At 43.6% G+C, this 40,935-nt stretch carries 45 protein-coding genes and 1 tRNA gene; 35 read left to right on the top strand and 11 right to left on the bottom strand.

Going from position 1 to position 40,935, the window contains the following annotated elements; all coding sequences use genetic code 11:
* Positions 1-373: 373 nt before the first annotated feature.
* On the top strand, positions 374-514 hold the full coding sequence (locus IEX98_RS08165) for a hypothetical protein (protein ID WP_155985915.1): 141 nt from the start codon (positions 374-376) through the stop codon (positions 512-514).
* Here IEX98_RS08165 and IEX98_RS08170 read toward each other — a convergent pair.
* The gene (locus IEX98_RS08170) at positions 511-879 is read right to left on the bottom strand and encodes a helix-turn-helix domain-containing protein (RefSeq protein WP_188888414.1); all 369 of its coding nucleotides are present in this window, start codon (positions 877-879) and stop codon (positions 511-513) included. The genes IEX98_RS08165 and IEX98_RS08170 overlap by 4 nt on opposite strands.
* A 246-nt stretch (positions 880-1,125) precedes the next feature.
* On the opposite strand from IEX98_RS08170, the gene IEX98_RS08175 reads away from it, so the two are divergent.
* From IEX98_RS08175 to IEX98_RS08195, 5 genes are all read left to right on the top strand, one after another.
* Entirely contained in the window at positions 1,126-1,548 is a 423-nt protein-coding gene (locus tag IEX98_RS08175) for a PilZ domain-containing protein (RefSeq protein ID WP_188888415.1), read from the top strand.
* Complete coding sequence (locus IEX98_RS08180) at positions 1,545-2,516, top strand: LCP family glycopolymer transferase (RefSeq protein WP_188888416.1); 972 nt, start codon at positions 1,545-1,547, stop codon at positions 2,514-2,516. The genes IEX98_RS08175 and IEX98_RS08180 overlap by 4 nt, the downstream gene beginning before the upstream one ends.
* A 27-nt stretch (positions 2,517-2,543) precedes the next feature.
* Positions 2,544-2,717, top strand: a complete 174-nt coding sequence (locus IEX98_RS08185) for a hypothetical protein (RefSeq protein WP_188888417.1) — start codon at positions 2,544-2,546, stop codon at positions 2,715-2,717.
* Between the two features lie 200 nt (positions 2,718-2,917).
* The gene (locus IEX98_RS08190; protein ID WP_188888560.1) at positions 2,918-3,844 is read left to right on the top strand and encodes an ABC transporter ATP-binding protein; all 927 of its coding nucleotides are present in this window, start codon (positions 2,918-2,920) and stop codon (positions 3,842-3,844) included.
* On the top strand, positions 3,837-4,628 hold the full coding sequence (locus tag IEX98_RS08195) for an ABC transporter permease (RefSeq protein WP_188888418.1): 792 nt from the start codon (positions 3,837-3,839) through the stop codon (positions 4,626-4,628). The genes IEX98_RS08190 and IEX98_RS08195 overlap by 8 nt, the downstream gene beginning before the upstream one ends.
* A gap of 115 nt (positions 4,629-4,743) precedes the next feature.
* Here the strand turns inward: IEX98_RS08195 and IEX98_RS08200 are convergent, their stop codons facing one another.
* From IEX98_RS08200 to IEX98_RS08210, 3 genes are all read right to left on the bottom strand, one after another.
* On the bottom strand, positions 4,744-5,202 hold the full coding sequence (locus IEX98_RS08200) for a bactofilin family protein (RefSeq protein ID WP_229692048.1): 459 nt from the start codon (positions 5,200-5,202) through the stop codon (positions 4,744-4,746).
* Positions 5,203-6,243 (bottom strand): peptidoglycan DD-metalloendopeptidase family protein, encoded by a 1,041-nt coding sequence (locus IEX98_RS08205; protein ID WP_188888419.1) that lies wholly within the window; start codon positions 6,241-6,243, stop codon positions 5,203-5,205.
* Positions 6,244-6,396: 153 nt separating this feature from the next.
* On the bottom strand, positions 6,397-8,628 hold the full coding sequence (locus IEX98_RS08210) for an O-antigen ligase family protein (RefSeq protein WP_188888420.1): 2,232 nt from the start codon (positions 8,626-8,628) through the stop codon (positions 6,397-6,399).
* 295 nt (positions 8,629-8,923) lie between these two features.
* On the opposite strand from IEX98_RS08210, the gene IEX98_RS08215 reads away from it, so the two are divergent.
* The 19 genes from IEX98_RS08215 to cls all read left to right on the top strand — a co-directional run bounded on the left by IEX98_RS08215 (position 8,924) and on the right by cls (position 29,373).
* Positions 8,924-10,228 carry a glycosyltransferase gene (locus IEX98_RS08215; RefSeq protein WP_229692049.1) on the top strand — a complete coding sequence of 435 codons (1,305 nt, stop codon included), beginning with the start codon at positions 8,924-8,926 and terminating at the stop codon, positions 10,226-10,228.
* Position 10,229: 1 nt separating this feature from the next.
* Positions 10,230-11,306, top strand: coding sequence for a mannose-1-phosphate guanylyltransferase (locus IEX98_RS08220; RefSeq protein WP_188888421.1), 1,077 nt, complete (start codon positions 10,230-10,232; stop codon positions 11,304-11,306).
* Positions 11,307-11,355: 49 nt separating this feature from the next.
* Positions 11,356-12,354 carry a GDP-mannose 4,6-dehydratase gene (gene gmd, locus IEX98_RS08225; RefSeq protein ID WP_188888563.1) on the top strand — a complete coding sequence of 333 codons (999 nt, stop codon included), beginning with the start codon at positions 11,356-11,358 and terminating at the stop codon, positions 12,352-12,354.
* 16 nt (positions 12,355-12,370) lie between these two features.
* Positions 12,371-13,303: a GDP-mannose 4,6-dehydratase gene (locus IEX98_RS08230; protein WP_188888422.1), complete on the top strand. Its 933-nt coding sequence runs from the start codon at positions 12,371-12,373 to the stop codon at positions 13,301-13,303.
* A 14-nt stretch (positions 13,304-13,317) separates the two neighbouring features.
* Entirely contained in the window at positions 13,318-13,947 is a 630-nt protein-coding gene (locus IEX98_RS08235) for an acetyltransferase (RefSeq protein ID WP_188888423.1), read from the top strand.
* 16 nt (positions 13,948-13,963) lie between these two features.
* Complete coding sequence (locus IEX98_RS08240; RefSeq protein WP_188888424.1) at positions 13,964-15,082, top strand: DegT/DnrJ/EryC1/StrS family aminotransferase; 1,119 nt, start codon at positions 13,964-13,966, stop codon at positions 15,080-15,082.
* A 35-nt stretch (positions 15,083-15,117) separates the two neighbouring features.
* Positions 15,118-15,903 (top strand): ABC transporter permease, encoded by a 786-nt coding sequence (locus IEX98_RS08245; RefSeq protein WP_188888425.1) that lies wholly within the window; start codon positions 15,118-15,120, stop codon positions 15,901-15,903.
* Positions 15,904-15,923: 20 nt separating this feature from the next.
* Positions 15,924-16,667, top strand: coding sequence for an ABC transporter ATP-binding protein (locus IEX98_RS08250; protein ID WP_188888426.1), 744 nt, complete (start codon positions 15,924-15,926; stop codon positions 16,665-16,667).
* Positions 16,668-16,693: 26 nt separating this feature from the next.
* A complete protein-coding gene (locus IEX98_RS08255) occupies positions 16,694-18,928 on the top strand; it encodes a hypothetical protein (RefSeq protein ID WP_188888427.1) in 2,235 nt (744 codons plus the stop codon).
* Positions 18,925-20,523, top strand: a complete 1,599-nt coding sequence (locus IEX98_RS08260) for a glycosyltransferase (RefSeq protein WP_188888428.1) — start codon at positions 18,925-18,927, stop codon at positions 20,521-20,523. The genes IEX98_RS08255 and IEX98_RS08260 overlap by 4 nt, the downstream gene beginning before the upstream one ends.
* Positions 20,524-20,536: 13 nt before the next feature.
* Positions 20,537-21,115, top strand: coding sequence for a hypothetical protein (locus IEX98_RS08265; RefSeq protein WP_188888429.1), 579 nt, complete (start codon positions 20,537-20,539; stop codon positions 21,113-21,115).
* An 18-nt stretch (positions 21,116-21,133) separates the two neighbouring features.
* Positions 21,134-21,877, top strand: a complete 744-nt coding sequence (locus tag IEX98_RS08270; protein WP_188888430.1) for a sugar phosphate nucleotidyltransferase — start codon at positions 21,134-21,136, stop codon at positions 21,875-21,877.
* Positions 21,878-21,893: 16 nt separating this feature from the next.
* Positions 21,894-22,451: a dTDP-4-dehydrorhamnose 3,5-epimerase gene (gene rfbC / locus IEX98_RS08275; protein WP_188888431.1), complete on the top strand. Its 558-nt coding sequence runs from the start codon at positions 21,894-21,896 to the stop codon at positions 22,449-22,451.
* A 9-nt stretch (positions 22,452-22,460) separates the two neighbouring features.
* Entirely contained in the window at positions 22,461-23,483 is a 1,023-nt protein-coding gene (gene rfbB / locus IEX98_RS08280) for a dTDP-glucose 4,6-dehydratase (RefSeq protein ID WP_188888432.1), read from the top strand.
* A gap of 14 nt (positions 23,484-23,497) precedes the next feature.
* Positions 23,498-24,343 carry a dTDP-4-dehydrorhamnose reductase gene (gene rfbD / locus IEX98_RS08285; RefSeq protein WP_188888564.1) on the top strand — a complete coding sequence of 282 codons (846 nt, stop codon included), beginning with the start codon at positions 23,498-23,500 and terminating at the stop codon, positions 24,341-24,343.
* The gene (locus tag IEX98_RS08290) at positions 24,343-25,311 is read left to right on the top strand and encodes a glycosyltransferase family 2 protein (protein WP_188888433.1); all 969 of its coding nucleotides are present in this window, start codon (positions 24,343-24,345) and stop codon (positions 25,309-25,311) included. The genes rfbD and IEX98_RS08290 overlap by 1 nt, the downstream gene beginning before the upstream one ends.
* Before the next feature lie 101 nt (positions 25,312-25,412).
* Positions 25,413-26,819, top strand: coding sequence for an undecaprenyl-phosphate glucose phosphotransferase (locus IEX98_RS08295; RefSeq protein WP_188888434.1), 1,407 nt, complete (start codon positions 25,413-25,415; stop codon positions 26,817-26,819).
* Positions 26,809-27,789, top strand: a complete 981-nt coding sequence (locus tag IEX98_RS08300; RefSeq protein ID WP_188888435.1) for a glycosyltransferase family 2 protein — start codon at positions 26,809-26,811, stop codon at positions 27,787-27,789. Before IEX98_RS08295 ends, IEX98_RS08300 begins: the two co-directional genes overlap by 11 nt.
* Positions 27,790-27,936: 147 nt before the next feature.
* Positions 27,937-29,373, top strand: coding sequence for a cardiolipin synthase (cls, locus tag IEX98_RS08305; RefSeq protein WP_188888436.1), 1,437 nt, complete (start codon positions 27,937-27,939; stop codon positions 29,371-29,373).
* Between the two features lie 32 nt (positions 29,374-29,405).
* On the opposite strand, the gene ligD is transcribed toward cls, so the two are convergent.
* From ligD to ku, 3 genes are read right to left on the bottom strand one after another with little or no spacing between them, the layout of a single operon-like run.
* Positions 29,406-30,335, bottom strand: coding sequence for a non-homologous end-joining DNA ligase (ligD, locus tag IEX98_RS08310; protein ID WP_188888437.1), 930 nt, complete (start codon positions 30,333-30,335; stop codon positions 29,406-29,408).
* Positions 30,332-31,291 carry an ATP-dependent DNA ligase gene (locus tag IEX98_RS08315; RefSeq protein ID WP_188888438.1) on the bottom strand — a complete coding sequence of 320 codons (960 nt, stop codon included), beginning with the start codon at positions 31,289-31,291 and terminating at the stop codon, positions 30,332-30,334. The genes ligD and IEX98_RS08315 overlap by 4 nt, the downstream gene beginning before the upstream one ends.
* Positions 31,291-32,238 (bottom strand): non-homologous end joining protein Ku, encoded by a 948-nt coding sequence (gene ku / locus IEX98_RS08320; protein ID WP_188888439.1) that lies wholly within the window; start codon positions 32,236-32,238, stop codon positions 31,291-31,293. The genes IEX98_RS08315 and ku overlap by 1 nt, the downstream gene beginning before the upstream one ends.
* A 110-nt stretch (positions 32,239-32,348) precedes the next feature.
* Between ku and IEX98_RS08325 the strand changes: the two genes are divergently transcribed.
* Both IEX98_RS08325 and IEX98_RS08330 read left to right on the top strand, forming a co-directional pair.
* Positions 32,349-32,558, top strand: a complete 210-nt coding sequence (locus tag IEX98_RS08325) for a hypothetical protein (protein WP_188888440.1) — start codon at positions 32,349-32,351, stop codon at positions 32,556-32,558.
* Between the two features lie 56 nt (positions 32,559-32,614).
* Complete coding sequence (locus IEX98_RS08330; RefSeq protein ID WP_188888441.1) at positions 32,615-32,800, top strand: H-type small acid-soluble spore protein; 186 nt, start codon at positions 32,615-32,617, stop codon at positions 32,798-32,800.
* 138 nt (positions 32,801-32,938) lie between these two features.
* Here the strand turns inward: IEX98_RS08330 and IEX98_RS08335 are convergent, their stop codons facing one another.
* Together IEX98_RS08335 and IEX98_RS08340 are read right to left on the bottom strand one after the other, a co-directional pair.
* The gene (locus IEX98_RS08335; protein WP_188888565.1) at positions 32,939-33,253 is read right to left on the bottom strand and encodes a dehydrogenase; all 315 of its coding nucleotides are present in this window, start codon (positions 33,251-33,253) and stop codon (positions 32,939-32,941) included.
* Positions 33,254-33,314: 61 nt separating this feature from the next.
* Positions 33,315-33,761 carry a cupredoxin domain-containing protein gene (locus tag IEX98_RS08340; protein ID WP_188888442.1) on the bottom strand — a complete coding sequence of 149 codons (447 nt, stop codon included), beginning with the start codon at positions 33,759-33,761 and terminating at the stop codon, positions 33,315-33,317.
* A gap of 147 nt (positions 33,762-33,908) precedes the next feature.
* On the opposite strand from IEX98_RS08340, the gene IEX98_RS08345 reads away from it, so the two are divergent.
* The 6 genes from IEX98_RS08345 (at position 33,909) to IEX98_RS08370 (ending at position 39,521) form a co-directional block, all read left to right on the top strand.
* Positions 33,909-34,517: a DedA family protein gene (locus IEX98_RS08345; protein WP_188888566.1), complete on the top strand. Its 609-nt coding sequence runs from the start codon at positions 33,909-33,911 to the stop codon at positions 34,515-34,517.
* A 45-nt stretch (positions 34,518-34,562) separates the two neighbouring features.
* Positions 34,563-35,129, top strand: coding sequence for a thioredoxin family protein (locus IEX98_RS08350; RefSeq protein WP_188888443.1), 567 nt, complete (start codon positions 34,563-34,565; stop codon positions 35,127-35,129).
* A gap of 23 nt (positions 35,130-35,152) precedes the next feature.
* Positions 35,153-35,791: an MBL fold metallo-hydrolase gene (locus tag IEX98_RS08355; protein WP_188888567.1), complete on the top strand. Its 639-nt coding sequence runs from the start codon at positions 35,153-35,155 to the stop codon at positions 35,789-35,791.
* 26 nt (positions 35,792-35,817) lie between these two features.
* Positions 35,818-38,103 carry a Tex family protein gene (locus IEX98_RS08360; RefSeq protein ID WP_188888444.1) on the top strand — a complete coding sequence of 762 codons (2,286 nt, stop codon included), beginning with the start codon at positions 35,818-35,820 and terminating at the stop codon, positions 38,101-38,103.
* A gap of 96 nt (positions 38,104-38,199) precedes the next feature.
* Positions 38,200-38,706, top strand: a complete 507-nt coding sequence (locus IEX98_RS08365) for an RrF2 family transcriptional regulator (RefSeq protein ID WP_188888445.1) — start codon at positions 38,200-38,202, stop codon at positions 38,704-38,706.
* Between the two features lie 167 nt (positions 38,707-38,873).
* On the top strand, positions 38,874-39,521 hold the full coding sequence (locus IEX98_RS08370) for a nitroreductase family protein (RefSeq protein ID WP_188888446.1): 648 nt from the start codon (positions 38,874-38,876) through the stop codon (positions 39,519-39,521).
* Between the two features lie 80 nt (positions 39,522-39,601).
* Here IEX98_RS08370 and cmpA read toward each other — a convergent pair whose 3' ends face one another.
* Positions 39,602-39,754, bottom strand: coding sequence for a cortex morphogenetic protein CmpA (gene cmpA / locus IEX98_RS08375; protein ID WP_188888447.1), 153 nt, complete (start codon positions 39,752-39,754; stop codon positions 39,602-39,604).
* A 73-nt stretch (positions 39,755-39,827) separates the two neighbouring features.
* Positions 39,828-40,181 (bottom strand): hydrolase/acyltransferase, encoded by a 354-nt coding sequence (locus IEX98_RS08380; protein ID WP_188888448.1) that lies wholly within the window; start codon positions 40,179-40,181, stop codon positions 39,828-39,830.
* Positions 40,182-40,320: 139 nt separating this feature from the next.
* Here IEX98_RS08380 and IEX98_RS08385 point away from each other — a divergent pair, with 139 nt between their 5' ends.
* On the top strand, positions 40,321-40,800 hold the full coding sequence (locus IEX98_RS08385; RefSeq protein WP_188888568.1) for a SprT family protein: 480 nt from the start codon (positions 40,321-40,323) through the stop codon (positions 40,798-40,800).
* A gap of 63 nt (positions 40,801-40,863) precedes the next feature.
* Positions 40,864-40,935 (top strand) — tRNA-Asn (locus IEX98_RS08390).

Raw genomic sequence — 40,935 nt, forward strand, 5'->3', positions numbered from 1 at the left:
GCAGACGAACAAAGATGGAATCAAGAACGACAGAATGAACCGTAACGCGAAGCGCTCGCATGCTTTTAGCAACAAGCAAATGCCCCCACAGTTCCAACAAAAAAGAGCTGCAGCCTCATCAGCCACAGCCCCGCTATTTAACTTTCAATCGCCGGCACAATAGGTCTGTCATATTAGGACCCGGCCAAGCATATAAAATGAGTATAGAAAAAAAGCTTGACTCATTGACAAATTCAATAAGACTAGAGGATTAATTTCGACAAAAAATTATCAAAAAAGAAGAAAGTCGCTACCACCATCCGACATATTCCCGACTAATCATTAGGTATAATAACGATGTTGTAGTTTATTTATAATAGATTAGGAGTCGGATATGATGATAGATGGAGAGAGAAACGTTAATACCGATGATAAACGCATCGAGCTGAACATCAGAGAAATTCTTCAGCAGCTGGAAATCCCGCAGGATAAATGGCCGGCTGAACTTATTGTTCCGATTTCGATGAACCGTTAGTTCATCATTCTCTCTGCGCGAACAAAGGCAATAAATCGTTTCGTCTCTTCGGCGGTAAGCTTTCGACCGTCTATGCTAAGGTTATACTTTTGCAAAATTTCATCATCAGATAATTCAAGATGATCAACAAAATCACGAACGTCGTCGCTCAAGGCTGACTGAGGATTCATCGTCCTGCCGACTAAATAATCGATCGTAACTTGATACAGGTCTGCAAACTTTGCTAACGTCTCGCTGTCTGGCTCTCTACGGTTTTTCTCATAATGAGAAAGTGCTGCTCGAGATATGCCAAGCTTGGCTGCGGTTTGCTCCTGTGTCCAACGTTTTTCATCCCTTAATTGAGCAATTCGGTTTCCGATACTCATCCTTTATCCTCCCAAATTAACCGATTCCCGCTACACCTATATTAATACGTAAATGTTAAAAAAGCATTAATGTGCAACGAAACGTCGCAAATAACGGCGTTTTTTTTATTTTTAGTTGACATGTTACAAAACGTAGCGTAAAGTAAAGGTATTATCTGATACATAATGTATCTCGTAAAAGGATTGACCAATGCTTTCTTATTTAAACGCGGTTGCATTGGTCTCATTTCATATAGGGAGCGGAATATGGAGACGAACAGCGAACTGCAGCGGGCTTTTTTTCGAATGCGCTTAAATGAAGGCATAAAAGCTGAAATGCGTCTGCTTGATCCGCTTGGGCTGCTGCTAAGCCGGAATGTTGCGCATGTTCTGCTGCTTAATATTAGCCAGGAGGGCCTTTGTTTTTTGTCCGGACTCAAGCTTCCGGTCGACAAGGGCTATTTGGTCGATTTTCAAATTACGTTATCCGGCGTCTCGCTCCAGTTGCGTGGTCATATCGTATGGCGGGAGCAACGGGACAATCAATTTGAATATGGCGTCGCGTTCCATCCTCCAAACCGGATGAAGCCTATCATGATTCGTTTGTTGAATCAGGAGATGCTTCGTCAAAGTCCCAATCAACTAAAAATCCATCAATTGTATCGAAAGCTAAGGAGCCGGTCGACATGAAGCCTTGGGTGAAAAAGACATTAATAGGGGCGGGTGCTTTCCTATTACTCGTTGTGGCAGGTGGCTTAGGATACAGTTGGTATCTCTACCACCATGTCAAACAAACGGCTGCTGCAATTTACGAGCCCATTCAGCCTATTGAATATAAAAGCAAGGACCCTGAGGTAAAAGCGAACAAGACAACTGAGCCTGCCGTTAAGGAACGAATTGAGAACAAGCATCCGTTCACTGTTCTGGTGATGGGCGTCGATGAACGCGGCAACGATAAGGGACGTTCCGATACGTTAATTGTAATGGCAGTCAATCCTAACAAAAAGTCGATCCTCATGTTCAATATCCCTCGAGATACGAGAACCGAAATCATCGGTCATGGCACGACGGATAAAATCAATCACGCATACGCTTTTGGCGGGGCGGAGATGTCAAAGCAAACGGTGGAGCACTTTCTTGATTATCCGATCGATTATTATATTCGAGTGAATATGGAGGGCTTCGCTAAGCTAATTGATGTAATCGGCGGGGTACAGATCGATAATCCGTTTGCTTTCTTTTATGAGGGGCATCAATTTGATAAAGGAGCACTAAAGCTTGATGGCGAAGAAGCGCTGCTCTATTCCAGAATGCGGTACGAGGACCCTCGGGGTGATTTTGGCCGGAATACGAGGCAACGGGAGATTTTGAAGCAGGTGCTGAAGCGCGCGCTGACCTTCAACAGTATCAAGCAGATTGAGAAAATACTCGATCAGCTGGGCAGCAGCGTGAAGACGAATATTTCATTCGATGAGATGAAAACATTCATAACCGACTATCGTTCGGATTTGGAGCAGGTGGATACCGTTGAAATTAGCGGCAGCGGATCAACGATCAATCGTGTCTGGTATTACATCGTCGGCAACGGCGAGAAAGAACGAATCCATAATTTGCTGAAAAATCAGATGAGCGGCGGCGATGCGCAAACCAAGCTGTAGCATCTATTAGGAGAGCGAGTGATTGGAATGAAAGAAACGGAGTATTTTTACTGCGTGGGCTGCGGCACAATGGTTCCGGCTGAGCAGGCGAAGGAGATTTTTCGGACCGGTTTTTTCCGGGTTGTACAACCGCTTGGCTGCTGCACAGCATGTATGGGGGATGAACCGGACGAGGAGAGCGGCATCACACTTGTTATATGAAGATAAACGGGGGGAAGAGATAAGCTACGACAGATAAAAATAAAGATAAATATAAAAATGAAAGGGCTCCCTATACTGCGGGGAGCTTTTTACATGAACATCGTATTGAACACGGAGCTTTTGGTACCCTGGTTGGTTTCAATTGATGTTACCGTTGGCTATAATGAACATTATGTTTAAATAGCGAGGAGGTTTTCTTTATCTCACAGCCAATCGTACAGCTGCAAAATGTAACGAAACGAATCGGGAAAAAAACGATCATTAATGACTTATCCTTAGACCTTCCGGCAGGGGAAGTATTCGGATTTCTGGGGCCAAACGGTGCCGGCAAAACAACGACAATACGAATGATGGTCGGACTCATGTCACTGACCGGCGGCGAGATCAAGATCGATGGATACAGCATTACGAAGCAATATCAGAAGGCTATCCGCAATGTAGGCGCGATCGTGGAAAACCCGGAAATGTATAAGTATTTGTCCGGTTATCAAAACCTTATTCACTTCGCACGTATGATTCCGGATATCTCCGATGAAAGAATTGAGGAAGTCGTTAAGCTTGTCGGATTGGGTGCGCGCATTCACGACAAGGTGCGAACATACTCGCTCGGCATGAGGCAAAGACTTGGTGTGGCGCAAGCCATTCTGCATAGGCCAAAGCTGCTTATTCTCGACGAACCGACGAACGGGCTGGACCCGGCGGGTATTCGCGAGCTTCGCGACTATCTCCGGCAATTGGCCAAAGATGAGGGCATTTCGATATTCGTCTCCAGTCATTTGCTGGCTGAGATGGAGCTCATGTGCGACCGCGTGGCCATTATTCAGAACGGCAAGCTGATCGACGTCAGATCAATTAAACAGCAAAGCGATGATCAGGCGGAGAGCAGACGTTTTATTTTCGAGGTGGGCAATGTGGTTGAAGCGATTGCGATTATGGCCCGGCTCGGCCATCCTGCTGAAGCAGATGGACAATCAGCAGCAATTGCCGTTGAAGCTGATCGTGAGCTGGTTGCGAAGTTGAATGCAGCTTTTGTAGAAGGCGGCGTTTCCGTATATGGTATCCGCGCACAAAGCAAATCACTCGAAGATCAATTTCTGGAGATGACGGGGGGCGAACAGATTGTTTAATTTTGCAGGGCTCGTCATGAATGAAAATATGAAAATATACCGTAGAGCTCGCACCTGGGTGATGCTCGGGATTATGCTGCTGCTCGTCCTTTGTATCTCAGTCGGCACTCGGCTAATAGCTACTAATCTTCCATCCATGTGGTCGGTGTTTAATTGGGAATCGGTAGTGGGATTCTTGCTTATTACAGTATTTACTACGATAGTTGCAGCTGGCAGCGTTGCCGATGAATTTACGACCGGTACGATTAAACTGCTGCTGATCCGGCCATGGTCGCGTTCGAAAATACTGCTTTCCAAATATATTTCCGTTTTGCTGTTCGCTTTGCTGCAAACCGTTTTGCTCTACCTGTTCTTGCTTGCTCTAAACGCTTTATTGTTCGGTTATGACAACAGCGCAGCGTCCGATTCCATTGCGCCTTTTTATAAAGGTACGGCTGCCGTTTATTTCATTCAATACTTTTTCTACCACTTTATCTCGCTTATCGTAACGGCTACAATGGCTTTCATGATATCCGCAGTGTTCCGCAGCGGGGGACTCGCGATCGGATTATCACTATTTCTAATTCTGATTGTCAATTCCTTCGTTGGGCTATTTGCGATACTTAATTACGCATGGGTGGATTACTTGCTGTTCATTCATCTGGACCTCGTTCAGTATTTGAATGGAACGCCGTTAAGGGAGGGCATGACGCTTGGTTTCTCCCTGGCGGTATTGGGTATCTATTACGTGGTGTTTGTGGCGCTGACCTGGTTTGTCTTCAATAAGCGCGATGTAGCTGCTTAAATAGTTAGCCTAAGCCAATTGCCTGTACAACCCAATAAAGCCGTCCGAAGGTTCCCATTGTGCATAGGGGAAAGCTTCGGACGGCTTTTTTTATGGATGGTTGGGTAGGTAGGGGTTACCCCGCTTGCCTTGCTTTCTCCTTTTCCTTATGGGAGGAGTCTTTCGTTGCTGTTTGGTTTGGCACGGCAGCCTCAGTCTCCGATAGAGGACGGGTTTTGTTCTCGTGAGCGCGTTCCATATGGCAGCTGCCGTTCATCAATCCTCCGTCGTGGATAATAAGCGATTGCGCAGTAATGCTCCCGATAATTTGACCGGTTGCAGTCACTGTAAGCCGTCCTTTGGCCACGATATCTCCAAATACTTTGCCGGCAATCGTAATTTCCTTCCCCTGGATGCTGGAGCGGGCAATTCCGCTTTCCCCGATGATGACATCGCCTACGCATTCAATATCGCCGCTGTATTCACCTTCAACCCGCAAATTGGCTTCGCAAATTAGCTTGCCCTCCATATGCGTGCCTTGGCCGATCAGCGTATCGGTTGCGGAAAAACGCTTGCTTTCCTTGAACATAGCCATTTAATCCTCCTTTACAAGAGATAAGTAGTTTAACGGGTTTACCGCCTCATCTCTCTGCATCACTTGAAAATGCAAGTGGGGACCGGAGCTTCTGCCGGTAGAGCCGAGAAGTCCGATTTTTTCGCCGCGGACAATCGTATCGCCTTCACGGGCTTCGATCTGATTTAAGTGCATATAGACGCTTCGCAAGCCGTTGCCATGGTCGATGACGACATGATTGCCCTCCGAGCTGCTATAACCGCTTTCCTCAACGATACCGTTTGCCGCGCTAAAAACGGGATCTCCGGTTTTGCCGGCAATGTCGATTCCCGCATGAAAGGTCGCCTTTCCCGTAAACGGATCCTTCCGGTAGCCGAAGCCGGATGTCATTTGATGCGAGTTCGTTGGCCAACCGGAAGGGATAGCGTCGAGCTCCGCTTGGCGCAGCTTGAACTGCCTAAGCGAGTGTGCCATCGTCTGCTCCATCTCATCAACCATATCGCTTACCGCATGAAGGTCGAGAGAAGTGCTGCCTGCCAGTGCAGCCATTCGCTTCAATTCAGGCGAAGGCTGAGACGAATAGGCCAAGGGGACGATGGACGACGTCTTGCCCCCTATGGAGGCAGAGAGCGACTGAACCTCACCACGGGGAACTGTGGAGCCTGAATTGCGGGTTGAATCGCTTGATCCCGTGATGGCTCCGTATTTCTCAATAAACTGCTGCAGCTTGTTCTCCAGCGCCTGCAGGTCATTCATCCTCGTCTCCATATCCCGTGTCTGCTGGGATAGGAGGGCAATTTCTTTTTGCAGATTCAGGATAGCCTCATCTTTGGCGGATACCGTTTGCGTGAACTGGGAGGTTTGCTGCGAGAGCTGATCTTCCAGGTGGCTGATCTTGAAGGCAGACTTCAGTTGGAGCCCGCCGATGCAACCGGAAACAGCAAGTACGGCTACAGCGGGAGCTGCAACGACCGACCGTTTTGAAACATGGAACTGTCTGACCGTCTTGTCAGCGCCGCGCAGCAGCATGAAAGACCATCCAGCTTTCCGTGCTCGATTCAATAGTCGTTCTCCTTCCGGCCGTTAATCAAAATCAGAACGTTCTAATGCTATTTATTCTAGGAAAGAGCGAAACATGCCATTAAAAAAATGAGAGTAGCGAAAGAAGGCAGTAAAAAAGCGCCCTGATGGGGCGCTTTATGGGAGATTGCAATGTTATTTGAGATTTTCGATCGCTTGTACAGTTTCAGGCGTGAAGCTGAAGGAACGGCCTTGCATTTGTTCAGGCGGCAATGTCGCCAGTTGAGCAGTTCTACGCTGTACCTCGGCTTCCAGTTCAAGGACGCGCTCACGGTATTTGTCTTTATTGGCTGCATCTGAAGTCATCGCGCCAATATTGGCATTAACCGCTTTTTCGTAGAACTGGATATCCCATTGGAACTTGGAGACGCCTTCGTCGAGAATGGCGAGTTGTTCCGAGAGATTTCCATCCTTTTGGAAGGCATCATTCAGCATGAGCAGAATAGAGCGGTTGTAGGGATCGTGTTTCTTTGCGTCTTGAAGGGTTGCTATGCCTTCTTCTAAATATTTACGATCTTGGGTTTGATCAAATGCTTGTTTAAGTACTTCATATTTCGTTAAGGAGTATGCGGATTGATTAGGTGATTTTTTAATGACTGAATTCAAGGCAGGAAGAACATCACCAATCGACATCTTACCGGTAGACGCATTGTCCATCGTTTGATCAAAGGTGCTAAGGGTGCTGACATTACGAGCTGCAAAAATCAGCATGAAAACTGCCAGCAGCCCGAGAGTCGATGAATAAATAATTTTGCTGTAAGGAACGGGCTTCCGTTCTGTCAATCGCTGAATCAAGAGTAATCTTCCATATGGAGCAATCATGCTGCCTAAGCTAATAAATACAACAGCACTCAAATAAATGTAGCTCATATCGAAATCAATAGCGCTATGCAAGAGCAGGGTCAAAGAAATGATAAAAAAGATGAAATGACTTCCCCGGCGCTCTGGATAACGGATATAAGAACGGATGTAGAGCCAGTAAATATAGGACAATAGACCGATTAATAACAATAAGCCTAACCAACCGACCTCAACGAGCGTCTGAATAAAGTAGCTATGTGCCTGACGGCTCCAGTACGGGTTATGCTGATATTGCTCATAAAGCGCCTGCCAGCCACCGCCGCCGGCGCCAAGAATTGGATAATCTTTCGAGACTTTTACGCCATCCTCGTAAAATGTCCAGCGCTCCAACACGCTATGCTGCTGAAGATTAATGGTTTCGAAGCGGGCTGCGATCTTGTCGGGCAGCAAGTCTCTTACGCCGCTGCTTGTGAGCAAGATAACGACTGCAAGAGATCCAATTACAATAATTGTTGCAGGAACAGCAGCGAATGACCATTTGCGTTCAGCTAGCTTTTTCGTTTTCGTTTCCAGCCAAGGATAGAGTTTTTTGTGGATGAGCAGTATAAGTCCAGCATTTACAAGTGCTGCAACCCCTAACAGCAACCAGCTTTGAAAGGGCAGTGAGTCAAACATAGAGATCGGACTTGGAGCTTTCGTCTCAGTAGGCTGAACAATGGCTGCAATTGCATCGGTGTTAGCAGTCAACTTGCCCAGTATGACAACTGATAACAGAGCTGTGAGCCCTGCGTACACAATATAAGCGATTTGTTGAGCGAACCGCAGAAACGGAACGATAATAAGAATTACGACGGGTATAATAACGATTGCGCCGCGAGAATAGGTTAACAGGAATGATATGAAAATAGGAACGAGCATGATTGCATTCGCCAGACGCATATACCAGCGGGTACAGGTTGCCGCGTAATAAACAGCTGCTAGCAGAATTGCACTAAGGAAACCTGCGTACGTGTTGGAATATTGGAAGACAGATGCCAGACGATAGCCATCATGTGCCAGCCACATTCCGTCCCGGAAATACTCCTGACCAAATAAGATAAGCAAACCGTAAAATACGACTATGTAGCAAGTAAGCATGGTAGCATATTCAACGATCTTTCGGGCAGGCAGCCGCTCCCCTGCATAAATTGCTGTTAGAAATAATGCTGCCATTAGAAACATGACTTTTACCATAAAGCCAGCATAGTAGCTGGAAACAGCCTGCATGGATGAGAGCCAATAAACGACAGGAAGCAACAAGACGAGAATCGACAAAATACTGCGATGATTATTGAGCTTCCAGCCAACTCTGTAAACATAAATAGCAGTAGCGGCGAGTAGTACAAAACCGTAAATAGCTGCACTGTAAATTGCGGATTCAAAGCTGTACTCGTAACCGTTGAATAGTGCTTTGTTGTAAGGGAAAATAATGATAAATAGTGCTAATCCGATTGTAAGAATCCAGTGTAATAGCGGTGATTCCGCAGCAACAATCGTACTGCGCATTTCTTTTTTACGTGCGCTCATGTATGAACTCCTTACTCCTATTGATTCTACTCCTCTGTGTATTTTAACAAATGAGGAAATAGATTACTATACGGAAACAAGGGGGAGGTGAAATTTATAGGCTAAATATTAATTGGTGTAATTATACAAGAAATTACATGCTTCTTCATTACTTTAAGTGTTAAAATGGGTGGATTGTTTAGTTTATCTCTTTTCCTCGACGTAAGTACCGACATATCGTATAATTATTTCGACAGGCTCTTTCTTCACTTTCCCATTTACGACAATATATTCAACGCAAAGCATCTTTCTGCTTGTGAATTTTTTTTCGGTGGTGTTTGTAATAAAGAGAATATTAACTCGATTTATATTTGAAGTAGCGGGTGCACTAAAGCCTATAATTGTGAGTATAGTTCCTGCATCTATAAGACATTATGGTAAGAAAAAGTTGTTGAATATGATAAATCCCCCTTCAAAGGATAGAAGAAAGTTAATTAACAATCAAATTGAAGGAATCAACTTACTCGGTTATTCAAGAGCTGAGATGGGGGTTGGGGAATCCTGCAGATTAGCTGCAAATAGTCTGAATGCGGCAGACATACCATTTGGAATTCTTAACTTTTCAGGTATGAACAGTTCAAGAAAATCCGATTTAAGCTGGGTACATAAAGAAATTACTCATCCCATTTATAATATTAACGTGTTTCATATTAATGCGGAGCAAATCCCTGAAGTTAATGTGAAATATGGAAATATATTGTTTGATGAAAGATATAATATTGGATATTGGCATTGGGAATTACCCGATTTTCCAGATGAGTGGCTGGATAGTTTTAATTACTTAGATGAGATATGGGTACCATCAACATTTGTTGGGGATGCAATTGCAATGAAGAGCCCAATTCCAGTAATAAAAATACCACATTCTATAGAAGTTAAAATTTCTGATTACCGTGATAGAAGTTACTATAAGTTACCGGACAAATCCTTTTTGTTTCTAACTCTATATGATGTTAACAGCCTGCAGGAGCGAAAAAACCCTAAAGCTTCTATAGAAGCTTTTAAACTTGCTTTTGAGCCTAATGACATGTGTGTTGGATTGGTTATAAAAGTTAATGGATCTAAGTCTAATCAGCAAGAGTCAAACAAACTATTTGAATTAATTTCTGAATATGAAAACATATATATAATAGAAGAAACATTGAGCCGAAGTGATATGAACTCTTTAATAAATGTCATAGATTGTTTTATATCTTTGCATAGAAGTGAAGGGTTTGGTCTTGGATTTGCTGAAGCTATGTACCTTGGAATACCAGTAATTGGGACGAATTGGTCTTCTAATACAGATTTTATGAATGAGAAAAACGCATGTTTGGTTGATTATAAGTTAGTTCCTCTTGAAAATGATTTTGGACCATATAAATCTTATCAATACTGGGCTGATCCTAGTGCACAGCATGCGAGTGAATATATGAGAAAACTAGTTAATGACGAAGATTATCGCAGTTCAATTGCTTCCCAGGGTCAAGCCTATATCAAAGAGATGCATTCACCATCAGCTATAGGGAATTTGATTCGGAAGAGAATGAATTATATTCATAAATGGAAGTTTGGGGGATGACATGACGACAACTTGTGTAATTATGGCAGGGGGAAAAGGCGAAAGGTTTTGGCCGAAAAGTCGTACAAACCTGCCAAAACAGTTTTTAAACATATCTGGTAGTAAATCTATGATCCAGCAATGCATAGATCGGCTAGAACTGTTTATTCCTATTGAACAAGTGTTTGTAATAACAAACGAGCTATACGCTGAATTAATTAGAGCACAGGTTCCAACTTTACCCTCGAATAATATTATTATAGAGCCTGTTGGACGTAATACAGCCCCATGTGTTGGACTAGCTTCTATTATTATAGAAGAACAATACCCTGATAGTTCAATGATTGTATTGCCATCAGATCATATTATTAAAGATGAAGAGGAATTTATTAATATTCTTCAAACAGCCGTTGAGGTTAGTAGGCAGGGTAAGAATCTAGTAACGCTTGGAATCACCCCTACCCACCCGGAAACTGGCTATGGCTATATTGAAAGTGCAGGTCTCTCGGCTCAGATGAATAATTTAACAATAAATAGAGTAAATAAATTTGTTGAAAAGCCGAACTATGAGATTGCGACTGCTTATGTAGAAGCAGGTAATTATTTTTGGAATAGTGGTATTTTTGTATGGCGAACATCAGTCCTTAGGGAGTACATTCAAGACTTGATGCCAGAAATGCATGATCTGCTAGAAACAATGAAAATTGGGTTTACTCAATCAGATCGTAATGCAGTGATTAGATCAGAGTTTCACAAGATGCCAGAGCAGTCAATTGATTATGGTATTATGGAAAAGGCAAGTGACATTTATGTGATTCCATGTACTCTTGGTTGGGATGATGTAGGCAGTTGGACTGCATTGGAACGAATCGATGATCTTGATGAAAACGGAAATGTAATAAGAGGAAATACATTAAACATTGACACTAAACGTTGTATTATTGAGAGTAATGGAAAGTTAATCGCGACATTAGGTGTTGAAGATCTTATTATCGTAGAGACAGATGATGTGACTTTGATTTGTAAAAAAGAAAAGGCGCAGGAAATTAAGTCTTTGATAAAAGAACTTAAGCTTCAGAAGTTGGAACAATACCTATAGAAGATCGCATAACTATAAAATATTTTTTCTTAAGGAGATATACAAAATGATTAAAAGCGCATTGATTACAGGAATTACAGGACAAGATGGTTCTTACTTGGCGGATTTACTACTTGAAAAGGGATATAAGGTTTATGCTTTACGGAGAAGAACGAGTGTACCTATTATGGAAAATATTCAGCATATAGAAAATGAGATTGAATTCATTGAAGGCGATCTGCTTGATTTAAGTTCTTTGATTAACGCATTGAAAATTTCAAATCCAGATGAAGTTTATAATTTGGCTGCTCAGTCATTTGTAGGAACTTCATGGGATCAACCAATACTTACTGGACAAGTAACTGCACTTGGCGTTGCGAATATGTTAGAAGCAGTACGAATTGTAAAACCGGATGCTCGCTTTTATCAAGCGTCAAGCAGTGAGATGTTTGGAAAAGTTGTTGAGACTCCGCAAGTTGAAACAACTCCGTTTTATCCAAGAAGTCCTTATGGAGTAGCTAAAGTATATGGTCATTGGATGACAGTGAACTATCGTGAAAGTTTTAATATGTTTGCTTGTTCAGGCATACTATTTAACCACGAATCGCCTCGCAGGGGGATAGAATTTGTAACAAGAAAAATCACAAATGCGGTAGCTAGAATTAAGCTTGGGCTGCAAAATGAACTCAGATTAGGTAATCTGGATGCATTAAGAGATTGGGGTTTTGCGAAGGATTATGTTGAATGTATGTGGTTGATGCTTCAACAAGAGAAACCGGATGATTATGTAATTGCAACAGGCGAAATGCATTCGGTAAGAGAGTTCTGTGAGATAGCCTTTGGACATGTAGGTCTAGATTATAAAAATTATGTTGTTACAGATCCGAAATTCTTTAGAGCTGCAGAAGTGGATTTATTGCTTGGCGATCCTGCCAAAGCTATTAGTACATTAGGTTGGAATCCACAAAAGACAACCTTTAAAGAACTAGTGCAGTTAATGGTTGATGAAGATATGAAGAAAGTAAAACAGCAGAGTAATAATATAATGTCTGTAGGAAGCAGAGCTTAGAGAAAGTGAGTCTTAAATGAGAGCCCTTATAACTGGAGTAAGCGGTTTTGTTGGAACCTTTTTGTGCGAAAAGTTGCTAGCGAATAATTACGAGGTCTTCGGGTTGTCAAGGACTCAGCCGCATAATAAGAGTATTACTTTTTATTCTTGTGATATTACAGACTCCTTAAAAGTTGAACAGGTGATAGATGATGTAAGACCTGATGAGATTTATCACCTGGCAGGCTCTGCATTCATTCCTTTTTCCTATAACAACCCATCGGAGACTTACAATACTATAGTTAATGGAACAATGATATTGTATGAAGCTTTGAGAAAGTTGAAAATCGACGCTAAGATTTTATATGTTGGATCGGCTGCAGTGTATGGAGATGGAAAGAGTATTCCAGTTAAGGAAGAGGATTTACTACATCCCAATAATCCTTATGCAGGGGCCAAAGCTTGTGCAGATATTATAAGTGAACAATATGTAAGAACCTATGGGATGAAAATAATTAGAGCCCGATCGTTTAATCATACTGGGCCTAATCAATCATCTAACTATGTATGTTCTAATTTTGCTAAGCAGATTTCAGAAATGGAACATAATGACCGCAACATAATTCGTGTAGGAAACATTAATGTTAAGAGAGATTTTCTAGATGTGAGAGATGTTGTTAGTGCTTATTATTTATTAATGAAGCACGGCAAAGTAGGAGAAGCATATAACGTTTCTTCCAATAAAGCAGTAGCTATTTCTGAAATATTAAACTTATTGATATCCAACTCAGAACTAATTAATCCAAAGATAGAAGTAGATACAAGTAAATTAAGAAAAAATGATACCTTCGTTAGACTGGGTGACAATACTAAACTTAAAGTGGATACTGGCTGGTCCCCTGTTTATGATCTCAATGAAACAATGAAAGATTTACTTCATTATTGGCGGGAAATCAGTTCAAAACTTTAAAATTAGGAGTATATATGCAACGGGATAAAGTAGTGATCATAGGCGGCGGAGGGCACGCGAAAGTAATAATTGACATTCTTAATAGTTCTAATCGATATGATATTGTTGGATTTACCTCCCAGTCAAATCATCAACAAAATCTATGTGGTGTACAATATCTTGGAGATGACTCGATATTATCTTCTCTAATGCTAGAAGGTATAAAATATTGTAGTATAGCAATTGGAGATAATAAAATAAGGAAGAAATTATTCGATAAATTAGTTAAGGAAGGATTTACTCCAATCAATGCGATAAGCCCATCTGCTTATGTATCTTCAAGTGCTCGAATAGGAAATGGTGTTGTTATAATGCCTGGTGCAGTCGTAAACGCATCGGCAATTATCGAAGATAACGTTATTATTAATACTTTAACTGGTATAGATCACGATTGCACAATAAGTGCACACTCACATATTGCACCGGGTGTTTCTTTGGCAGGTGGAGTATTTGTAGGGGAAGGGACATTTATTGGTGTTGGCAGCAGTGTAATTCCTGAAGTCAAGATTGGTGAGTGGACAGTAATTGGAGCGGGCTCTGCAGTTGTAAATGATATATCATCGCATGTAACCGTAGTTGGCGTGCCGGCCAAAAAATACATATAAAAGGATGAGGGTTAAAATGAAGGCACTGAAGCATATTTCATTAGCAGGTCCGGTATTGAACGGAAATGAGAAAAAGTATGTTATGGATTGTATCGATACAGGATGGATTTCATCTAATGGGAAATATGTAACCGCATTTGAGGAGAAGTTTGCTGAATTTTGTGGAGTACAAGAAGCATTATCATGTGCTAATGGGACTGTGGCTCTTCATTTGCCATTGCTGGCGTATGGGATTGGTCCAGGGGATGAAGTTATTGTTCCAACATTTACATATATAGCAACTGCAAATGCAGTAAAATACTGTGGTGCAACACCGGTATTAGTTGATTGTGAAGAATCAACTTGGAACATGGATCCTAGTCTAATTGAAGAGAAAATAACTGAGAAAACTAAAGGTATAATAGTAGTACATCTTTATGGGCATCCAGTTGATATGGATCCAATCATGGAAATTGCTCGCAAACATAATCTGTTTGTAATCGAAGATGCTGCAGAAGCTCATGGCGCAGAATACAAAGGGAAAATTGTTGGATCAATAGGCGACGTAGGCACATTTAGCTTCTTTGGCAACAAAATCATATCCACTGGAGAGGGTGGAATGATTACTACGAATAATAAAGAACTTGCTGCAAAAATGAGACTTCTTCGTGGTCAAGGGATGGATCCGAAAAAAAGATACTGGTTTGATGTTGTTGGATATAATTATCGGATGACAAATATGCAAGCTGCTATTGGTTTAGGACAATTGGAGAATATCGATTGGCACTTAAGTAAACGTAAAGATGTGGCTAATGCATATATTGCACAATTCTCAGCTTATTCGGAACTTTTCACATTACAACCTGAAATGCCTTGGGCAAAACATTCCTACTGGATGGTTTCTATTCTATTATCAGATAAAATCAAGATTAGTAGAGATGAATTGATGAATCTTCTTGCTGTTGATGGTATTGAGACAAGACCGTTATTTTATCCAATGCATCAGATGCCTCCCTACTTCGAGGAGTCAACGTATCCTTCAGCAGATAAAATATCGGCAAGAGGGCTCAACATACCTACTAATGCGGTACTAAGTGATGCAGAGATTAATTATATTTGCGATAGACTAGTTTATCATTGTAACAATAATATTTAATTTTGGAATCGTAAGACCTTCGGAGGTATATACAATTGAATGAAAATTTAATTAAAGTCTACCGTACCAGATATTTTTGGTTGCATCTTGCAAGAGCTGAATTGAAAAACAAATTCAGACGTTCGAAATTAGGGATCTTATGGACATTTATGAACCCACTTCTTCTTACATTACTAATGTCAACTGTTTTCGGAACTGTTTTTAACATGTCCTTTACTGATTATGCTCCTTATGTGTTATCTGGATTAATTGTGTGGGAACTGATTAGTTCTTCATTTATTGGAGGGGGCTATTCTATTTTGACTGGCGAACAATATATTCGTCAGTTCAACCATCCAATTATTATATATACACTAAGGTCTGCATTAGTCTTTACTACTACATTTGCAATTGCTATGACTTCACTAATAATATGGATGCTCTTCATGAATCCTGAAAATGTAGTAGTTGGCCTGGTAACCCTTCCACTGACTACTGTTTTGTATTTTTTTCTTTCTTGGGCGATTACTACCATTGCTGGTTTTACAAATGCAAAATATCGAGACTATCCTCAGGTGATGGCATTAGTAATTCAAGCTGTATGGTATGTTTCTCCTGTATTCTTTAAGAAAGAGATGTTTACATCAAATCCGGCTTTAGAGTTGTTCTTCAGTCTTAATCCTATAACACACATACTTGCTTTAGTTAGAGAGCCATTACTCAATGGTTCGATGCCAACATTGAATAATTATTTATTTACTGTTGTAACAATAGTAATACTTGCATTCGTGGCGGCTTGGATTAATAAAAATAATCAAAATAAAGTAATCTTTTATCTATAAGAGACATGAGGAATAATATAATGGATAAATGCTATATTAATCTTGATAAAGTGGATTTATACTATCCTTCCCATATCTATAACGCAACAACTTTAAAACAAGAGATATTTTCACTATTGAAATTACAAAAAAAGAAAGAAAAGCTCGATAATGTACATGCGCTTCGGAATTTTAGTTTGAAAGTTAATGAAGGTGAAAAACTGGGTATAATTGGTCATAATGGTGCTGGGAAAAGCACACTATTAAAGACAATTGCGGGAATATACCCGATAAAATCGGGTTCTTTGAAAGTTAAGGGGGAAATCCGTTCTTTATTCGATTTAGCTTTAGGATTTGATTTGGAATCAACTGGTAGAGAAAATATTATGTATCGAGGACTACTTTTAGGGGAGACTCCGAGTTCAATAAAGAAACATGAAGAGGAAATTATTGATTTTGCAGGGCTTGGTGAATTTATTGATTATCCGATACGATCTTATTCATCAGGGATGTTGGTGCGTCTTGCATTTGCTATTTCCACTTCGATATCTGGAGAAATTCTTTTATTAGATGAAATTATCGGAGCAGGGGACGCATCTTTTGCTGCTAAAGCCAAGGAAAGAATGTCGGGATTGATGAGTGAAGCTAAAATACTAGTATTAGTATCACATGATCTTTCCACAATAAAAGAGGTTTGTAATCGTGTTATCATGATTAAGCAAGGACAAATTGTGAAAGATGGTAAACCAGAGGATGTAATTAAATATTATCAGAATTCAATATAATTATGTATTGAGGGGTTTATATGAGAGTGAAAAGAATTTTATGGTTATTGAACCATGATACTTTAAGTAAATTTGAGCTGCCTTTAATAAAAGATTTAGGTTTTGAGATCTTCACTCCAAAAAGTGCTCTTAAAGAAATCTTTCAATCAAGTGGTTCAATTACCTACGAGTATGATCATACATTAACGATTCCTAAAGATGATTTAGATTTATTGAATAATTATGATTTTTTCTCCAAAATGAATATGCCATTGCGTATAAAAAAAATAATCAATAGTCATTTTGAAATTGCATTCACATATACAGATACTTCTTTTCTAATTCTCAAACAATTAATACATAATTTTGAAGGTAAAATATTTTTTAGAGCTTTTGGTGTAGGTCCATCTAATTTTACTAACTACACAGACCTAATTGATTACTTTCTTGGGGAAAGTGATAAGTTAAAATTAAAGCAATTAGGTAGTAGATTTGTTTTTTCACAATGCTACCCCAATCTTTGGGAGATAGAAAACGATTTTCTTAAAAATAACTCTGTTTATATGCCATTAGGATTACCTTCTGAGTTTTATGATATAAAGGATCAGTGGGTAGGCGATCTGAATAAAATAATGTTTTTTTGTACAAGAATCAATTACATTCCTGAATCCAAAAAAATATATAATAGTTTTAAAAAAGATTTTAAAAATTTTGATTATGTTATTGCAGGAAATCAGCCAGAACCTGTGGATGATGATAAAGTTTTGGGCTTTTTAGAAAGAGAAGAATTGAATGAATATTATAAAAAATGCAAGGTTATGTACTACCACTCTACACACCCTCGCCACTTACACTATCACCCATTAGAGGCAATGATAAGCGGTATGCCAGTTGTTTATATGGATGGTGGGCTTCTAAGTATTATTGCAAAAGGTAAAAGACAAAGCGGATGTTGTAAAAGTATTGCTGAGGCGAGAAGTAAGATACAAAGGATATTTGAGGGTGATATAAAGTTAATTAATGATATAAGAGAAGATCAAGAGCAAATTCTACATAGTTTTTCATATGAGTATAATCTTCAACAGTGGAAAGAAAACTTTCTTCCAATGGTGGTGGAAGGATCTACTAATGGCGTTAAAAAAGGAATGTCGATAGCAGTATTTAATGCGGATACTATTTCACACTTTCATAAAAATGATTATATTTACTTGATGAATGCTTTAAGTAATGGTCTTAAGAAAGTTAATATATCACATAGTATTAATTATAATGTAATTGCAAACCAATATGATTTGGAAAATGAATATAAAAATCTAATAGAAAATGGTGTAGCAGTAAGAGAATATAATTTTGTATCAAGTTCAAAAAAGGACATTGCTGGATCTTTGGAGCTAATGTTCAAACAAGAGTTAATGTGGTACGGTGAGTATTTGTTTCCTAGTGATCATGCACAAAATTATGTCGAGAGTGACTATTGGCTCTTTCTAAATGAAGATAAAATAGATAAACCAATTGCTCCAATCAAGCCTTTTGGACTTTATGTTGAAAGTTTAGGTGACCGCTATCATCAAGAAATCTCAGCTAATCGTATATCTAATTTTAAAAACGCTTCATTTATAATAACATATTCAGAGCAAACAAAAAATGACTTGATAAAGCATTTGGGTTTAAGGGAAGAAAGTATTTTTATTATTCCTTTTCTATATTCAACGCCTGTTTTAAATAACAATTTATTATTGGTGGAGGATCATATTGTTTTAGAATTAGATGCAAGTAATCCTAACTTTATTAAGAAAATTATTCAAAGTATAAATGACTATTATAGTCTATATGTTGGGAATTACAAAGTAGCAATTAATATTAATGAGTATAATGAAGATGAACATGGAGACTTGTGGAATGAACTAGTTAATATTGTTCATAAATCAAAATACATTAAAGATAAAGTAACTCTACATAAAGAATTAGGTGTGAATGAATATAATTTACTATATTCGCACTCAAAAAAGATAATAATACCGCGTTATATAAAAAATATAGGGTTTAAATTAGCAAAAGCAATGTATTTTAAAAAACATATTATATTAAATGAATATCTATTCAATAGAAAGTATGAAGAGATCGGATATACTATTGAATATAAAAAATTCTTTGAAAAAGAAAACGATTTATTTAATGCTATTTCAGAGCCAGTGAAGCTTATAATATATGCAATCGAGGCTGAAGGTTTAACTGAACCTAACGCGAACGAATTATCAAATTTTTGGGAGAAAATACTATGAGTAAGCTAGCGATTTTCCTTGGTTTTCAGCCAGGAGTTAAATTAACAAATGAAGGAATCGGTAGATTGTTAGCGTTTATTTTGAAAGAAAAAGTAAATGAAAGTGATTCTGTTGTTCTTGTTAGTCCCGCTTGGCTAAATGATTCTATAGAAAGTTTATTGGATGATAATAAGATTTCAAAAGATAAATTTGAAATTCTATCTACAAGAAAAGTACCTCTCGGTGTAAAGTTTAAGAGTTGGATGGAAAATAGAAAAAAACAAAGCAGAAAAAAATCATGGATAATGTTAAGACTAGAGAAAATGAGATCTAAAGTTTACAAAATTATCGAAGAGCGAACTTCGGATTATTTTAGTACACCTTTTGGGATATGGTTATTTTTAAAATCTTTTCTATATTTAATATCTGGTTTAATTCTAGCTCCTTTTATAATATTTTGTACTGTTTTATATTTGTTAATTAAAACACTTAAAATTATAAAGAGAGTATCCAATCAGACCTTCATTAAATTATTGGTTAAGTCTTCAATATTAAAAAGAGTGAAATTCATTTCGAAAAACGGGCAACATAAAATATATCAAATTGTTATTGATAATGAACTCAATAGACTAGTTGATATAATTAATAATAGACAGGATATTAAAGCAACCTTTATACCTTCAATGATTTGGCCGCAAATTAAACGATTAAAATGCAAAAAGATATTAGCTGCACCGGATATTGTGTTTTATGATTTCCCCACTCAATTTAGTGGCGTATCCGAAATACATAGTAGAATCCGGCAAAGTGTTGATTCTGCGGATCATCTAATTAGTTACAGTGAATTTGTGAAAAAACAGCATCTCATAGAAAAATGCGGGGTTGATGAACACAAAATAACGGTGATTAAACATGCCAATGTAGACATGAGTGAACATCTGAAATTGAAAAAATCATTAGAGAAATATTATTCAGGTTCACAAAATGCTCGTCAGATTGTTGAAAAATATATTCACAGTAATTATCAGCCTAATCATGTACTATATAATTGTAATATAGAAAATATGGATTTCATTATTTTCTCGTCTCAATGTAGACCACACAAAAATATTTTTAATCTTATTAAAGCTGTTAATATCATCAATCGAAAATTATATGGGAATGTTAAGCTTATTGTAACTGGTGATATTTCTGGAGTAAATCAGATTCAAAGCTATATAGACGAAAATCATATGCGGAATGATGTTTTTATGATGTATGGTCTATCCTCAGAAGTATTATCAGCATTCAATAAATTAGCTAAATGCGCAGTAAACCCAACTCTCTTTGAAGGTGGATTTCCCTTTACATTTTCTGAAGCTTATTCTGTTGGAACTCCTTCAATTATGAGTAATATTCCTGTAGTGAATACTGAAATTGATAGTTTAGAGCTCAAAGATTTAATGTTGTTTGATCCATATAATCCGTATTCTATTGCTCAAAAAATTGTATGGGCTATTGAAAATCATCAATTATTATACGAGAAACAGGAAAAGTTATTTGGGAATTTCGGTATAAGGGATTGGAAGGTTGTTGTAGATGAATATAATCAAGTGTTTAGAAAATTTATGGTTTAATTAAGGTGGAGACATGAAAAAATTCATGACTATGATGTTTATTATTATGTGTTTATTGTCTATTAAAGCTACAACGATTTATGCAACCCCTTCAGAAGATGTCAATATTATTGTTAATTCTGAGAAAGATCAATATTCGAAAATGTTTGATGTTGATTTGACGGTTCAGTTTAATAAAGAAGAGCTTTATAATGATCAAGTTTATTTAGCCTATCACCTGTATGATATTAATAATAAGGAAATATTATGGGAAGGTCAGAGGTTTCCAATATCAGTAAATGACAAAGGAATCAGTTACGTAAAACAAACTATAAATTTAGAATCAGGTTTATCTTCCTTAAAAGATAATTATGTGAAAGTTGTATTTGATTTGGTAGATGAAAAGAATACTTATTGGTTTTCTTTAAATCCAAAAGTGAAAGTTTCTTCAGAAGTAATAATTTTTAATAATGATTATTTTAAAAAATTTGTTGGTACACTGAAGCTTTCGTTTACAAACCATCCCGTAATTTTCTCGGTGAACGCAGCTTTTTTCGTATTATTTATTTTTTTCTTCTTTAGAATCAGAAGAAGTGAACTGTTTTCTAATTGAGAAGAAATGAGGTTTCCAATGAAAGGCATCATCCTAGCCGGGGGTACAGGTTCACGCTTGTTCCCTCTAACTAAAGTTACAAATAAACATTTGTTGCCCGTCGGTAAGTATCCGATGATCTTTCATTCTATCGCCAAATTGAAAGGATCAGGGATCACGGATACCCTTATCGTTACTGGCAAAGAACATATGGGTGAGGTAGTTAACCTATTAGGCAGCGGCAGAGAGTTTGGCATGTCTTTTACCTATAAAGTTCAAGATGAGGCTGGAGGAATTGCGCAGGCGCTCGGAATGGCAGAACAATTTGTGAATAATGACCGAATGGTTGTTATACTAGGAGATAATGTGTTTGCTGATGGCATAACAAGCTATGTTGAATCATATAGTCAGCAAACGTGTGGGGCAAAGATACTGATTCAAGAGGTTGATGACCCACAGCGTTATGGTGTGCCAGAATTATCTGGTCCGAAAATCGTATCTATTGATGAAAAGCCACTAATACCTAAGAGTAACTTTGCTGTTACTGGAATATATATGTATGATAACCGTGTGTTTGATATTATCCGTTCGCTACGACCTTCTAGTAGGGGGGAGTTAGAGATAACGGATGTTAATAACGCCTATATTGCATCAAATGAACTGACATATGATGTATTACAGGGCTGGTGGACAGATGCGGGTACACATAGTTCCTATAGTAAAGCTAACGAACATGCCAAAGATGTTGTTTATGGTGACGAATTTGGACAGTTCAAAATGTAATTGGTGGTGATAAGCAATGAATATTATTGACACAGCGCTCGCCGGGGTAAAGTTAATTGAGCCCTCTGTCCATGGAGATCAACGAGGATTTTTCATGGAGAGCTATAATGAAAGAGATTTTCATGAACAGGGATTGTTAAATAGGTTTATTCAAGATAATCATTCTTTATCTGCAGAAGTAGGTGTATTAAGAGGACTACATTATCAATTGAATCCTAAAGCTCAAACCAAACTAGTTAGAGTAACTGCAGGAGAAATTTATGATGTAGTTGTCGATTTAAGAAGAGGTTCTTCTACATTCGGACGATGGCAAGGGTTCCATTTATCAGTATCTAACAAGCTGCAGCTGCTTGTTCCTCAAGGCTTTGCTCACGGCTTCTGCACACTCACCCCAAACACCGAAGTCCAATACAAAGTCGACGAATACTATTCTCCCGAGCATGATCGAGGTATCGCATGGAATGATCCTGCTCTAGCTATAGACTGGCCGACGTCGACGCCAATCCTATCGGATAAGGACAGCAAGCATCCGCTGCTTGCTGATGCCGAGAATAACTTTGTATATGAAGGGTGAGTTGTACGCGTGAAACTACTTGTTACTGGCGGTGCCGGATTTATAGGAAGCAACTTTGTACTGTATATGATCAAGAAATATCCCGAGTATAAAATCATTAACGTAGATGCACTAACTTATGCGGGGAATCTTGAAAATCTCCGTTCAATTGAGGGGCATACTAATTATTCTTTTGTGAAAGCAGATATCGCCGATAAAACTGCTTTGGAACCATTGTTTGCTCCAGGAGATATAGATGCTGTATTAAATTTTGCAGCGGAATCACATGTGGATCGCAGTATTCTGCATCCGGAGATTTTTGTTCAGACGAATATTCTCGGAACACAAACGCTGCTTGATCTGTCTAAGCAGTATAATATCAACAAATTTGTGCAAGTATCGACAGATGAGGTATACGGCACGCTCGGCGACACAGGTCTCTTTACAGAAGAGACACCGCTTGCGCCGAACAGCCCTTACTCAGCAAGTAAAGCGGGAGCAGATCTGCTCGTTAGAGCCTACCATGAAACCTTTGGTCTTCCGATTAATATAACACGTTGCTCCAACAATTACGGACCTTACCAATTCCCAGAGAAGCTTATTCCGCTTATGATCCAGAATGCACTTCAAGATAAGCCGCTTCCAGTGTATGGCGACGGTCTTAACGTTCGCGACTGGCTGTATGTAGAAGATCATTGCAGCGCTATTGATCTGGTACTTCATAAAGGCCGGAATGGCGAAGTATACAACGTTGGCGGCAACAACGAACGGACGAACGTCCATGTTGTCAAAACGATTCTTGAAGAGTTGGGCAAACCGGATACTTTGATCACCTATGTGAAGGATCGTCTTGGTCATGATCGCCGTTATGCGATTGATGCCGATAAAATCCGGAATGAACTGGGCTGGCAGCCGCAGTATCCTTACGAAAGCGGAATTAAGGAAACGATTCGCTGGTACCTGAATAATACCGAATGGATGGAGCAGGTCGCATCCGGCTCCTATCAGCAATACTATGATACGCAATATAAGGATCGCCTGGAGGCGAAGTAATGACAGTTGCAAAAATTAAAATTGTCGTAACGGGAGCAAACGGCCAGTTAGGCCGTGAATTGGTTGAAGGTAAGTTTGAAGAAAATACGGTTGAAATCATCGGTTTCAGCCGTAACGAGCTGGATATTACGAATTTGCTGCATTGCCGGGATGTATTGGCAAAGCATCGTCCTGACATTGTTATTCATTGTGCGGCCTATACAGCTGTCGATCAAGCCGAGTCCGAACCGGATGAGGCTTTTCGTGTAAATTCGGCAGGAACACGAAATGTTGCTGTGGCTGCAAGAGAGATTGGAGCAAAACTTTGCTATATTAGCACGGATTATGTGTTTGATGGAACAGCAACGGTGCCTTACAATGAGTTTGATCGTACCCATCCGCAGACGGTATATGGAAAGTCGAAGCTGGCAGGAGAATTTGCCGTACAGACGCTTCATGACCGTTTTTTTATTGTGAGGACGTCTTGGGTATTCGGCAAGTACGGCAATAACTTCGTAAAGACGATGCTGAGGCTGGGGAAAGAAAAGGATCGCTTAAAGGTTGTCGCAGATCAAATTGGTTCTCCAACGTATACGTATGATCTTGCGGCCTTTCTTATCGAACTTGTTCAAACGGATTATTACGGAATTTATCATGTATCGAATACAGAAAGCTGCTCATGGTTTGGCTTTGCAAAGGCAATCTTTGAAGATAGTAGTACTCCGATACATCTTGAGCCCTGTACAACGGAGGAGTTCCCGCGTCCGGCTCCAAGGCCATTCTTTTCAGTTATGGACCATAGTGCTATACGCAGCAATGGATTTACTCCGCTTAGGCCGTGGAGGGAAGCGCTGCAACATTTCTTGAAGGATTGTGAGTGATGGCTGGAATGGCAACGGTAAGCGTTTGTATTGTCACGTATAACAGCGCCGAGGATATTGAAGCTTGCCTTGATGCCGTATGGAGTCAGGTTCATCCGATTGAGCAGATTGTTATTGTAGATAACGCATCGGCAGATGGTACAGCGACACTTATAGAGCATTATGGTGGCGATGAGCGAATCTTCCTCGTGAAAAATGCAATTAATAATGGCTTCGCAGGAGGGCAGAATCAGGCGATAGGTCATACGGATTCCGATTATGTTCTCGTATTGAATCCAGATGTGACGCTGGACCCTGGCTATGTGTCAAATTTAGTCGCTTTCATGGAAGAGAATCGGCAGGTCGGCAGCGCTACAGGAAGACTGGTGCTGTCGGCCGATCTGTCCATTATGGACAGCGCAGGTCTCGGTATGCGCCGGACAAGACAAGCCTATGATCTTGCGGCAGGGGAGCCTGCACATAACTGGTCACAGCAGCAACAGGTGTTTGGGGTATCGGGAGCGGCTGCATTTTATCGGATGGATATGATCCGGGATCTCCAAATAGATGGTCAATTTTTTGATGAGGATTTCTTCGCATACAAAGAAGATGTAGATGTGGCTTGGCGCGCCAAGCAATTGGGATGGGTATCCTACTATATTCCAGAAGCAAGGGCCGTTCATCATCGGGGATGGAAAAAGGGAGGGCGGTCTACGATTCCTTTATTTGTGCGCAGACACTCCTATCAAAATCGCTTCTTCACGCTCTTGAAAAATGAGCAAGCCGGTTGGCATCTTCTGAAGTTAATTCCTTTGCTTGCAGCGGTTGAGACAGCAAAATTGTGCTATATTATACTTAAAGAACCAGGATTATTACGATGCTGGCCAGTCATATTCCGTTCCATGCCGGATATGCTTCGTAAACGAAAATTAATTCAAATGAAAGTAAAACAAGGCCAAATGCAACTAAAACCATCTAATAAGCGTTAAAGAATATAGACGTTGGTACTAGATGGGGTTCACCTATCTCCTAAATTTTGTTACAATGCAAATAGAATCGAAATTTAAGAGAAAGTAGTGAAAGCGGTCCTATGATTCGACAAAATCAAAAAATATTAACGCAATTATATGTACTATCGGATCTGTTGTGTACGTTGATTGTGTTTTTAGCCGCGTATTGGCTTAAATTTCATAGCAATCTGCTCCCCTATCAACAGGGGGCGCCGTTCTCCACCTACCTTCTCTGGGGAACCATCTATTCATTTGCAGCCGTAGTAGTCGGTTTCTATCTCCAGTTCTATGCACCGAAGCGGCGAAAGCGTTATACGCTTGAAGTTTTGAAAATCCTACAGATCCAGACGATCAGCTTTCTCGGTCTGCTCAGCTTGTTCTACATCACGAAGGAAGTACATATTTCCCGGGAATTTCTCGGTATATTTTTTGTTATGAACGTGATGGTCATAACGATTTATCGCTTTATGGTGAAGAAGACGCTTTCTGCCTTCCGGCGTCGCGGCTTCAATAAACGGTTTGTGCTCATATTGGGTGCGGGTTCGGTAGGGCGAAGCTTTTATACCAATCTCCGCAACTATCCCGATCTTGGTTATGAGGTCGTAGGTTTTCTGGATGATTACCAGTCGGAGCATGCTTCGGAGTTAGCGAATATGAAGCCGATTTTAGGCTCGTTAAGTGATCTTCAAGAGCAGTTGAGCCGGCATCCCATCGACGAGGTCATCATTGCCCTGCCGCTGGATGCGCATAAAAAGTATGCGGAAATCATCGAAATTTGCGAGCATGCAGGTGTGAAGACACTGATTATACCGGATTACTTCGATCTGCTGCCAGCAAGGCCATATTTCGACAATTTTGCAGGAATTCCGTTGATTAATGTTCGCGATGTGCCGCTAGACGAGTTGAGTAACCGAATGCTGAAGCGGACGTTCGATATCATTTTCTCATTGATCGCGATATTAGTAACGTCGCCAATTATGCTTTTCGCCTACATCGGGATTAAGCTGACGTCACCTGGACCTGTGCTCTTCAAGCAGGAGCGGATGGGGCTGGACCGCAAATCATTCTATATGTATAAGTTCCGCTCTATGCGGATATCGACGGATAAAGTGGCGGATACGCAGTGGACAGTTCAAAATGACCCGCGGCGTACGAGATTTGGAAGCTTTTTGCGCCAGACGAGTATTGATGAGCTGCCGCAATTTTTTAATGTGCTGTTTGGTCATATGAGTGTTGTAGGGCCAAGGCCGGAACGTCCTTTTTTCGTGAATCAATTCAAAGAAGAAATTCCGAAATATATGATTAAGCATCAGATTCGTCCGGGCATTACAGGCTGGGCGCAGACGAATGGATTACGCGGAGATACATCGATTCAAGACCGTATTGTTCATGATTTATTTTATATCGAGAACTGGACTTTTCTATTCGATTTGAAAATCATTGTGAAGACGGTCGTGAAAGGGTTTGTCAACAAGAATGCATACTGAGTTTACCGAAAATGCTAAAGTTTCCGTTATTATACCAACTTTAAACGCCGGGGCAGCATTTCAAGGTCTGCTCTGGCAGTTGCAAAATCAATCGCTACCGCCGCATGAAATTATCGTGGTCGATTCGGAATCCTCGGACGGTACGGTGGAGCTCGCACAGAAAGCGGGCGCTAAAGTGCTGCGTATTTTGCGAACGGAGTTCGACCATGGCGGCACACGTAATTTTGCGGCATCTCAGGCGTCCGGCAATATTTTTGTATTTATGACACAGGATGTCATGCCGGCTAACGATCGGCTGCTCCAGGAGTTAGTCTCCCCTTTAATGGCAGACGAGCAGACGGCGTACGCCTATGCCAGACAGATTGCCTATCCCGATGCTAATCTCATCGAGCGTTTAGCCCGGGAAAATAATTACCCGCTGCAGGCAACGGTGAAACGAAAGGACGATATTGAGCGTTTAGGTTTAAAAGCCTTTTTTTGTTCCAATGTCTGCTCTGCCATCCATCGGGAAGTGTTTAATGATATGGGGCGATTTCCAGCGCCAGTTATTTTTAATGAAGACCTGTTTATGGCCGCGAAATGTATGCTCGATGGCGGCTATCAAATTGCTTATGCTGCAGAAGCTGCTGTATATCATTCGCATAATTACACGATTAAGCAGCAATTCAAGCGGTTTTTCGACAATGGCGTATCGATGCGCCATAATGAGTGGATTACGAAATACAGCGCCGTTGGCCGGGCAGGCTCAAATTTAGTTCGTACCCAACTAAAAGGGATTGCTTCAGCACGAAAATGGGGATTAGTCCCGCGATTGATAGCAGAATCGGCAGCTAAGCTGATTGGCTATAAGCTGGGACTAAATTATAAACGGCTGCCTCTCGGACTAAGAAGAAGATTCAGTATGCATAAGTTAATTTGGACGCATATCGAAGCATCCCGCCCATCCTCTACTAATAGCAATAATTTTTAGGCTCCATTCTTTCCTCCAAGGAAGAAGGGGCCTTTTTTATTTATGGAAGATGCCTGACAAGTATAGGTTTACCCTCCTCAGGGATACACTAGAACCACTTCCCTTGCTGATACGAGCGGCAGGATGTTCAAAGGTGTGATGCAGGAAATGACAGGATGGCTTACGGCAGCGGCCGTCTTTTTTTTCGGTTTAATCATTCAATCCGCCATCATTATAGGGATGGAAAGAAAGCGTCCGGCGAAGCTGGCAGCGTGGCTGACGATCTCGTTGCTGCTGCCTTATGTCGGCTTCGCGGTAAGAATGCTTCTTGGCCGCACATTAAAGTCCAGAGATAAGACGCTGTTGCAATATGAGTCCCAAGGCTGGCTGGCAGCCCGAAACAGCTCTCTCTGCGCGCAGCAGGCAAGCGATATAGGCAACGTTCATTTCGCCGAGGAGACGAAGCTGTACACGCTGCTGACAGCGGAGCCAGGTCAGCAGATTACACTTCGCAACCGTACGAAGATACTTACGAACGGTGAGGCCAATTTTGACACGATATTGACCTCGATTACGAATGCGAAGCATCATATTCATCTCGATTATTACACGATAAGGGATGACGAGATCGGCCGTCGTTTTCTTGGGTTGTTGACGGCAAAAGCGAGCGAAGGCGTCGAAGTGCGCATTCTCTTCGACGGCGTGGGCAGCTATCGGCTGAGCCGTTCCTACGTGAAGCAGTTAAAAGCGGGGGGCGTACAGGCGTTTTGTTTTCTCCCTCCCTATAAAGCGATATTCAAAAGGCTTCTCAACAACCGCAATCATAGCAAAATTGCTGTCATTGACGGAACCGTAGGCTTCGTTGGCGGAATGAACATCGGAGACGAATATTTAGGCAAGGAGAAAAAGCTAGGCTTCTGGCGAGATACGCAATTGCAGTTGGAGGGAGACTCTGTCTACTGGCTGCAGGAGCTGTTCTTGAAGGATTGGGCGTTTGCAGCAGGGGAGAGACTGAGTCCAAGCCGATATATGCCGTACCATGAACAAGGAGGGCCGCAAGAGGCGGTACTGATCGTCTCCAGCGGTCCTGACCGAAGCGGAGCTCCTATTCTGGAGACCATGTTTGCGGCAGTCTCAGCAGCTAAATCACGAATCTATTTGACGACACCATATTTCATCCCTGATGCCAGTTTGCTCGCGGCGCTTTGTACCGCGGCCAAAAGCGGGATAGACGTGCGTGTCATTATTCCAGGTGTAGCCGATACGCAGCTGGTGTTATGGGCAACTCTGTCTTATATAGAGCCATTATTGAGTTCTGGCGTAAAGGTGTATCGTTATCAGAAAGGGTTCATTCACGCCAAGGTTCTTCTAGTCGATCAAATGGTTGCCTCAGTAGGCACAGCGAACATGGACATGCGCAGCTTTCACAGCAATTATGAGCAGAATGCAATGCTATTCGATGAAGCGGTCATTGCAAGGCTTGACCGTGATTTCGCACAGGATTTGCTCGACAGTGAGCAAATCACACTGGAAAGCTTCCAACAGCGGTCAAAAACAGAAAAGCTGAAAGAAGCGATATCTCAATTGCTGTCGCCGTTTTTATAAACAAGAAAGGGAGCCTTCCAAAGGGCTCCCTTTCATTGATGAGAAGCGACAAATTGAAGCACCGAATCGAGCTTTTGCGGGGGCACGCTATCCATTAAATCACCGTACGATTGCAGCCGTTCTGTTATATTAAGCAGGTTGAAATCGCGAGGGCGGTAACGGCCGCTATGCACTTCGTCCCAAGTTAGAGGCGTGGAGACGGGGGCGCCAATTCTTGCTCGCGGGGTATAGGGAGCGGCAATCGTTTTGCCTGCGAAATGCTGCAAGTAATCGACATAGATCAGGTCGCCGCGATTTTTCGTCAACCGTTCTACCGTAAACAGCGCCGGATGAGCACGGGATAGAAAATCGCCTATAAATTGTCCAAGCTGCCTTAATTCCTCGAATGGACGGGGTTCAGCCAGCGGGACAATAATTTGCAGGCCAGTAGCTCCGGATGTCTTCGGCACAGACTGAATGCCAAGCGACTGCAGCAGCTTTCCGACGATTCCGGCTGCTTCCATTATGCGAGGCTCTTCCTTCAAGGTGGGATCGAGATCGAGCACCCATTCCGGGGCATACTCGGTATCGCCGATAAGATCGAAGGATGCATGGAATTCCAGACAAGCCAAGTTGCCGAGCCAGAGCAGCGTAGGCAGCGAATCGAGCCGGACGTAGGAGATGCCGTTGCTCTCGGCGACCTGTACGAAATCTGGTTTAGGCACGGGACAATTTTTTTGATAAAACGATTTATCGCCTATGCCGTGAGGGAAGCGAATGGTCGTCAAATAGCGGTTCCGGCAATGCTTGATTAGAAAAGGGGACAGAAATGCGAGCTTCTCCATATATTGGAGCTTCGTTATCCCATCCTCCGGCCACAAAGGCTTGTCCGGGTTAGTTACCGTAATTTGCTCGCCTTCAATCTGGAGCAAGGCTGGCTTTGCCTTTTTCCATTGGCTCGAAGTTGTGCGGGGCTCATTCATAAGGGAGCCCCCGGGCGCCCGAAGGAGACGAGCTTGGGATGCCGCAGCAAACCCGCTGAAGTGATCTCCAGCCCCGTTACACGGCAAGGCATAGGAGCGGGAAGCCAAATAACCTCTTCGCCCTTCAGCTCCGCAGGCAAGCTGTCAAACGGCATCGGCCAGGAAGGGGGACTCTCGCTGCGCAGCTGGAGCATTTCACCGATCATCCTCCTCATTTCATCATCGAGCCCAAGTGAGACGCTGCCGAAGAAGCAGCCGCTATCCGGATCGGCCATGACGAGACTGGCGGCGCGGCCTTCGCGGCGCTTCACTCCAACGATCCCGACATCAAGAAGCAGCGCCGTTTTTTTCTTCAGCCAATCGTGATGCTTTTTGCCTTCACGGTAGGGACTATCCGCCCGCTTGCTGACGACGCCTTCCCATCGGTGCTCGACAACCCATTTCCATAAGGCTTCTGCATCAGAGAAAAGATCCGTCGTCATGATCCGCTCGGAGCGAATTGAACCAAGCTTGGCTGCAAGCCGTTTATGACGCTCATGGAACGGAAGAGGGCGCAGATCCTCTTGTCCGTCCTGAAGCAGATCAAACACGACGTATAAAATTCGTCCTTCACCTTTGTTGTTTTCGTTAGACGTAACGCCGCCAATCCGTTCTCGCTGCAGCACCTTTTGAAAATTAGGCCGAAGGCCGTCCCAATAGACGACCTCACCGTCGAGCACGCAGGAGCCAAGCTCTTTCGTAAGCATGGTGAGCGCACGAACAATTTCCGGGTAGACGGCTTCCTTACGAAGCAGCTTCCGCGAGTACAGCTGGATGTCCCCGTTGCCGTCCAGCAAGGCGATCATTCGAACGCCGTCCCATTTCAATTGATAGACCCACCCCGGTTCCTGTGGCAGCTTGTCTGTGCTGACGGGGATCATCGGCTCGCTTATAGAAATTGCATTAGCGGCAATCATCAGGAGACAGTTTCTTTCTTCGTTTTGGACGATGCTCTAGGCTTGCGCGGTTTAGGAAGCTGAGCTTCGCCAGTTTCTCCACTTCCCGTCCCACCATCGGCTTCTGCAGTCTCTGCTCCCGTCGACGCAGCAGGTTTAACGCCTGCTCCCGTGTCCAATCCTGCGGCACCTTTAGGCGGCAGCTTGGCTGCCTCCAAGCTCGCTTGCAGCGCTGCCATCAAATCGATCACATTCGTTTGCTCCTGCTGCGGAGCGATGCGAATTTCTTCGCCTGCGATCTTGCTGTTGATCAGATTGGTCATATTGACACGATAATCGTCGCTGTACTTTTCCGGCTCAAACGGGGTAGACAGCTGTTCGATCAACAGCTTGGCCATCGTCAGCTCTTTGTCGTTCACTTGAACAGCGTCTGGCAGCCCAGGTACCTGAGATATCGCACGAATCTCATCGGGGTAATAGATTGTCTCCATTGCCAAGCAATTATCAATAACGCGAATAGCAGCGAGGCTGCTTTTGGAGCGGATAGATACTTTGGCTATGCCGATGCGGCCGGAGTCTGACATTGCCTTCAGCAGCAGGTGATAAGCGTTGCCGCCTGCCTGATCAGGGGATAAGTAATATGTCTTTTGAAAATAAATCGGATCGATTTCCTCCAGCGCAACGAAATCCAAAATTTGAATTGTGCGGGACTTTTCCCCGGCAAGCTGGTCCAGTTCTTCTTTTTCGAACAGGACATAGCGGCCCTTATCATATTCGTAGCCCTTCACGATATCATCCCAGTCTGTCTCGACGTCGCAATTGTTGCAGCGCCGAACATAGCTGATGGGACCGCCGCAGGTTTTATGAAGCATTCGCAGCGAAATATCTTTGTCTTCCGTAGCCGAGAACATTTTAACCGGTACATGCACGAGACCGAAGCTGATTGCGCCCTTCCATACGGTATGCATACGATTCATCCTCTCCATTTTGGTTGTTATTATTGTTGCCGGAATGCATGGAATCCAGTCAGAACGGGCATATTTTGCTGGAGTACACCAGGATGGGAGGAGGCAAGCGAATGGCAGACGAGAAAAAAGCAGCCGAGGAATGTACAGGCGATGGTTGCCATGAAGGCCGCAACGATTACTTCATGGATATCGACCGAATGGTGAACGAGGGACTCGGCGGAGGTCAGGTAACGATGCATAACGGGCTGATTGAAGAGACGACGACCGATACGATGGACTTGGAGCGCAAGGCTCCCGATAGCGTAGCTGTAGAAGAATAATTCCTTACCCAGCGCCAAATACCACCTTACATGCCGAAAGAAGGTTTTGATCCATTATGGAAGCAACGAGAGCGAAGCAAATTTACGAGTCCAAGCAAACGATCGGCGTGCAGCTCGACGGTGAGAAGCAGGTCTGGATCGAAAGCGTCGACGAGGCCAATGGGATGGCAACCGTCCAAGTTGGTTCCGACCCGCTCAATACGCACACGGTGTCCGTGGACAGACTGAAGGAAGAGACCTAATGGCTCATTAGACTAAAAAAAGAGGGCTGTACCCGCAAGGTCTATTCTGCTTGGAGCAGAGCACAGACCTAATGGCGGATACAGCCCTTTTTCTCGAGTTGCTATTGCTATCTTTCCTTGCATGGCTGAACGTTTCATCTACATTCCGCCGAAAGCTTCGCGGAACGCCTGGCTCAGGCGGGCCGGATCGACCTCCCATAGCTCGGCGATTTCGGCGCTAACTTGTTCGTCCCACCAATCGGAAAGCACTTTGCGGTTGCTCTCATGCTCGGCGATCCAAGTTAAATTCAGCACGACTTTTTTATAATACAGCGCTTCGGCTTGCTCCATTTTGTCCTTTGGCACCCACAGCTTGAGCCGCTTGGTGGTGCGATACAGCTCATTGCTGCAAGCACGCCGTATTTTTCGCGCGGTTGGGAGATTGGAGGCATGCTTCTGGGCGGATGGCTTCATCATTGACCAACTCCTCTCTACCCATATGTATGCGATAGACTAGGGGAAGGTCACAGCCGTCCTAATCGACGACAATATAGCCGACCATCGGCCCGCTGTGACGCATATCGGTGTGGGACAGACATATAATCGGATAGGTGCCCTCGCGGTCAGCGGTAAAACGGACGACGGTCGTTTCTCCCTTTTTCACTTCACCCTTTACGCCAAGTCCTTCGATAACGAAGGGATGGCTTTTCCCTTGAAAACCGTTGATACGCAGCTCAATAGATTCACCTTTTTGAACGATAATGGTACCCGGATCCCATCGATACACCTCCTGCTCTTTCCCGTCCGTTCCAGTTGTTTTGAATTCAACGGTTACGAGCTCAATGGGACGGGGCTCCGAAGAATTGCCGCTGGCTGCCTTGGAACGGTCCCAGCTCCAGAACGCCATGGCGAGAATCAGGATCAGTGCAACGAATGCAAGCCATTTCAAATGCTTTTTTTGGACAAACAGTACTTTAGACATGTTCGGCAGCCACCTCTTTTAATTCGATTTTCTGCTAGTCTATGCGAGGGCTTGTCTGTACATGACTTACAGGCGATGGCTGTCTGTGCTTGGATATGGTAGAATACAGGCGGGAAACAAACGATAGAGAGGCGGATGAACGGATTGATGGAATGGATTTCTGGCGTACTGCATGACCTGTTGTTATGGATCGAGAGTCTTGGCTATTTTGGTATTTTGATTGGACTTTTAATTGAAGTTATACCGAGTGAGATCGTGCTGGGTTTTGGCGGTTATCTGGTATCCAAAGGAGACATTTCGTACATAGGGGCAGTTATATTCGGTACGATTGGAGCCGTTGGCCAGAACTGGATTTTGTATGCGTTCGGCCGCTTTGGCGGACGTCCTATTGTGGAGAAGTATGGGAAGTATATTAAAATAAAACCGAAGCATGTGGACCTTGCCGAAAGCTGGTTCAACAAGTATGGCTCCGGCATCGTCTTTACGGCTCGTTTCGTTCCCGTTATGCGCCAGGTCATCTCCATTCCGGCCGGTATGGCCAAAATGCCTTTCTGGCTGTTTACGGGGCTGACAGCGGCCGCTTCGCTGCCATGGTCGCTTCTATTTGTCTATTTGGGCATGAAGCTCGGCGATCAATGGGAGACGATCGACCAGGAAGCGGGCAAGTACGTGCAGCCGGCGATTCTGATCGCATTAGCGCTATTGATCGTGTACGTCATCTTCAAGATTGTGCGTGCACGCGGTAAATCGGTATAATTGAAAGACGAAATAATTTTTGCAAATTAGGAAGGATGGATTCTCGTGACGAAAAGCATAGCGGAAAAACAAAGCAAAGGCATCAGCCCGCAGCAGTTTATCGATGGCATGACTAAAAACCAGGAGGCCTTCCTCGGCTGGTCCGACAAATTCGTCTGGACAAGTGATGAAGACCGTACTTTCTTTGAATCGCTTAAACAACGCGATGACTTGCGTGTTCATATTCTTATGGCGGACTGGTGCGGCGATGTCGTACGCAACATTCCGGTTGTATTCAAGGCGCTGGAAGCTGGCAGCCTGCCAGTAGAAGTACTTATTATGGAAGAGCATCTGGACACGATGGATCAGTATTTGACAATGGGCGGACGCTCCGTGCCAGTCGTTATTTTCGCTAATCCGGAAGGCAATGTTCTTGGTACATGGGGTCCGCGTCCAACTTATATTCAAGAGCCGATGGTCGCGTTCAAGCAAGCGAACCCAGACCGCGAAGCGGCCGACTATCAAGCGAATCTCGCAGAGACGCGCCAAGAAATTATGCGCCGTTACGGTGAGGGAACGGAATATCAAACGTTAATTATTAAAGAACTGCGGTCTCTTATTGAGTCGTTCTGAATCGGATAGGAGCCTGATTAATGATGCGTATTGAATCCTTCGTATTGGGACCATTACAGACGAACTGTTATTTACTTACAAATAAAGATGAAGAGAGCGGTAAAGAGCGCGGCATCATCATCGATCCCGGCATGAATCCGAAAAAGCTGCTGGAGCGGATCGCCAATGTTCACATCGAGGCGATTTTGCTGACGCATGCCCATTTCGACCATATGGGAGGAGTCGCCGAAGTTCGGGAAGCGGCGGGTTGTCCCGTCTATATTCATGATCTGGAGGCGGACTGGCTGACCGATCCGAAGAAAAACGGCTCGGCGCGGTGGCCGGACGCGACGCCTCCGCTTACGACAGAGCCAGCGGAATATGCGCTGGACGAAGGCATGACGCTGAAGCTGATTGGCGAGACCTTCAAGGTTATGCATACACCGGGACATTCGCCAGGCAGCGTCAGCTTCCTGAACGGAAAGGATTTATTTTCCGGAGACGTGCTGTTCCGCTCGTCAGTGGGGCGGACCGATCTGCCGGGAGGCCGGGAACGTGATTTATTTGATTCAATCCGAGTGAAACTTTATGCGCTGCCGGATGACGTCACCGTTTATTCCGGACATGGTCCGAAGACGTCGATTGGATTTGAAAAAGTAAACAATCCGTATGTGCGCCCATAAGCTCTCATAGGGACGAGAATATAAGAATGAAGAGGGACGGTGCATCGCATTTGGCAGGAACGACGGCAAAGCATAGCGAGGTCGCAACAGAGGAAGCCTCGGGCAAAACGGTACGTACGGCGGAGCAGATTGCAGCCGAAAATGAACGCATTATAAAAGGGATGGCGTCCTCCCTCTCCATTCCGCTATCAAAGGTGAAAGCCGCGGTATCGCTGCTGGACGAAGGCAATACGATTCCGTTTATCGCCCGTTACCGGAAGGAAATGACCGGAGAGCTGGACGAGAATGAATTGCGCTCTATAGAAGAGCGGCTGCAATATTTGCGTAACTTGGAGGAGCGCAAGCGTGAGGTCATCCGGCTTATTGACGAGCAGGGCAAGCTGACGGAAGCGCTGCGGGCTTCGATTGAGGCTTCGGTTAAGCTTCAAGAGATTGAAGATTTATACCGTCCTTACCGGCAAAAGCGGAAGACTCGCGCTAGTGTAGCCAAGGAACGCGGCCTGGAACCGCTAGCCGATTGGCTCTGGTCGCAGCCGAAGCAGGGCGAGCCGCTTGCAGAAGCCAAGCGTTATATCGATGCGGAGAAGGGCGTTGCAAGCGTGGAGGACGCGCTGCAAGGCGCGATGGACATTTTGGCCGAAAATATTGCTGACGAGGCTGTAATCCGCGCCTGGGTGCGTAAGCATACGTTTGATCAGGGCTTGATTCAGACCGCAGCGAAAAACAAAGACGTCGAATCGGTTTACGAAATGTATTACAGCTATGAAGAACCGATTCGCAAGCTGCCTCCGCATCGCGTGCTGGCTATTAACCGGGGCGAGCGGGAGGATATATTGAGGGTGTCATTTGCGATTCAGGCGGAACGTATCCACGATTATATCCAGCGGAAAATACTGCGCAACTATACAGCAGCTGCCGTACGCGAAGTGCTCGTAGCCGTTACTGAAGATGCGTACAAGCGTCTTATAGCTCCGTCGATTGAGCGCGAGGTGCGCGGCGAGCTGACCGAAAAGGCAGAGGAGCATGCAATTTCGATCTTTTCGGAAAATCTGCGCAATCTGCTGCTGCAGCCGCCCGTTCGCGGCAATATTGTCCTTGGCGTCGATCCGGCCTTCCGGACAGGCTGCAAGCTGGCGGTCATTGACGATACCGGCAAGCTGCTTGAGGTAGCGGTATCCTATCCGACACCTCCGAATAACAAGGTCAGAGAAGCCGAGCTGCTGATTAATGGGCTGATCGACAAGTATAAAGTCGAATTGATTGTCATCGGCAACGGTACGGCGTCCCGCGAAACCGAACAATTCATCGCTTCTCTTATTGGCAAGCGGAAAGAAGCCGGATTAGCCGGCAGCGGTGAGCTGAAATATATTATCGTCAGCGAAGCCGGAGCAAGCGTGTATTCGGCATCGAAGCTGGCTGCAGAAGAGTTCCCGGAGCTGGATGTTGCGGAGCGCAGTGCGGTATCTATTGCCCGGAGGCTGCAAGACCCGTTGGCGGAACTTGTGAAGATTGAGCCGAAGGCCATCGGCGTCGGGCAATACCAGCATGATGTGAGCCAGAAGCGGTTGGACGAAAGTCTCGGCGGCGTCGTGGAATCTGCGGTTAACCATGTCGGCGTAGACGTGAATACGGCGTCGGCTTCGCTGCTTTCATATGTAGCCGGCATCAATACGACGATCGCCCGTAATATCGTCAAGTACCGGGAGGAGAACGGACGGTTTGCGAAGCGCGGACAGCTGCAGAAGGTGCCGCGGCTGGGCGCGAAGTCGTACGAGCAGTGTATCGGCTTTCTGCGGATACCGGAAGCGGCTAATCCACTCGACCGGACGCCGATTCACCCTGAATCGTATGACGTCGTCGATAAGCTGTTTGCCGAGCTTGGCGTTAAGCCGAAGCAGATCGGCACAGAGGAGCTGAAGGAAAAGCTGACGGCTGTTCAGCCAGATGCTGTTGCTCCGGCGCTTGGCGTAGGCGTTCCGACGCTTAAAGACATTATCGATAGCTTGCTCCGCCCGGGACGTGATCCGCGGGAGGAGCTGCCTGCTCCGATTTTTCATACCGATGTGCTGAACATTGAAGATCTGACGCCGGGGATGGAACTGCACGGGACTGTCCGCAACGTTATCGATTTTGGCGCTTTTATCGACATTGGTATCAAAAATGATGGACTCGTTCACATTTCACAAATGAGTGACAAGTTTATTAAACATCCGATGGATGTCGTATCTGTCGGTGACACTGTGACGGTATGGGTATTAAACGTCGATCTGAAAAAGGGCCGCGTAGGCTTGACGATGCGCAAGCAAAGTTAAAATAGGAATCAACTGGGCTTGCCTGTCAAAAGGCAAGCCCTTTATAATGAGTATAGAGCCCTCTAATATCCTTTAAGGGAAGGAGAGAGTGCATTTATGCAACCAGAAAGTAAAATCGATAAAATCGCCAAATGCGTCGTATCGCCAAATCACAAATGGTTTGGACTATCGCTGCAAGCTATGGTCGTTTTATCGCGCAAGAAGCAGGCTTGTTCGAGCAATGAGCTGGCCGGGTATTTGAAGTCGGAGGCAACGATGCTGCGGCGTGTCCTCGCGAAGCTAGCCCGTGAAGGGCTGCTGGAGACAAGAGAGGGGCGGGACGGCGGTTATCGTTTAAATCGTTTGCCAGAGGCAATAACGCTTGCAGACGTCTATCTCGCGCTTAAGGTCGGAGAACCGCTTTGCAACGGGATGCTGGATACAACAGGCGTGCACGAGTTTGGACAAGAAATGAAGCAAGCCTTTGTTGAGATCACCGATGAGGTGGAGCGTAAAACGGTTGAAACGCTGCAGCAGACTACCATTCTGCAGCTAGCGGAACGCGTATGCGCATTGAAACACTTGAGCCAGGAAGAAACGGCTAGTCCAGCGCTGGGAACATAGTTATTTTTACCCGATTGACAGAAGAGAATTTGGGATTTATACTGAGCTTAAATTCGTCACAGTTACTATGATTTAAACTGTGAGAGATTGTACACAGTAAACGTTGAATTTTTTTGCGTTAAACTGAGCAAGATGTAGCACAGATAAAAATTTGGAGGGATTCCATAATGAGTACTCAAACAGAAGCACAAGTAAACCAAGCATTTTTAGAAGTATTAGAAGGCCGCCATTCCGTTCGTCACTACGATCCGGAATTCAAAATCGCACAAGAAGAAATTGAAGAAATTTTGAAGCTGGCAACGAAATCGCCATCGTCCTCGAATACACAGTCGTGGCGTTTCCTCGTTGTAACGGATCAAGAGCTTAAAAAACAACTGCTGCCAATCGCCAACAATCAGCAGCAAATTGTAGACTCTTCGGCCGTTATCGTCTTGCTTGGCGATTTGGAAATGTATAAAAATGTGGAGAAAATCAATCACCTCGCTGTAGAAGCGGGTTATATGACAGAGGAATTCGCGAAGCAATTTACCGAAAACTCGGTTAAGCTGTACACATCGATTCCGAAGGAGCGTCTGCACGAAGTGGCGGTATTCGACGCTGGTCTTGTCGCGATGCAAATCATGCTGGTTGCCAAATCGAAAGGGTATGACACGGTACCAATGGGCGGTTATGACCGCGAGAAGCTGAAGGCGTTCTTCAACATTCCGGACCGCTACGCACCAACGATTCTGATTCCGATCGGCAAAGCAGCGACTGAAGGCCGCTCGACTGCACGTCTGCCTATCGAAGACGTAACGTTCTGGAACAAAATCTAATAACCGGTAAAAACCCGCTAGCCGAATCCGGCAGCGGGTTTTTTGTTTGTGTATCAAGCTGTAAGTATCTTATAACGCTATTAATGAAGCGTAGTCAGCTCGGAGCCGTCTTCTTCACCTTTGGGACTTTGTCTGTTACGGTAGAAATACCAGCATTCGTTCAGCAGCTTGATCTGTCTGCGGTCTTTTTTCAGAAAGGCACGCATCATTTGGTTGCATAGCCATTGCGGCATACGGATCGTCCTCCTCCCGGCCTAACATGATGTATTACTACCATATGGAGGAGGGCGAATATCCGTGCAGGTCCTAGATCAGCTCTTCATCTTCATACCATTGCTCAAGCTGGGCTTGAAGCGCCCGGATTTCAGTCAGTAAGGCGATCAGCGGATAGGCGGATTCCTTCACACTGGCGAAGTCACGCTCCAGTTGGTTAATGTAGTCCAGACCGGAGATAATCGCTAGCGAGTCATCGTGAAGCTCGACATTATCGCATTCTGCGACAGCGTAAGGCAGCTGCGGAATGCGGTCAGCGGTAAGTTTATCGATCTCTTTATGAAGGCGCAGGTTTAGCGCGCTTAATTGATAAGCGTGAGTTTCCGGCATTTCTACGAAAAACAGGCTTTCCTTGTCCTTCATGATTACATAGCGCATAGTTGGCATCTGAAAATAAGCTCCCCTCGGTTCGATCCATGGCGCGTATTCGCGCGGCAAATCGCCGATCGAAATAATTGCTACTTGAAGTGTAGCGTATGAACGCTTTAAAATTCAAGTAGTGGGGGAGAATACGATGACATTATTAATGAATGATCAAACGCTGCAGCTTTGGGTGGAGCGGGTGTCGCTGGAAAGTTTCGGCAGGCCCTTTAAGCACAAGGCCACGTTCAACCGCAGGCTGAAGGCAACTGGCGGACGTTATTTTACTAAATCGCATAATATAGAAATCAGTCCGCATCAGCTCGAAAACTTCGGGCAAGAGGAAACGGAAAAAATTATTAAGCATGAGCTATGCCATTATCATCTTCATATTATGAAGAGAGGCTACCAGCATCGCGATCAGGATTTCAAACAGCTGCTTGCCCATGTAGGCGGATCGCGTTATTGCAAGTCGCTTCCTGAGCGGGCGGAGCGCAAGCCTGCACCGTTTCGGTACAAGCTCGTATGCGGCAATTGCGGCATGGAATACCCGCGCCGAAGAAGGCTAAATCCGGCTCGTTATGTCTGCGGAAAATGTCGTGGAAAATTATTTTTAAAAACGCTTGACCTCGTGGAGAAGCCGTGATATATTATTACTTGTCGCCGCTGAGAAACACGACGGCAAACGAATTAAAAAATTAGCACATATTCCCTGATAGCTCAGTTGGTAGAGCACTCGACTGTTAATCGAGTTGTCACAGGTTCGAGTCCTGTTCGGGGA

Origin of the sequence: Paenibacillus radicis (ex Gao et al. 2016) (assembly GCF_014641555.1) — a bacterium.
Classification (GTDB): domain Bacteria; phylum Bacillota; class Bacilli; order Paenibacillales; family Paenibacillaceae; genus Pristimantibacillus; species Pristimantibacillus radicis.

Bases quoted from the DNA above. Each gene is read 5' to 3' on its own strand.
- IEX98_RS08165 (WP_155985915.1), top strand. From the start codon at position 374: ATGATGATAGATGGAGAGAGAAACGTTAATACCGATGATAAACGCATC.
- IEX98_RS08170 (WP_188888414.1), bottom strand. From the start codon at position 879: ATGAGTATCGGAAACCGAATTGCTCAATTAAGGGATGAAAAACGTTGG.
- IEX98_RS08175 (WP_188888415.1), top strand. From the start codon at position 1,126: ATGGAGACGAACAGCGAACTGCAGCGGGCTTTTTTTCGAATGCGCTTA.
- IEX98_RS08180 (WP_188888416.1), top strand. From the start codon at position 1,545: ATGAAGCCTTGGGTGAAAAAGACATTAATAGGGGCGGGTGCTTTCCTA.
- IEX98_RS08185 (WP_188888417.1), top strand. From the start codon at position 2,544: ATGAAAGAAACGGAGTATTTTTACTGCGTGGGCTGCGGCACAATGGTT.
- IEX98_RS08200 (WP_229692048.1), bottom strand. From the start codon at position 5,202: ATGGCTATGTTCAAGGAAAGCAAGCGTTTTTCCGCAACCGATACGCTG.
- IEX98_RS08210 (WP_188888420.1), bottom strand. From the start codon at position 8,628: ATGAGCGCACGTAAAAAAGAAATGCGCAGTACGATTGTTGCTGCGGAA.
- IEX98_RS08220 (WP_188888421.1), top strand. From the start codon at position 10,230: ATGACGACAACTTGTGTAATTATGGCAGGGGGAAAAGGCGAAAGGTTT.
- IEX98_RS08230 (WP_188888422.1), top strand. From the start codon at position 12,371: ATGAGAGCCCTTATAACTGGAGTAAGCGGTTTTGTTGGAACCTTTTTG.
- IEX98_RS08235 (WP_188888423.1), top strand. From the start codon at position 13,318: ATGCAACGGGATAAAGTAGTGATCATAGGCGGCGGAGGGCACGCGAAA.
- IEX98_RS08240 (WP_188888424.1), top strand. From the start codon at position 13,964: ATGAAGGCACTGAAGCATATTTCATTAGCAGGTCCGGTATTGAACGGA.
- IEX98_RS08250 (WP_188888426.1), top strand. From the start codon at position 15,924: ATGGATAAATGCTATATTAATCTTGATAAAGTGGATTTATACTATCCT.
- IEX98_RS08260 (WP_188888428.1), top strand. From the start codon at position 18,925: ATGAGTAAGCTAGCGATTTTCCTTGGTTTTCAGCCAGGAGTTAAATTA.
- IEX98_RS08265 (WP_188888429.1), top strand. From the start codon at position 20,537: ATGAAAAAATTCATGACTATGATGTTTATTATTATGTGTTTATTGTCT.
- IEX98_RS08270 (WP_188888430.1), top strand. From the start codon at position 21,134: ATGAAAGGCATCATCCTAGCCGGGGGTACAGGTTCACGCTTGTTCCCT.
- rfbC (WP_188888431.1), top strand. From the start codon at position 21,894: ATGAATATTATTGACACAGCGCTCGCCGGGGTAAAGTTAATTGAGCCC.
- IEX98_RS08290 (WP_188888433.1), top strand. From the start codon at position 24,343: ATGGCTGGAATGGCAACGGTAAGCGTTTGTATTGTCACGTATAACAGC.
- IEX98_RS08295 (WP_188888434.1), top strand. From the start codon at position 25,413: ATGATTCGACAAAATCAAAAAATATTAACGCAATTATATGTACTATCG.
- IEX98_RS08300 (WP_188888435.1), top strand. From the start codon at position 26,809: ATGCATACTGAGTTTACCGAAAATGCTAAAGTTTCCGTTATTATACCA.
- cls (WP_188888436.1), top strand. From the start codon at position 27,937: ATGACAGGATGGCTTACGGCAGCGGCCGTCTTTTTTTTCGGTTTAATC.
- ligD (WP_188888437.1), bottom strand. From the start codon at position 30,335: ATGAATGAGCCCCGCACAACTTCGAGCCAATGGAAAAAGGCAAAGCCA.
- IEX98_RS08315 (WP_188888438.1), bottom strand. From the start codon at position 31,291: ATGATTGCCGCTAATGCAATTTCTATAAGCGAGCCGATGATCCCCGTC.
- ku (WP_188888439.1), bottom strand. From the start codon at position 32,238: ATGCATACCGTATGGAAGGGCGCAATCAGCTTCGGTCTCGTGCATGTA.
- IEX98_RS08325 (WP_188888440.1), top strand. From the start codon at position 32,349: ATGGCAGACGAGAAAAAAGCAGCCGAGGAATGTACAGGCGATGGTTGC.
- IEX98_RS08330 (WP_188888441.1), top strand. From the start codon at position 32,615: ATGGAAGCAACGAGAGCGAAGCAAATTTACGAGTCCAAGCAAACGATC.
- IEX98_RS08335 (WP_188888565.1), bottom strand. From the start codon at position 33,253: ATGAAGCCATCCGCCCAGAAGCATGCCTCCAATCTCCCAACCGCGCGA.
- IEX98_RS08340 (WP_188888442.1), bottom strand. From the start codon at position 33,761: ATGTCTAAAGTACTGTTTGTCCAAAAAAAGCATTTGAAATGGCTTGCA.
- IEX98_RS08345 (WP_188888566.1), top strand. From the start codon at position 33,909: ATGGAATGGATTTCTGGCGTACTGCATGACCTGTTGTTATGGATCGAG.
- IEX98_RS08355 (WP_188888567.1), top strand. From the start codon at position 35,153: ATGCGTATTGAATCCTTCGTATTGGGACCATTACAGACGAACTGTTAT.
- IEX98_RS08360 (WP_188888444.1), top strand. From the start codon at position 35,818: ATGAAGAGGGACGGTGCATCGCATTTGGCAGGAACGACGGCAAAGCAT.
- IEX98_RS08365 (WP_188888445.1), top strand. From the start codon at position 38,200: ATGCAACCAGAAAGTAAAATCGATAAAATCGCCAAATGCGTCGTATCG.
- IEX98_RS08370 (WP_188888446.1), top strand. From the start codon at position 38,874: ATGAGTACTCAAACAGAAGCACAAGTAAACCAAGCATTTTTAGAAGTA.
- cmpA (WP_188888447.1), bottom strand. From the start codon at position 39,754: ATGCCGCAATGGCTATGCAACCAAATGATGCGTGCCTTTCTGAAAAAA.
- IEX98_RS08380 (WP_188888448.1), bottom strand. From the start codon at position 40,181: ATGCCAACTATGCGCTATGTAATCATGAAGGACAAGGAAAGCCTGTTT.
- IEX98_RS08385 (WP_188888568.1), top strand. From the start codon at position 40,321: ATGAATGATCAAACGCTGCAGCTTTGGGTGGAGCGGGTGTCGCTGGAA.